41 protein-coding genes and 2 pseudogenes (1 of these 43 cut by a window edge) are annotated in these 55,366 nt (G+C 59.2%); 20 read left to right on the top strand and 23 right to left on the bottom strand.

Annotation, left to right across the window (positions count from 1 at the left end):
• From VVD49_RS16510 to VVD49_RS16490, 5 genes are all read right to left on the bottom strand, one after another.
• Nucleotides 1–5,534: DUF4347 domain-containing protein (locus VVD49_RS16510; protein WP_327600309.1), on the bottom strand; the 5,534-nt coding region annotated here is incomplete at its 3' end.
• A gap of 51 nt (nucleotides 5,535–5,585) precedes the next feature.
• On the bottom strand, nucleotides 5,586–6,485 hold the full coding sequence (locus VVD49_RS16505; RefSeq protein ID WP_327600308.1) for an efflux RND transporter periplasmic adaptor subunit: 900 nt from the start codon (nucleotides 6,483–6,485) through the stop codon (nucleotides 5,586–5,588).
• 16 nt (nucleotides 6,486–6,501) lie between these two features.
• On the bottom strand, nucleotides 6,502–8,472 hold the full coding sequence (locus tag VVD49_RS16500; protein WP_327600307.1) for a preprotein translocase subunit SecA: 1,971 nt from the start codon (nucleotides 8,470–8,472) through the stop codon (nucleotides 6,502–6,504).
• Nucleotides 8,473–8,487: 15 nt separating this feature from the next.
• Nucleotides 8,488–10,656: a PqqD family peptide modification chaperone gene (locus VVD49_RS16495; protein WP_327600306.1), complete on the bottom strand. Its 2,169-nt coding sequence runs from the start codon at nucleotides 10,654–10,656 to the stop codon at nucleotides 8,488–8,490.
• A 12-nt stretch (nucleotides 10,657–10,668) separates the two neighbouring features.
• Nucleotides 10,669–12,108, bottom strand: a complete 1,440-nt coding sequence (locus VVD49_RS16490) for a GAF domain-containing protein (protein ID WP_327600305.1) — start codon at nucleotides 12,106–12,108, stop codon at nucleotides 10,669–10,671.
• A gap of 508 nt (nucleotides 12,109–12,616) precedes the next feature.
• Between VVD49_RS16490 and VVD49_RS16485 the strand changes: the two genes are divergently transcribed.
• The 3 genes from VVD49_RS16485 (at nucleotide 12,617) to VVD49_RS16475 (ending at nucleotide 16,868) form a co-directional block, all read left to right on the top strand.
• On the top strand, nucleotides 12,617–13,555 hold the full coding sequence (locus VVD49_RS16485) for a sugar kinase (RefSeq protein ID WP_327600304.1): 939 nt from the start codon (nucleotides 12,617–12,619) through the stop codon (nucleotides 13,553–13,555).
• A 203-nt stretch (nucleotides 13,556–13,758) separates the two neighbouring features.
• Nucleotides 13,759–15,258, top strand: a complete 1,500-nt coding sequence (locus VVD49_RS16480) for a tagaturonate reductase (protein WP_327600303.1) — start codon at nucleotides 13,759–13,761, stop codon at nucleotides 15,256–15,258.
• Nucleotides 15,259–15,356: 98 nt separating this feature from the next.
• Nucleotides 15,357–16,868: a UxaA family hydrolase gene (locus VVD49_RS16475; protein ID WP_327600302.1), complete on the top strand. Its 1,512-nt coding sequence runs from the start codon at nucleotides 15,357–15,359 to the stop codon at nucleotides 16,866–16,868.
• Nucleotides 16,869–16,928: 60 nt separating this feature from the next.
• On the opposite strand, the gene fur is transcribed toward VVD49_RS16475, so the two are convergent.
• Nucleotides 16,929–17,357, bottom strand: coding sequence for a ferric iron uptake transcriptional regulator (gene fur / locus VVD49_RS16470; RefSeq protein ID WP_327600301.1), 429 nt, complete (start codon nucleotides 17,355–17,357; stop codon nucleotides 16,929–16,931).
• Nucleotides 17,358–17,535: 178 nt separating this feature from the next.
• Between fur and VVD49_RS16465 the strand changes: the two genes are divergently transcribed.
• The 7 genes from VVD49_RS16465 (at nucleotide 17,536) to VVD49_RS16435 (ending at nucleotide 26,355) form a co-directional block, all read left to right on the top strand.
• Complete coding sequence (locus VVD49_RS16465) at nucleotides 17,536–17,955, top strand: outer membrane protein assembly factor BamE (RefSeq protein WP_327600300.1); 420 nt, start codon at nucleotides 17,536–17,538, stop codon at nucleotides 17,953–17,955.
• Between the two features lie 47 nt (nucleotides 17,956–18,002).
• The gene (gene dapB, locus VVD49_RS16460; RefSeq protein WP_327600299.1) at nucleotides 18,003–18,806 is read left to right on the top strand and encodes a 4-hydroxy-tetrahydrodipicolinate reductase; all 804 of its coding nucleotides are present in this window, start codon (nucleotides 18,003–18,005) and stop codon (nucleotides 18,804–18,806) included.
• Between the two features lie 316 nt (nucleotides 18,807–19,122).
• Nucleotides 19,123–20,967 carry an ATP-binding protein gene (locus tag VVD49_RS16455; RefSeq protein WP_327600298.1) on the top strand — a complete coding sequence of 615 codons (1,845 nt, stop codon included), beginning with the start codon at nucleotides 19,123–19,125 and terminating at the stop codon, nucleotides 20,965–20,967.
• Nucleotides 20,968–21,117: 150 nt separating this feature from the next.
• Nucleotides 21,118–23,352 carry an EAL domain-containing response regulator gene (locus tag VVD49_RS16450; protein WP_327600297.1) on the top strand — a complete coding sequence of 745 codons (2,235 nt, stop codon included), beginning with the start codon at nucleotides 21,118–21,120 and terminating at the stop codon, nucleotides 23,350–23,352.
• Between the two features lie 155 nt (nucleotides 23,353–23,507).
• Nucleotides 23,508–24,182 (top strand): hypothetical protein, encoded by a 675-nt coding sequence (locus VVD49_RS16445; RefSeq protein ID WP_327600296.1) that lies wholly within the window; start codon nucleotides 23,508–23,510, stop codon nucleotides 24,180–24,182.
• A 157-nt stretch (nucleotides 24,183–24,339) separates the two neighbouring features.
• Nucleotides 24,340–25,209, top strand: coding sequence for a flagellar motor protein MotD (motD, locus tag VVD49_RS16440; RefSeq protein ID WP_327600295.1), 870 nt, complete (start codon nucleotides 24,340–24,342; stop codon nucleotides 25,207–25,209).
• Between the two features lie 243 nt (nucleotides 25,210–25,452).
• A complete protein-coding gene (locus VVD49_RS16435; protein WP_327600294.1) occupies nucleotides 25,453–26,355 on the top strand; it encodes a DMT family transporter in 903 nt (300 codons plus the stop codon).
• Here VVD49_RS16435 and VVD49_RS16430 read toward each other — a convergent pair.
• The gene (locus VVD49_RS16430; protein WP_327600293.1) at nucleotides 26,334–27,830 is read right to left on the bottom strand and encodes an FMN-binding glutamate synthase family protein; all 1,497 of its coding nucleotides are present in this window, start codon (nucleotides 27,828–27,830) and stop codon (nucleotides 26,334–26,336) included. The two genes, VVD49_RS16435 and VVD49_RS16430, sit on opposite strands and share 22 nt — an antisense overlap.
• A 99-nt stretch (nucleotides 27,831–27,929) precedes the next feature.
• On the opposite strand from VVD49_RS16430, the gene nadC reads away from it, so the two are divergent.
• Both nadC and VVD49_RS16420 read left to right on the top strand, forming a co-directional pair.
• Nucleotides 27,930–28,772 (top strand): carboxylating nicotinate-nucleotide diphosphorylase, encoded by an 843-nt coding sequence (gene nadC, locus VVD49_RS16425; protein WP_327600292.1) that lies wholly within the window; start codon nucleotides 27,930–27,932, stop codon nucleotides 28,770–28,772.
• An 83-nt stretch (nucleotides 28,773–28,855) separates the two neighbouring features.
• A complete protein-coding gene (locus tag VVD49_RS16420) occupies nucleotides 28,856–28,993 on the top strand; it encodes a hypothetical protein (RefSeq protein WP_327600291.1) in 138 nt (45 codons plus the stop codon).
• A 558-nt stretch (nucleotides 28,994–29,551) separates the two neighbouring features.
• Here VVD49_RS16420 and VVD49_RS16415 read toward each other — a convergent pair.
• Nucleotides 29,552–30,565, bottom strand: coding sequence for a BamA/TamA family outer membrane protein (locus VVD49_RS16415; protein ID WP_327600290.1), 1,014 nt, complete (start codon nucleotides 30,563–30,565; stop codon nucleotides 29,552–29,554).
• 176 nt (nucleotides 30,566–30,741) lie between these two features.
• On the bottom strand, nucleotides 30,742–31,476 hold the full coding sequence (locus tag VVD49_RS16410) for an HXXEE domain-containing protein (protein ID WP_327600289.1): 735 nt from the start codon (nucleotides 31,474–31,476) through the stop codon (nucleotides 30,742–30,744).
• A gap of 205 nt (nucleotides 31,477–31,681) precedes the next feature.
• Here VVD49_RS16410 and VVD49_RS16405 point away from each other — a divergent pair, with 205 nt between their 5' ends.
• Nucleotides 31,682–32,356 carry a TetR/AcrR family transcriptional regulator gene (locus tag VVD49_RS16405; protein WP_327600288.1) on the top strand — a complete coding sequence of 225 codons (675 nt, stop codon included), beginning with the start codon at nucleotides 31,682–31,684 and terminating at the stop codon, nucleotides 32,354–32,356.
• A 181-nt stretch (nucleotides 32,357–32,537) separates the two neighbouring features.
• On the opposite strand, the gene VVD49_RS16400 is transcribed toward VVD49_RS16405, so the two are convergent.
• The 8 genes and pseudogenes from VVD49_RS16400 to VVD49_RS16370 all read right to left on the bottom strand — a co-directional run bounded on the left by VVD49_RS16400 (nucleotide 32,538) and on the right by VVD49_RS16370 (nucleotide 41,212).
• On the bottom strand, nucleotides 32,538–32,882 hold the full coding sequence (locus VVD49_RS16400; protein WP_327600287.1) for an H-NS histone family protein: 345 nt from the start codon (nucleotides 32,880–32,882) through the stop codon (nucleotides 32,538–32,540).
• An 86-nt stretch (nucleotides 32,883–32,968) separates the two neighbouring features.
• Nucleotides 32,969–33,301 (bottom strand): hypothetical protein, encoded by a 333-nt coding sequence (locus VVD49_RS16395; RefSeq protein WP_327600286.1) that lies wholly within the window; start codon nucleotides 33,299–33,301, stop codon nucleotides 32,969–32,971.
• Nucleotides 33,302–33,424: 123 nt separating this feature from the next.
• A pseudogene (locus VVD49_RS21830) lies at nucleotides 33,425–33,823 on the bottom strand (TniQ family protein); the annotation flags it as partial.
• Between the two features lie 28 nt (nucleotides 33,824–33,851).
• Complete coding sequence (locus tag VVD49_RS16390) at nucleotides 33,852–34,943, bottom strand: TnsD family Tn7-like transposition protein (RefSeq protein ID WP_327600285.1); 1,092 nt, start codon at nucleotides 34,941–34,943, stop codon at nucleotides 33,852–33,854.
• A gap of 644 nt (nucleotides 34,944–35,587) precedes the next feature.
• A complete protein-coding gene (locus tag VVD49_RS16385; protein WP_327600284.1) occupies nucleotides 35,588–37,108 on the bottom strand; it encodes a hypothetical protein in 1,521 nt (506 codons plus the stop codon).
• Nucleotides 37,101–39,563: a hypothetical protein gene (locus VVD49_RS16380; RefSeq protein WP_327600283.1), complete on the bottom strand. Its 2,463-nt coding sequence runs from the start codon at nucleotides 39,561–39,563 to the stop codon at nucleotides 37,101–37,103. The genes VVD49_RS16385 and VVD49_RS16380 overlap by 8 nt, the downstream gene beginning before the upstream one ends.
• A complete protein-coding gene (locus tag VVD49_RS16375; protein WP_327600282.1) occupies nucleotides 39,560–40,159 on the bottom strand; it encodes a PDDEXK family nuclease in 600 nt (199 codons plus the stop codon). The genes VVD49_RS16380 and VVD49_RS16375 overlap by 4 nt, the downstream gene beginning before the upstream one ends.
• Nucleotides 40,160–40,819: 660 nt before the next feature.
• Entirely contained in the window at nucleotides 40,820–41,212 is a 393-nt protein-coding gene (locus tag VVD49_RS16370) for a helix-turn-helix domain-containing protein (protein WP_327600281.1), read from the bottom strand.
• A 112-nt stretch (nucleotides 41,213–41,324) separates the two neighbouring features.
• Between VVD49_RS16370 and VVD49_RS21825 the strand changes: the two are divergent.
• The 3 genes and pseudogenes from VVD49_RS21825 to VVD49_RS16360 all read left to right on the top strand — a co-directional run.
• Nucleotides 41,325–41,561: pseudogene (locus VVD49_RS21825) on the top strand (hypothetical protein); the annotation flags it as partial.
• 42 nt (nucleotides 41,562–41,603) lie between these two features.
• Nucleotides 41,604–42,647 carry a hypothetical protein gene (locus VVD49_RS16365; RefSeq protein ID WP_327600280.1) on the top strand — a complete coding sequence of 348 codons (1,044 nt, stop codon included), beginning with the start codon at nucleotides 41,604–41,606 and terminating at the stop codon, nucleotides 42,645–42,647.
• Between the two features lie 184 nt (nucleotides 42,648–42,831).
• Nucleotides 42,832–43,773, top strand: a complete 942-nt coding sequence (locus tag VVD49_RS16360; protein WP_327600279.1) for a S1/P1 nuclease — start codon at nucleotides 42,832–42,834, stop codon at nucleotides 43,771–43,773.
• 333 nt (nucleotides 43,774–44,106) lie between these two features.
• On the opposite strand, the gene VVD49_RS21820 is transcribed toward VVD49_RS16360, so the two are convergent.
• The 4 genes from VVD49_RS21820 to VVD49_RS16345 are packed head-to-tail and all read right to left on the bottom strand — an operon-like array spanning nucleotide 44,107 to nucleotide 49,343.
• Nucleotides 44,107–44,694, bottom strand: coding sequence for a DUF6338 family protein (locus VVD49_RS21820; protein ID WP_416384909.1), 588 nt, complete (start codon nucleotides 44,692–44,694; stop codon nucleotides 44,107–44,109).
• Nucleotides 44,695–44,734: 40 nt separating this feature from the next.
• Nucleotides 44,735–45,904, bottom strand: coding sequence for a patatin-like phospholipase family protein (locus VVD49_RS16355; protein ID WP_327600278.1), 1,170 nt, complete (start codon nucleotides 45,902–45,904; stop codon nucleotides 44,735–44,737).
• Complete coding sequence (locus tag VVD49_RS16350) at nucleotides 45,901–48,189, bottom strand: ThiF family adenylyltransferase (RefSeq protein WP_327600277.1); 2,289 nt, start codon at nucleotides 48,187–48,189, stop codon at nucleotides 45,901–45,903. The genes VVD49_RS16355 and VVD49_RS16350 overlap by 4 nt, the downstream gene beginning before the upstream one ends.
• A complete protein-coding gene (locus VVD49_RS16345; protein ID WP_327600276.1) occupies nucleotides 48,177–49,343 on the bottom strand; it encodes a ComEC/Rec2 family competence protein in 1,167 nt (388 codons plus the stop codon). The genes VVD49_RS16350 and VVD49_RS16345 overlap by 13 nt, the downstream gene beginning before the upstream one ends.
• A 464-nt stretch (nucleotides 49,344–49,807) precedes the next feature.
• On the opposite strand from VVD49_RS16345, the gene VVD49_RS16340 reads away from it, so the two are divergent.
• Complete coding sequence (locus VVD49_RS16340) at nucleotides 49,808–50,545, top strand: P-loop NTPase family protein (RefSeq protein WP_327600275.1); 738 nt, start codon at nucleotides 49,808–49,810, stop codon at nucleotides 50,543–50,545.
• 546 nt (nucleotides 50,546–51,091) lie between these two features.
• Here VVD49_RS16340 and VVD49_RS16335 read toward each other — a convergent pair.
• Nucleotides 51,092–51,673, bottom strand: coding sequence for a superoxide dismutase (locus VVD49_RS16335; RefSeq protein WP_327600274.1), 582 nt, complete (start codon nucleotides 51,671–51,673; stop codon nucleotides 51,092–51,094).
• A 107-nt stretch (nucleotides 51,674–51,780) separates the two neighbouring features.
• Nucleotides 51,781–53,136: an exodeoxyribonuclease VII large subunit gene (xseA, locus tag VVD49_RS16330; protein ID WP_327600273.1), complete on the bottom strand. Its 1,356-nt coding sequence runs from the start codon at nucleotides 53,134–53,136 to the stop codon at nucleotides 51,781–51,783.
• 443 nt (nucleotides 53,137–53,579) lie between these two features.
• Between xseA and VVD49_RS16325 the strand changes: the two genes are divergently transcribed.
• The 3 genes in view from VVD49_RS16325 to lpxK are tightly spaced (at most 18 nt apart) and all read left to right on the top strand, a layout consistent with a single transcriptional unit that may run on beyond the window.
• Nucleotides 53,580–54,194 (top strand): MotA/TolQ/ExbB proton channel family protein, encoded by a 615-nt coding sequence (locus tag VVD49_RS16325; RefSeq protein ID WP_327600272.1) that lies wholly within the window; start codon nucleotides 53,580–53,582, stop codon nucleotides 54,192–54,194.
• An 18-nt stretch (nucleotides 54,195–54,212) separates the two neighbouring features.
• Nucleotides 54,213–54,635, top strand: coding sequence for an ExbD/TolR family protein (locus tag VVD49_RS16320; RefSeq protein ID WP_327600271.1), 423 nt, complete (start codon nucleotides 54,213–54,215; stop codon nucleotides 54,633–54,635).
• Between the two features lie 15 nt (nucleotides 54,636–54,650).
• Nucleotides 54,651–55,366: the 5' portion of a tetraacyldisaccharide 4'-kinase gene (gene lpxK, locus VVD49_RS16315; RefSeq protein ID WP_327600270.1), read on the top strand. It continues 298 nt past the right edge of the window; only the first 716 of its 1,014 coding nucleotides appear in the window; the start codon lies at nucleotides 54,651–54,653; its stop codon lies beyond the right edge, outside the window.

The raw sequence follows: 55,366 nt of genomic DNA, 5'->3' as shown, positions 1-55,366 counted from the left end.
GAGAGCTGCGCAGTCGTGAGGATCGTGCCCGCCGTGACGGTGCCGCCGGAGTAGGTGAAGGTACCCACGGCCGGCACCGTATCGAAGCGCACGGCGCTGAGCGAGTCACCGCTATCGACGTCAGAGAAGCCGAAGTCGGAGGCGGCAAAGGTGTAGGCCGTGTCCTCGTTGGTCGTGATGGTCTTGTCAGTACCGGTCGGGGCATCGTTCACCGGCGTGACATTGAAAGTGATCGTGTTGGGCGAGGCGTCATAGACGCTGCTCTGGTCACGTACGCTGAAGGTGAAGCTGGCGTAGCTGTTGCCGTTGGCATTCGCGGCAGGCGTGAATACCAGGGTCGAGAGCTGCGCAGTCGTGAGGATCGTGCCCGCCGTGACGGTGCCGCCGGAGTAGGTGAAGGTACCCACGGCCGGCACCGTATCGAAGCGCACGGCGCTGAGCGAGTCACCGCTATCGACATCGGAGAAGCCGAAGTCGGAGGCGGCAAAGGTGTAGGCCGTGTCCTCGTTGGTCGTGATGGTCTTGTCAGCGCCGGTCGGTGCATCGTTCACCGGCGTGACATTGAAAGTGATCGTATTGGGCGAGGCGTCATAGACGCTGCTCTGGTCACGTACGCTGAAGGTGAAGCTGGCGTAGCTATTGCCATTGGCATTCGCGGCAGGTGTGAACACCAGCGTGGAGAGCTGCGCGGTTGTGAGGATGGTGCCCGCCGTGACAGTGCCGCCGGAGTAGGTGAAGGTACCCACGGCCGGCACCGTATCGAAGCGCACGGCGCTGAGCGAGTCACCGCTATCGACGTCAGAGAAACCGAAGTCGGAGGCGGCAAAGGTGTAGGCCGTGTCCTCGTTCGTCGTGATGGTCTTGTCGGCGCCGGTCGGCGCATCGTTCACTGCGGTGACGCTGATGTTGCGGGTGTTGCTGCCGGTCGTGCTGCCGTCGTTGACGGTGAATGTGACGGTACGCGTCGCAGTGCTCGGGCTGTCGCTGCTGTTGTAGTAGGTGATGGAGCGCAGCGCGGTCTGGTAGTTGGCGACCGTGGTGGTGCCTGAAAGCGTGAGCACGCCAGTGCCGGAGTTCCACGAGCCCGTGATGCCCAGCTGATTGGTGAAGGCCAGCACGTCCTGACCGGAGGCATAGTTGGCGCTGATCGTGATCGTCGCGCCGGTCATGTTGGTGCTGTCGGCGTCGCTGACGGTGAGCGCGTTGTCGATGGCCGTGGCTGCGGCGTTTTCCGTGTAGGCCAGCGTGCTGCCGGTGGTGGTCACGACCGGCGCATCGTTGACGGCTGCAACACTGATGTCACGCGTGCCCGACCCTGTCGTGCTGCCGTCGTTGACTGCGAAAGTGACGGTGCGGGTCGCTGTGCTCGGGTTGTCGCTGCTGTTGTAGTAGGTGATCGAACGCAGCGCGGTCTGGTAGTTGGCGACGGTGGTGGTACCGCTCAGGGTCAGTACGCCAGTACCGGAGTTCCACGAGCCAGTGATGCCCAGCTGGTTGGTGAAGGCCAGCACGTCCTGGCCGGAGGCATAGTTGGCGCTGATCGTGATCGTAGCGCCGGTCATGTTGGTGTTGTCGGCGTCGCTGACGGTCAGTGCGTTGTCGATGACCGTTGCGGCGGCGTTCTCCGTGTATGCCAGCGTGCTGCCAGTGGTCGTCACGACCGGTGCATCGTTCACGGCTGCTACGCTGATGTTGCGGGTGTTTGAGCCGGTGGTGGCGCCATCGTTGACCGTGAAGGTGACGGTGCGTGTCGCGGTGCTCGGGTTGTCGCTGCTGTTGTAGTAGGTGATGGAGCGCAGCGCGGTCTGGTAGTTGGCGACGGTTGTGGTGCCGCTCAGGGTCAGTACGCCGGTGCCGGAGTTCCATGAGCCGGTGATGCCCAACTGGTTGGTGAAGGCCAGCACGTCCTGCGACGACGAATAGTTGGCGCTGATCGTGATCGTCGCGCCGGTCATGTTGGTGCTGTCGGCGTCGCTGATCGTCAGCGCGTTGTCGATGGCCGTGGCGGCGGCGTTCTCGGTGTATGCCAGCGTGCTGCCAGTGGTCGTCACGACCGGTGCATCGTTCACTGCCGTCACGCTGATGTTGCGGGTGTTCGAGCCGGTGGTGGCGCCATCGTTGACCGTGAAGGTGACAGTGCGCGTCGCGGTGCTCGGGTTGTCGCTGCTGTTGTAGTAAGTGATGGAACGCAGCGCGGTCTGGTAGTTGGCGACCGTGGTGGTGCCGCTCAGGGTCAGTACGCCAGTACCGGAGTTCCACGAACCGGTGATGCCCAGCTGGTTGGTGAAGGCCAGCACGTCCTGCGACGAGGAGTAGTTGGCGCTGATCGTGATGGTCGCGCCAGTCATGTTGGTGCTGTCGGCGTCGCTGATCGTCAGCGCGTTGTCTATGGCCGTGGCGGCCGCATTCTCCGTGTAGCTGAGGGTCGTCCCGGTCGTGGTCACGACCGGCGCATCATTGACGGCCGTGACGCTGATGTCGCGTGTATCCGAGCCTGTCGCACTGCCATCGTTGACCGTGAAGGTGACTGTGCGGGTTGAGGTGCTCGGGTTGTCGCTGCTGTTGTAGTAGGTGATCGAGCGCAGCGCGGTCTGGTAGTTGGCGACCGTGGTGGTGCCGCTCAGGGTCAGTACGCCGGTGCCGGAGTTCCACGAGCCGGTGATGCCCAGCTGGTTGGTGAAGGCCAGCACATCCTGCGACGAGGAGTAGTTGGCGCTGATCGTGATGGTCGCGCCGGTCAGAGTGGTGCTATCCACGTCGCTGATGGTCAGCGCGCTGTCGATGATTGTGGCAGCCGCATTCTCGGTGTATGCCAGCGTGCTGGAGGTGTTGGTGACGACCGGGGCGTCATTGACCGCATTGACCGTGATACTGGGAGACGCCGTGGCCGTGCTGAAGGCTGTTGAGCCGCCGTTGCTGTTGGTGCTGAGCGTGCTGCCCGCCGTGCCGCTGGTCTGGTCCCATGCGCGATAGGTAATGGTGGCCGTGCCGCTCCAGTCGGTGTTCGGGACGAAGCGGATGTAGGTGTTGGCATCGGCGGCCAGCAGGCGCGCAGCGGTGTTCGACGGGCTGCCGAAGCTGCTCCAGTTGCTGCCGCCGTTGGTGGTGTATTGCCAGGTGCCGTTGGTGTTATCGACGGCCGTGACGGCAATGCCATAGGTGCTGCCGCCATCCGGCTCGGTAATCTTGCCGGACACCAGCGACGAGACCAGCGTGCCGCCGCTGGTGGTGTTGTCTTCGTTGATCGCGCTGAAGTTGTTGGTGCCTGACAGCACCGGCGCATCGTTCACTCCCGTGATGTTGATGGTCGTGGAGTCAGAGCCGGTCTTGGCACCGCCGGTACCGGTGTTGCCACCGTCATTGACGCTGACGGTCAGCGTGTCGCTGGCGGGTGGCGCATCGCCGCTGTAGATGTAGGTCAGCGTGCCGCTATTGTTGCCGGCCAGCAGGTTGTTGATCTGCGTGAGCGTACCGGTCAGCGTGATCGTGTTTGTGCCAGAGCCCGAGACGCCCGCACCCGTGCTGCCTGCGGCTACGGTCAGCGTACCGCTGGCGACCGAGATGGTCGCGGTGACGCTGGAGGCTCCTGCGTCGACGTCTGCAATAGAGATGCCCGTACCCTGCAGTGTCAGCGAAGTCTGTTCGGTCGCGCTGTAGGGGTCGGTCGTGATGGTGACGGTTGGGGCGTCATTGACAGCAGTAATGTTGATCGTTGCCGTGTCGCTGCCTGAGGCCACACCATCAGAGGTCGAGATCGTCATCGTGACCGATGCCGCGGGCGTGTCACCGGGCATGCGGAACGAGAAGGTGGCGCCGCCGTTGCCGGCGAAGAAGTTATTGAGCTGGGCGGCCGTGCCTGACAGTACGAGCGCGTTGGACGTGTTGCCCGACACGATGGTGACCCCGGTCGTGCCGACGGCGGCCGTGAATTGCGAACTGCTGTTGCCGGTGGAAATGGTAACCGTCAGTGGATCGTTGTCCGCGTCAGCGACGGTGATGCCCGTACCTTGCAGGGTGAGCGAGACCTGCTCGGTTGCCGTGTAGCTGGTTGGCGTGATCGTCGTGGTCGGGGCATTGTTCGGTGTGGCCTTGAGCGACACCGCGGTCGCGGCCCATTCGCTGCTGCTGATGGTCCACGACGACGCAACCGATGCGGCGCCGGCCTTGCTCGTGGTGCTGCCCCAGGCGTCGGCGCTCAAGGTGCCGTTCTGCTCGGTCCACAATTCTGTCTGGCCGCTGCCCACTGACGAACTGCTGTTCTGGCGGGAGGCCGCCACTGCCACGACGATTTCACCGCTGGCTGACGATGCCGTGACGCTGGCCGTTGTGCCGCTGCCGTCGTTGGTCGCCGCTGTGCCGAACGGAGTCGTCTGGTTGACGTTGAAGAAGCTGGTTGCGCCTGCCACGAACTCGTGGGTCGTCGGCAAGGTGACGACGATGCTCTTGGTGCCACTGGCGGGCGCCTTGAGGTACCACAGCTCGGCGGTGACGATGCCGCCGCCATCGGTGACGGAGCTGAGCTTGGTCAGGGCGGTGCCGCCGTAGGTAACCGATGACGCGCCTGCGTTATAACGCAGGGCAATCTCGACGATGAGGATGCCGTTGGAGCCGCTGCCAACGGTATGGGACCAGGTGAGGCTGGTCGCGTTGCCACTGGTGGCTGATGAGCTGACGGCGTCGAGCGAGATGGCCATCGTGCCCATCCAGCTTTGCTGAGCAGCGGCATCGAGAATGACCGCCGTTTCGATCTGGCCGTGCGTGTATTCCAGCGTCCAGTTGCCGCCGAGCGCGGTGTTGCCGGTGACGTCGGTACTGGCCGCAGTGTCGGCCCCGGTGAGCGTGCTGATCTGGTCGATCAGTTGCTGGCCGGACTCATTGGCGGCGACATCGCAACCGTAGAACAGGATGTCGGCATCTTCGCTCAGCGCGCCACGCCAGGAGCTGATGCTTTCCGCATAAGCGCCCAGCGTGATGTTGTCGACCAGGGAGCTGCCGATCACCAGATTTCCGGCCGAGCCGTGCGAGATGACGTGGATGGCGGCGATGTCGTTGCGCCCGGCCAGCATATCGGTGATCTGCTGGATACCGTCGCGCGTGGCGTCGAGCACGAACACTTCCGCATCTGGCTGTGACTTCTGCACGTCGGCCAGCAACTCTTCCCAGTGTTCGACGGTGGTGTCTATGAAGACGAGCTGCTGTCCTGGCTGGGTGGCCGTGCTTGCTGCGGTCGCCGCGCTGTAGGGGTCCGAATACGGATTGACCCAGGCATCTCCCTGTTGCTGATAAGTGACGACGGCCGGCGTTGCAGCCGGGGCATCGGCTTCGCTGTCGATGATGCGGACTTCGGCGCTCGTGCCATCACTCACGCCGGGCGCGACGTCGGCCGAGAAAAGGATGCGCGCTTCAACCTCTTCGAAGATTGCGCGGCGCGGTGGGGTGGCTGGCGTCAGCTCGCGCGCAGGCGTCGACGTTTTCTCTCCCTTGCGGCGGGAGAAAAAACGTTTGAGCCTTGCGCCGAGATCGGCATGCCCCATCCTGTTTCCTTGTGCTGGTTGCGGTCTGGTTCTGTGTCAGTCCGTGGAGTCTTACTCGCCGAATACGATCTTGCAGCGCAGGCCGGATGGCACGGCGTAGCCCGGGTTCGGCAATTCGAGGCGTACGCGGAACGTGTTACTTGCAGCGTCGATCACCGGGTCCACAAGTACGACCCTGGCGACACGCTCGGTGCTGCCTGCGAGGTCAGGTGTGACGCGCGCCGTGCTGCCGGGGCGGATCGAATTGAAACGGGTGGCAGGCGCGACGACTTCGACACGCAGCGGATCGATCTGCACGATCTTGGCGATCGCCTTCTGCTCGACGCGTTCGCCGGCCGACATGTAGCGGTCGGTCACGACGCCGGTGATCGGCGAGGTGATCGTGCGTTGCCCGAGCTGGGCGCGTGCCACGGCCATCTCCTGGCGCGCCACGACGCGTTGTTCCTGGGCTTGCGCATAGCGCATGGCGGCGACCTTGGCTTCGGAGTCGGCCTGCTCGAGGGCTTGCGGCGAGATGAATTGCTTGTCGACCAGCTCGCGTGCGCGGTCGGCTTTCTTCTGGGCGAATTCGTAGGCGGATTTTGCCGCGGCGATCTCGGCGCGATTTTCGAAGCGTTGCGCGGCAGCATCGGCCGAGGCGCGTTCGACATCGTCCATCAGCTGGGCGACGGCCTGGCCTTTCTTCACGCGGTCACCGCGCTCTACGAGTACGCGCGACAGCACGCCGATTACCGGGCTGCCCACTTCGGCCTCGGCCGTGGGGGCGAGCAGACAGCCGAGCAACTCTTCGCGTGCGCGTGCGCTGCTGGCAGCCGATCCCGCGGCCCAGGCGGAGCGCGTGGCGGCGTCGGTTGTCGGGGCCGAGGCATTGGCAGGCGGCGGCGCTGCCTGTGCCGTGGCGAGCACGAACAGGAGTGAGGCGAGTGCGGAAACGGTAAAGGGTCGTGTCATGTATGGGTCTCTGGAGCTACTCCGAGGGCAAGCCGAAATGCATTCTTTGCTGCATTGCGACGTCCTGCGCGCGCAATTGTTTACGCGCCTTGCGGGAGCGATTTTCTTCAAGCCATTGCGCAAGCCGGAACAGGGCCCTCGCAACAGATAACGGCAGGGTGCCATCCGACCTGAGCCGGATGCACAGAATGTGACAAATGGTTGGGTTGAGTGTGCGGCCCAGCAGGCCTTCTTCCAGCGATAGGACGGCCTCTGCGCTGCCGGGCTGGCCCTGGCGCGCGGCACGGCCATACAGCTGGCGGTCGATGCGCTTGGCGCTGTTGTGCTGGCAGGAGATGACGTGCAGGCCGCCGATGCTGGCGATCTCCGGCGCAATGTGGATGTCGGTGCCGCGGCCGGCCATATTGGTGGCGACGGTGATCGCGCCGTAACGACCGGCGTGCGATACCAGCTCGGCCTCTTCGCGGTCCTGGCGTGCGTTCAGCACGCGATGCGACAGGCCCTCCGCGGCCAGCATCTGGCTGAGGAATTCGGAATCGCGGACCGAGTCGGTGCCGATCAGCACGGGTTGGCCGCTGGCGTGGCGCGCCTTGACGACATCCAGCACGTAGGCCCAGCGCCGCGCGGCTGAGGGATAGACGCGTGGCGGGCTGATGTGCAGCTGTGAGGTCTTGTGGCTGGGAATCTTCACCACCGGCAGCCCATACACCTCGAGCAATTCGCGGCGTGCCTCGGCCAGCGTGCCGCTCATGCCGCCGATGCGGTAATAGCGCGGAAAGAAGCGCTGGAAGGTGATCTGCGCCATCACACGCGTGGCCGGCGAGGGCTTGCAGCCTTCCTTGATCTCGACCATCTGCTGCAGGCCGCGCGACCAGGCACGCCCTTCGGCCACGCGGCCCGTGTTGGCATCGACGATGTGCACCTTGCCGTCGCGCACGATGTAGTGCTCGTCGCGCTTGAAAATGCGCAATGCCGTCAGCGCGAGCTGCACCAGCTCTTCGCGATAGCGCGGAATCGCCCACAGCGCGTGCTCGTTGCTATCGACCTGCTCGGCGATGACGGCGCGGCCCGCGGCGCTGAGTTCCATGCCGCCCGCTTGTGGGTGATAGTCGGGGCCCGGTTGCAGGCGCTCGGCGATCTGCAGGGCCAGCGTACACAGCCGGACCTGCGCGGCTTCCTTGTACGACTCGGAGAGGATGAAGGGCGTCAGCGCTTCGTCGATGAGCACGCTGTCGGCTTCGTCGATGATGGCCATGCACAGGCCGCGCAGCACACGTGTCGGTGCGCTCATGCCGAGGTCATCGTCGGGCAGCTTCGGCATCGGCGACATGCGATCGCGCAGGTAGTCGAAGACCAGTTCCTTGGCGCTGCAATAGGTCAGGTTGCAGGCGTAGGCTTCGATACGTTCGTCGCGTTTGAATTCCTGCTTGATCGCTGACACCGACAGACCGAGCAGGCGATACAGCGGGCGCATCTGTTCGGCATCGCGCGCAGCGAGGTAATCGTTCGAGGTGATGACGTGTACCGGCACGCCTGCCAGCGCTGCCGTGGCAGCTGCCAGCGCGGTCGACAGGGTCTTGCCTTCGCCGGTAGGCATCTCGGCCAACTCGCCGCGCAACACGGTGAGGGCCGCCATGATCTGGTTGTCGCGCAGCACGTGGCCGCTCACTGCGCGAATGCAGCTGAGCACGCCGGCCATGCAGCGCAGCGTGGCTTCCGAGGCGAAACCATCGCGCGCCATCTCGGCGCGCGCTTCGTTCATGGCGCGGCGCAGCTCCGCACCGGGAAAGCCGGGCATGCCTGCCTGGTACTTGCGCACACGTGCAACCTGGCGCAGCAAGCGCTGGCGTTGCCAGCGCGCGATCAGCCGCGTGCCGCCCGCGTGCGCCTGCGCTGCGGCCAGCACGGACGGCACTGCAGGGGCTGACGTACTCTCAGGGTAGGGGCCGAACAGGTGACCCGGAGCAGGGATGGAGGCCTTGCGCATATCGTCGCTGGGCGATCAGGGCAGCGGGGTGGGCAAGTCGGTCGAACCCGAACCGATCTGCTTGACGAGAAGTTGCCGGATGCGCCGCGACCACTGTACGGCGAGTGGCTCGCGCGCATGCTCGAAGCGGATCCAGACACGGCTGCCGATGCGTTGCAGCTTCGCACCGACCACGTCGAGATCCAGCACGAAGAAGGATTCCAGCGTGCGCAGGCCTTCCTGATCGGCCGGGTCCGTCACGATGCTGCCGCCGGCGCGATCGCCCAGCACCACACTCGGCAACTGGAAGCTCGCGGCCGGTGCACCGTGGCCCCCAACATGGGCTTCGAGTGGCTGCAGGCGATCCTCGGCCATACGCACGTCGATGTGTTTCGGCGGGCGCCGCAGTTCGGCGACATCGGCTTGCGGCAGTACCGCGCGCACGACCACCTTGTCTGGCGCGACGACATGCGCCAGCGTGCTGCCGCGCGACAGGAAGCGGCCGGGCAGGTCCTGCGAGCGCGGTAGGGCCAGTCGACCGCTGACCGGGCTGGTGATGACCAGATGCGCGAGCTTTTCATCCAGCTCGGTCATGCGCTGCTGCAGTTTTTCCTGCGCCTCTTGCAGTGCCAGCGCCAAGCCGGGTTGCTGCATCAGGGCCGCGTTGAAGGCCGTGGCATTGCTGCTGATGCGCGTCGCCAGCTGTTCGCGTTCGGATTCCAGCTCGTGATTGCCGAGGCGCACCAGCGGCTGGCCGGCGGTGACCATGGCGTCGTCCTGCACATACACCTCTTCGACGAAGCCTTCCGTCTCGTTGCGCACGACAGCGTCATCCGGCACCCACACCACGCCTTCAGCCATCGTGGTGTAAGGCATCGGCAGGATGAACACGACGGTGACCAGCGCCACCGCGGCCACGCTGAAGCCGGCGATGGCGCGCATGCGATGGCGTGACAGGCGCTGATCCGACCACACCAGACGCGTTACCTGCCAGATCGGCCGCGCGGCGTAGCGCCAGGCCATCCACAAAGCCAGCGCGACGCCGAGCAGTACCTGTTTTGCCAACAGCCACAGGATCATGCCCGCGTAGAGCATGAGTCGATACACCAGTGCCGCCACGCCGTAGCCGAACAGCCAGCTGCGCTGATTGGCGGAGCCGGGTGGTGGTGGCAGCGATGCGTTGCCGAGCAGCCAGCGCTCGCCGAGGTAGCGCAGCCAGGCATCGGAGCGCGTGGCAAGGCCCGGCAGTTCCAGCCAGTCGGTGAGCACGTAGTAGCCGTCGTAGCGCATCAGCGGATTGGCATTGACCAGCACGGTGGACAACCCCCCGATCAGCATGCATGCAAATGCGATATTGCGGACCCAGCCGTCGCTGACGCTCAGCCATACGCCGAGCGCGATGAGTGCGATGCTGGTTTCGGCGATGACGCCCATGGCACTGACCAGCATGCGATGGCGCTTGTCGGGAAAACCGGATGCAGCGGAGGCATCGACATATGGCACCGGCACCAGCAGGAACAGCGTGGCGCCGACCTCGCGTACTTCGCCCTGCCAGAAGCGTATGGCAGCGGCATGCGCCAACTCGTGAATGAGTTTGATGATCGGGTAGAGCAGCCACATCAGCAGCATGTTGCGCGCGGTCAGGCTGTTGATGCTGGCGTAGTTCGACAGCTCCGGCCAGTTCATGGCGGCGACGACCACGCCCGCGCCAATACACAGCGCCCACAGGATCAACATCCAGCGCTTGAACAAGCGGTGGATCAGCGGTTCGAGCGCATCCAGCAGCGGCGTCGGGTCGAACAGCGGCACCTTGAGCGCCATCGGATTGAGCTGGTTCTGCGTCTTGCGGCGGCGTTCGGCCGCGTCGAAGATGCTGCCGAGGTCAGGCGAATATTCGCTCTGGATCATGCCGGCTGCGGTCAGCTCGGAGAGGATCGACAGCACTTCGTGTTGCGAAGGCGCTTCGGTGCCCATCTGGCGCACCAGCGAATCCCAGATCTCCTGCACCGACTGGCGCCCGTCGAGACGGCCGACGATCTGGTAGCCGAGACTATTCACGCGGAACTGCCGCCCACCGGTTGCGCTGGTGACCACGTACCACTGCTCGCCGCGAAACACCTGGCGACGTACATCGGCACTACTGACCAGACGAGGGTGCAGCTGCGCGGCGCGATACCAGTAAGGACTGAAAAGTGACTCAGCCATGGCAGACCTTCATCACCCGAACAACGTCCACAGATGGAAGCGCACCCATTCCATCAGGCGACCGCCGAACAGCAGGGCCACCGGGCGACGCTCGAGCGAAATCTTGGCGACACCTTCGAGGCCTGGCCGCAAACCTGGCAGGCCTTTCTGCAAGGCGGCCTGCACTTCGAAGACGTTATGCCCATCGACGAAACGCGCCAGCGGCGTGACGCGTTCGATCGTCACCTTCAGCGGCTCATAAGGCATGGCCGACAGCGTCAGGCGGCCCTGCATGCCGGGTTTGATTGATTTGATGTCGCGATCTTCGATCTGCAGCACGATGCGGAAACCATCGTTTGGCGCCAGCACCATCAGCGCGTCGCCGCGACGGACAGGGGCACCGATCTGCTGCTGCAGGTCGCCCTGGATCACCAGGCCATCGAACGGCGCCGTGACCTGCGTGCGCGCCAGTTGCTCCTCGATCAGCGCGAGTTGGGCGCCGGTCTCGTCGACGCGCGCCTGTGCTTCCACCATCTTGGCGCGATCCTGCTGCGCGAAAGCGCTGGCGTGCTCGCTGCGGAAGCGCGCCAGGGCGCTTTCGAGGCGACGTTGTTCGTTGCGCAACTCCTGATCGGCGAGCACCAACAGCAACTGGCCCTGACCGACCGTATCACCCGGGCGGACGAAGACTTCCTTGATGAAGCTGTCGACCGGCGCCGTTACGCTGCGCTGGATCAGACCTTCCAGCTTTGCGGGAGCGGTGACATTGGCATCTACCGGAATCAGCAGCGCGGCAGAGAGCAGGGCCAGCAAACCACATGTGACGAGCTTTGTCCGGTAGTGGCCGGGCTTGGTCAAGCGGTGACCAAAGGCAGTGAGGTCGCGGCGCAAGCGCGCGAAGGCCGAATCCTGGCTGCGCAGCTTCAGGTCGAGCACCGGGCCGATGACGCTGCCGAGGTTCTCGAGGCTGGCAATCTCGTCGTGCGGCCACGGCACCTTGCGCTCGCGGATGAAGCTCATGGCGCCGACGATGCGACGTTGCGCGACCAGCGGGATGGTCAGCACCGATTCGCCGACTCCGGCTGTGGCCAGTTCGGCGTGCATCAGGGTGATTCGCGGCGGATCGTCCGGTTCCGGCGGATAACGCAACGTTGCGTTCTGGTCTACAGACTCGTCCATGGCGGCGGCCACCATGCGGGCGAGACGGAATTCCTGGCGCAGATCGGCCACGCCTGACCAGGCCACCAGCTTGCAGGCACCGCCGTAGGTCATGCCGATTACTACATGGTCGCAGTCGAAGGCGCGCGCCAGCTCGCTCGCTACGGCTGTCGCTGCAACGTTGAAGGATTCTTGGGCGAGCGCCGTGTTGACGCAATCGACGGCTCGCAACCGTTCGCCACGACGGGCAACGGGGGCTTCGCTGGCGACTGCTGTCAGCTTGGGCGTCACAGTGATCTTGGTGCTTACTGTCAAACTCGGCTCATCCGTTTCATTGGCCAGGCATAAAGAAGTGCTGCCGGGTGCTGCGGTGCTGCCGGTTTGCCAGCGGGCGCTCGACGAAGGCGAGCGGAGGCTGAAACAAAGCTTATTACTTTCGTAATAAGGGCGACATTCTACACTGCAGCATCATGTTCAACGGCAGCATAGGTCTTTGTATTTAGATCGAAAGTCGGAAAAAAACGGCTTTCGTGATTTTGTCACGCCGAGAAGCTGTGCTGCCCTCTGGCGCAGGCAAGATTCCTGCCTGAGCGCGCCGCAATCCGGATCCCCGGCACACTCGCCAATACAGGTTTTCGCGGGCACCGCGATGAAATTTGACCAAAGGGGAGGTGCGGTCGACTTTCCGGTGGCATCATTTGCAAACATTGATGGCCTTGGCGCCGTTTGCTGACGCCCATCAGCCGGCAAGCCCGTTTCCAGGCGCTACGATGATCAACAAGAGCACAACAACAAACCCCCGTAACACTTCGAACACATCCCTATGAAACAGCACAGTCGTATCGCCCTGTTCGGCGAATGCATGATCGAGCTGCGCGGCCAGATGTTCGGCACGATGCAACAGAATTTCGGCGGAGACACGCTCAACACGGCGGTGTATCTCGCCCGACTCGGTACCGAGGGCGGCGTGCGCGTTTCTTACGCGACCCAACTCGGCACGGACGCCTACAGCAAGGCCATGATCGAGGCCTGGTCGGAAGAGAGCATCGACACGCGCCTGGTGCGCTGCGACGAAGGCAAGATGCCCGGCCTCTATACCATCCAGGTGGATGAAAACGGCGAGCGCACCTTCTACTACTGGCGCGACATGAGCGCTGCCAAGGACTACTTCGTCGATAACCCGAGCTTGCTCGAAGCGCATCTCGACGAGCTTGACGCGCTTTACTACAGCGGTATCAGCCTTGCCGTGCTGCCCAAATCAGGGCGCGAGCGCCTGTTCGACCTGATCCACAAATTGCGTGCGCGTGGTGGCAAGGTGTTCTTTGACAACAACTACCGGCCGCGCTTGTGGCGTGGGGATCCCGATACGGCTGCGTGGTACGACCGCGCTTTTGCCAACGCAGATCTGGCGATGATCACGCTGGAAGACAACGCCGCACTGTATGGCCTGGATGAAGAGTCGGCCCTCAGTCATGCTTTCTCGCTGACCTGCGACGAAGTCGTGATCAAGCGCGGTGTCGATCCGACCATCGTGCGCGTGCGAGGCGAAGAAGCCTTCATGGTGCCGACCTTCAAAGTAGCCAAGGTGGTCGACACCACCGGCGCTGGTGACTCTTTCGCCGGCGGTTACCTGGCAGCACGCCTGCAAGGACAGTCCCCGGAGGTTGCCGCACGCTCGGGCAACAAGATCGCTTCCATCGTCGTGCAATATCCGGGCGCGATCATTCCGCGTGAGGCCATGCCGGTGTTTTTCTTTACCTGAGAAACATCGTTCGAAGTCATCAGCAAACTTGGCGGGTTGTCAGGCAACCAGATATAATTCGACAAATTTGTCATTTTTTGTCTGACAACTCACGGGCGCTCGTCCGTGGTCTCAAAATGCACTTGAAACGCCCGGTGGCAGCACGCAATTGCGAGATGCGGCCGGGCCATTGTCATCACCTCGGCTGAATACGGGAGATACCTTTGCCTGGCTTGAATCGCAAGACGCTTTCTTCGGCACGCGCGGACGTCGCCGCCTCGAATTCCCTTCCTGAAGTACGCATCCTGCAGATTGGCGACGGCAATTTCCTGCGCGCCTTTGCCGACTGGATGGTCGATGTCGCCAATGGCGCGGGCCTCCTGAATGGCCGCATCACGATCGCGCAACCGCTGAACCAGGGTATCGCCGGCAAGCTGAACGATCAGGATGGTCTCTACACCGTGCTGCTGCGTGGTGTGCAGGACGGCAAGGAAGTCAAAACGAAGCGCGTCATCACCGCAGTGCGCGACTCGCTGAATCCCTACACGGATCGCGATGCCTTGCTGGCTTGCGTGTCCGATCCTGCGCTGCGTTTCGTCGTGTCCAACACGACCGAAGCCGGCATCGCCTACGTGAAGGAAGCGCTGACATCGGAATGCCCGCAAAGCTTTCCGGCCAAGGTTGCGGCGCTGCTGTGGGCGCGCTTCCAGGTGCTCGGCGGCACGGCGAAAACCGGTCTGGTGTTCCTGCCTTGCGAACTGATCGAGGCCAACGGCACCAAGCTGCGCAAGTTCGTGCTGCAGCATGCCAAGGACTGGAAACTGCCCAAGGCTTTCGTGCAGTGGGTCGAAAAGCACAACCACTTCCTCAACACCCTGGTCGATCGCATCGTGCCGGGCTATCCGGCGAACGAGGCAAAGGATCTGTTCGCAGACCTCGGCTACGAAGACACGCTGCTGGTGGCGGCCGAGCCTTTCCATCTGTGGGTGATCGAAGGTCCGCAGCATCTGGCTGACGAACTGCCCTTGCACAAGGCAGGCCTCGACGTGGTGTGGACCGACGATCTGCAACCGTACCGCACGCGTAAGGTGCGCATCCTCAACGGTGCGCATACGGCGAGTGCGCTGGCAGCCTACAGCGCAGGCCTCGACACCGTGCAGAGCATGATCGACGACAGCGTCGTGTCGAAGTATCTCAACACACTGATGTTCGACGAGATCGTGCCTTTCGTGCCGCTGCCCGATGCGGAGCGCAAGCAATACGCTGCGACCATCATGGAGCGTTTCGCCAATCGCTACATCCGCCATGAGCTGATTTCGATCACGCTGAATTCCGTGTCGAAGTGGCAGGTGCGCGTGTTGCCCACGCTGAAGGATTACGCGGCCAAGCACGGCACGGCGCCGAAGCTGCTGTCGTTCTCGCTCGCCGCGCTGCTGAATTTCTATCACGGCACGAGCGATGCGAACGGCGAGTACACCGGCAAGCGCGACGCCAATAGCTATCCGATCAAGGACAGCGCCGACGTCATCAAGGCTTTGGCCGACGCCTGGAGTGGCTGGTCTGAGGGTCAGGATGCGACTGCGCTGGTGCAGAAGGTTCTCGCCAATACAGCACTGTGGGGTGAAGACCTGACAGCCGTGCCCGGTCTGGCTGCACAGGTTGCCAAGGCTTTGAACCGCATCAAGGATGAAGGCGTCAAAGCAGCTATCAACGAGTTGCTCTAAAAAGCGCTAGAAATGAATCAAGGGCCGCCTACGCAGCGGCCCGTTGTTGAAGTCCCCGCCTGATACCGAAGTACTGCCTTGTGCAGTTGGAGAACCAAATGCCTCAAGCCGCCATCCGCCTTCACGCCAATGATGATGTCATCATTGCCACGCAGCAACTCATGCCGGGCAATCGCATCGATTCGGAAGACCTGGCTATTCACGATCTGATCCCGCCGGGCCACAAGGTTGCCACGCGCAACATCAAGGCCGGTGAAGCGGTGCGTCGCTACAACCAGGTGATTGGTTTTGCCAAGTCGGACATCGGTATCGGCAAGCACGTGCACACGCAGAATCTGGCCGTCGCCGAATTCGAGCGCGACCATGCCTTCTGTGCCGACCGCCACGACTCGCCGAAGGTGAGCTCGCCGGCAACGTTCATGGGCTACAAGCGCCGCAACGGCAAGGTCGGCACCCGCAACTACATTGCCGTCATCGCCTCGGTGAATTGCTCGGCCACCGTCGTGCGCAACATCGCCAAGCACTTCACGCCGGAGCTGCTGAAGGACTATCCAAATATTGACGGCGTCATTTCCCTGGTGCATCAGACTGGTTGTGGCATGGACAGCAAGGGCGAGGGCATGCTGGCGCTGCGCCGCACGCTGACCGGCTACGCCGTGCATCCGAATACGGCAGGTGCCTTGTTCGTTGGCTTGGGCTGCGAAGTGAATCAGGTCGCGCCGATGGTCGAGCAGCTTGGTGGCATGGAGCCGGGCATGCTGCAGAGCGTGAATATCCAGGACCTCGGCGGCACCTCGCACGCGATCCGCAAAGGCATCGAGCTGGTGACGGCCATGTTGCCGAACTCGAATGCATTCAAGCGCGAACCGGTGCCGGTCAGCGAGCTCATCATCGGTCTGAACTGTGGTGGTTCGGATGGCTATTCCGGCATCACCGCCAATCCTGCCCTGGGTGGTGCGGTCGACATGCTGGTCGCGAATGGTGGTACCGCCATCCTGTCCGAAACGCCGGAAATCTACGGCGCCGAGCACTTGCTGACGCGCCGTGCTGCGACACCAGCGGTGGCGGAAAAGCTGCTCGATCGCATCAGCTGGTGGCAGGACTACACCAGCCGCAATGGCGGGGAGATGGACAACAACCCTTCGGTGGGCAACAAGGTTGGTGGTCTGACGACGATTCTCGAGAAGTCTCTCGGCGCCGTTGCGAAGGGTGGCACGACCAACCTCAATGCCGTCTATGAGTACGCCGAGCCGGTGACGGAAAAAGGCTTCGTGTACATGGACACGCCCGGTTACGACCCCGTCTCGGCAACGGGTCAGGCGGCCGGCGGCGCGCAGGTCATCTGCTTCACGACCGGCCGTGGTTCGGCCTTTGGTTGTGCCGGCGTGCCGACCATCAAGTTCTCGACCAATAACGTTCTGTGGAATCGCCAGCGCGAGGACATGGACGTGAACACCGGTGATCTGCTGGATGGCGTGCCGATGGAAGAAATCAGCAAGCGCATCTTCGATGCCATCGTGCGTTACGCCTCGGGCGAGAAGACGCAGAGCGAAGTGATGGGATATGGGCAGGATGAATTCCTGCCATGGCAGATCGGCGCGGTGATGTAACTGCTGCTGCAGAAAAGAAAAGGGACGCCGCGGCGTCCCTTTTTATTTCGCCGAGTTGGCTTATTTGCTTTTCTTGGCTTCTGCACAGGCGTGGCACAAGCCATACAGATGCATGGCGTGGTCGCTCAGCGTGAAGCCCAGTTTGCCCGCGATTTCGTGCTGGCGTGCCTCGATGCTTTCGTCGAAAAACTCTTCGACACGGCCACAGCTCAGACAGACGATGTGATCGTGATGATGGCCTTCGTTGAGCTCGAACACGGCCTTGCCGGATTCGAAGTGGTGGCGCTTGAGCAGGCCGGCCTCTTCGAATTGCGTCAACACGCGGTAAATAGTGGCCAGGCCGACATCGAGATCTTCGGCCAGCAGCAGGCGATACACGTCTTCCGCGGTTAGGTGGCGCTCGTTGCTGCGCTGGAACAGATCGAGGATCTTCAGACGCGGCAAGGTCGCCTTGAGGCCCATGTTCTTGAGGCTTTGCGGGGTTGCCATCGTGTGCTCCGGGGACGAATGTTGTGAGGGTGCGTGAAAAAACGTGACGGACTGCAGAGCGCCCGGCAGGGCAGGCGCCATCGGGCGCTATGATATAGTTTCGCGCTTCCGCGTGGAACGTGCCAGTGGATTTACTGGTCGATGCATCGCCAACTACCTGGCCCGCTCAGGATTTTTCATGTTCAGTATTCGCTCAATCGGGGCTTCCGCCCTCTGTCGTCAATTGCTGCTCCTCGCCGTCGTGGCGCTGGGTATATCGGCCTGTGGCGTGACGCAGAAACTGCGTCCGTACCGCATTGATATCCGTCAGGGCAACTACGTGACACAAGAGATGGCGGCCCAACTCTCGCCGGGCATGACTGAAGAGCAGGTGCGCTTCGTCATGGGCTCGCCGCTGCTGGTAGACCCCTTTCACGCGAATCGCTGGGACTACATCTACAGCTTCGCAGCGGGTGGCAAACCGGCCGAAACCCGACGCATCACCTTGCTGTTCAAGGACAACAAGTTGAGTAGCGTCGAAGGCGACGTCATCGCGGCTATTCCTGCTGCACCTTCGGCTGCTTCTGCGCCGGCCGCACAAAGCGCGCCGCGCCTCTGAGCAAGGCCCCTTGCGGGCCTGGTATTCAAGACATTCCAGGACATTCCATGACAGTCAAACTCGCGATTGCCGGCAGCTCCGGCCGCATGGGGCGCATGCTGATCGAAGCCGCCCTGCAGACACCTGAAGTGCAGCTCGTGGCAGCGCTTGATCGCGATGGGAGCGTATGGGTTGGCCGCGATGCAGGGGAGTTCAATGGCGTCACGACCGGCGTTCTGATCAGTTCGGATGTGGCGGCGGCATTTGCCGTAGCGGATTGCCTGATCGATTTCACACGCCCTGAAGCGACGCTCCTGCATCTGCAGGCAGCACGTCAGGCTGGCAAAGCGATGGTGATCGGCACTACCGGTTTCAAGCCGGAAGAGAAGGCGTTGATTGGCGCTGCCGCGCAAGACATTCCGGTCGTGTTTGCACCGAACATGGCCGTCGGAGTGAATGCCGTATTCAAGCTGCTGGAAGTCGCTGCGCAGATTCTCAATAGTGGCTACGACGTCGAAGTGTATGAGGCCCATCACCGTTTCAAGGTAGACGCGCCCTCAGGGACCGCCTTGCGCATGGGCGAAGTGGTGGCACAGGGCCTTGGCCGTAATCTGCAGGAATGTGCTGTTTACGGCCGTGAAGGCGTGACCGGCGAACGCGATCCGCAAACCATCGGTTTTGCGACGGTGCGCGGTGGCGACATCGTCGGCGACCACACCGTGACGTTCGCTGCGCTGGGGGAGCGCGTCGAGATTTCGCACAAAGCCGGGAGCCGCATGCCTTATGCAACGGGCTCCATGCGCGCTGCGCTGTTCCTGAAGGGGAGGAAGAGCGGTTTGTTCGACATGCAGGATGTGCTGGGCCTGAAGTAAGCCCTGGCAAGGCTGGAGCAAAACAGGGGGAGCCGCTTTCATAGCGGCTTTTTTGCATTGATTGACCGATTCTGCCCGTGTGTCGGGCGCAGACGGACGGGGCGCGCATGTAGAGTCGTACGTGCAGCCTGTCACGCCTGTCTTCGGGGGCGGCACCTAGAATCGTTTACTTCGTTTTTCAGACAATTACACCGTGCGCCGAGCCGGGTCCGCCCCTTCTTCTCGCTTGCATATCCTGGGCCCTCATGCGGCCTGCGCTGACGAAGCCCTGAAACTGTTTGCGCGGTTGGGGCACGGGGCGTGGACGCGTGAGGCCTTGCTGCTTGGCTTGCAGGAAAGCCCGGTATTCAGTCTGCAGCTGTTGCTGGCGGTGCCGGAGGTGACGGCTGGGCAGAAATTCGAAACTGCCCTGCGCGCTGCAGTGGAGCAGGTCGGCGATGAATTGCTATGCCTGTGGTTATACGTCTGCGCCGCGCGGGGGGATGCACGGCAAGGGGCTTACGCTACGCTGGGCATTCATGCGCGCAGGACTGCCACGCTGGCGTCGCGCCTGGCTGCAGAAAGCGGTTTGTGCGATCCGGCGCATGCCAGGCTTGCCGGGCTCTGGCACAACCTTGGGCAGCTGGGCCTGTGTTGGCGCGTGGGCTATCCCGGCCCTGTGAGTGATGGGCGCGAGAAGCAACTGGCGGCTGGCGAGATGCGCCAGTACGGCAGTGATCACGCCCGCTTGCTCGCGGCACAAATCGAGGGGTTTCTGGATATTCCCTGGCTGGCCGAGGCCATCGAGCTCCATCATGACGACGTTAACTTCGTGCTTGCCATGCCGGGGTTGGTGCGGGTGTTGCGTGCGGCTGTCGTCCTGCTTTCCGAAGAGCCTGAGCGTGTTGCAGATGCAGTCAGGCTGACAGGCCTGGCCGAACCCTGGGTCGTCCAGCTGGCGAGCGAGTGCATGGCCATCGAGGCTGGAGCGAGCCAGGCAGGCACGACACCCGTGTTGCATGCACCCATGCTGGCCAGCCTGCTGCAAGAGGCTTTCCGTGGCTTGCCGACGCAGGTTAGAACCTTGCGACTGCGGGCAGGTTGCGCCTTGCTGGGACAACGCGAGTTGCTGTTGAGTCTCGCCGGGATGGATGAGCAGCTGCGCGTCGATCCCGCCATCGATCTGGTGCCGGATATCGAGCTTCCCACGTTCGATGCCGACAGCCGTTGCATGCAGGCCGTGACGTCACTTGCGGCGCGTCCGCAATCGGCTGCGGACTGGCTCCTGGCACGCCAGCTTGCTGTCGACGAGTTCGAATGCTTGCCTTGGCAATTTGATCGGCACCAGGGGGCTTGCCTATTCGCTGCGCTCGCGGCGCGCTCACCACTCGCAGTCGATGCCGCCGACGGCAGGCTCATCGGCTTGATGGTGGATGCTGCGCACGCGGCCGCAGCTGGTCTCGAGCAGCAGCAAGGGGTGATCACCAAGGCGGTCGAGCAGGGCATTGCCAAAGAGCGCATGCATGCAAAACGTATTGCGCACGAGGCCAGTAATCCGCTGACGGTCATTTCCAACTACCTCGCCATCATCGACAAGGACGCCTCGCTCGCGCAGCCGGTGCGCGACATGCAGCGCCAGATGCGTGCCGAGATCGGGCGCATCCAGCGCTTGCTGGGCAAGTTGGGCCAGCCGGTGGAGGAGGAAGCGGGCGCAAGCAGCTGCATGCCCAATGAGGTGTTGCGTGAAGTCGAAGGCCTGTTCTACGAAACGCTGCTGATCCAGCAAGACATACGCCTTGGCCTGCAGCTTGCCGAGGCGGCGCCACGGATCGCTGTGCCGCCGGATGCGCTCAAGCAGATCCTCGTCAATCTGGTGCTGAACGCGGCCGAGGCCATCGTGCATCACGGCACGATTGATCTGCGCTCGACGCTGGATATCAATCTGGACGACCGCGCATGGGTCGAGGTCTGTGTCGAAGACAGCGGGCCAGGGCTGCCACGCAAGGGAATGGCGCTCGTGCTGCCGCAAGCCAGCAGCAAGGGCGGCGAGCACGGCGGTGTGGGTCTGTCCGTCACGCGCAGCCTGATCGCCGAGGCCGGCGGCCGCCTGATCTGCCGCTCCCGCAGTGGCGTCGGCACAAGCTTTTCAATCCTGCTGCCTGTCCCGGGCAGTGCCAGCTAGGCTGCAGTAGCTGACGTCTTCCGTTGGCCGGCGTTTTCCTCGCATTTGTCCGAGGGTACTTGCCATCGAAAATAATCGTTATCGCCCTGATAAATTCACATTTTTTTGTGATATTGATACTTCTTCGCAGCTGAGGGGGCGAGCGTACAGATGGAAACGTTGAAAGTTTCGGGGGAAACCTTCCATATAACGGACCACGCATCGTCCGAGTTCGAACGCCTTTTTTCTGACCCTACCGAGACGGCAGTTTTCAGCCTGATCGACAGCATTCTCGTGGTTGAGGACGATGTCATGCTTGGCGAAAGCATGATCGCTTTGCTGGGGACGGAAGACCGGGAGTTCGTCTACGTTCCAAGCGTGGCGGAAGCCTTGCTGGAGCTGGAGGCACGCAGCTTCAATCTCGTCATGCTCGACTATCGCCTGCCGGATGCAACCGGTTTGTCGGTGATGGAATGGCTGCGCAGTCGTAACCGTCCGGAAGCCGTCATCATCATCAGCGGCGAAGACACCATCGAAGCCGTCGTCGGCGGTCTGCGACGCGGCGCGTGCGACTACCTGCGCAAACCCTATCACCCCGATCAACTCCGTCACGCAGTCGATAGCGCGCTACGCAAGGTTGAACTCGCGCGCAGCAACGAAGCGATGCGCTCGCGGCTGGTGCAGTCGGAGCGCTTGCATCGCTATGTCGTGGAGAGCTCGCTCGACCTCATTTTCACGCTCACGCCGGACGGGCGAATCAGCTACATCAACACGCGTGTTGAATCGCTGCTTGGCATGCCGCGCCACGAATTGATCGGCCAGCCATACCAGAGACTGTTGTGGGAGGACGATCACGACAGCGGCCACTTCGCCATGTGCGAACGGCGCACCGGTGGTCGGTCTTCCGCCAATATCGAATTGCGTTTGCGACGGGGCAACGGCATGTCGGGCGTGGATGGCTTTACGCCCGGCAACGCTTTCGTCACCATCGCGCTCAATTCAATGGGCATGTACGCGGGTAGCGATGGCAATATGCCGCGGCGTTTCATCGGCACCTACGCGGTGGCACGCGATATCTCGGAGCGCAAACGCGCCGAGGAGATGATTGCCTATCAGGCTTACCACGATCAGCTCACCGGCCTGCCCAATCGCACGCTGTTCAAGGACAGACTCAACGTTTCCATTGCCCAGGCACAGCGGCGAGATAGCCTGCTGGGCGTGATGTTTGTCGACCTCGATCGCTTCAAGCTCGTGAATGACAGCTTCGGCCATGCAGAGGGAGACAAGCTGTTGCATGGGTTGGCCACGCGCCTCAAACGTTGCCTGCGACGTGGCGACACGCTTGCGCGGCAGGGTGGTGACGAGTTCACCATCCTCTTGCCTGATCTGGCATCCGTCGACGATGCCACTACGATCGCCGACAAGATCTTCAAGGAGCTGCGACCCGTCTTCCAGATCGGCGGGACCGAGTTACGCGCGACGGTCAGTCTTGGCATCTCGATCTTTCCACGCGATGGCAATACTGCGGATCAACTGATCCAGCGCGCCGACATCGCCATGTACAGCGTCAAGACACATGGCAAGAACAAGTACAGCTACTTCCAGCCCGAGATGGATGCGGCCCATATGCAGCGCATTACGCTGGAGCGCGAGTTGCAGCGCGCCATTGATCGCGATGAGCTGTATCTCGAATACCAGCCGAAATACAGCATGCAGCATCAGCGCGTCGTCGGCGTCGAAGCACTGGTGCGCTGGTGTCACCCCGTCAAGGGCGAAATTCCACCCGTCGAATTCATCCCGATCGCAGAGGACACCAGCCTGATTCATGCCATCAGTGACTGCGTGATCGAGAAGGCGTGCGCGCAGTTGGGGGCGTGGCAGCGCGGCCCCTGTCAGGACATGCGCTTGTCTTTGAATCTGTCCCCGCGCGATTTCGATCGTGATGACATCGTCGAGCGTGTAGCAAGCACGGCACGTCAGTACGGCATACGGGCTGGCACGCTAGAGATCGAAATCACCGAAAGCTCCTTGCTACATAACGCAGACAGCGTGTCACAGAAGATCCGTCTGCTGCGCGACCAGGGCATTGGTGTATCGATCGACGATTTTGGCACCGGATTCTCCTCCTTGGCCTATCTCCTGAAACTGCCGGTGAATAGCCTGAAGATCGATCGCAGCTTCGTGCAGGAATTGGGCCTCAACTGCGCCCAGCATCCCATCGTGTCGGCTATTGCGGGCGTCGCGCAAGGCTTTGGCCTGCACATGGTGGCCGAAGGTGTTGAGACCGAGGAACAGGTCGAAGCACTCAGCGCAGTGGGCTGCGATGAAATGCAGGGCTTCTTCTTTAGCCGGCCCGTGTCTGCCGAGCAGATCACCGAGCGTTTGCGTCTGCGCGCCGTTGCCTGATTCGCGGTCAGTCGTTGTGGTGCTGCTCACTGCAGCATGGCGGCTCTGTGCGCCCGAAAAATCTCCGGTTGTGCAATTCCCCCTGTGTAGTGCGTAGAATGCCATGCACATAGAACAGGCCTGTCTGGTCTGGACAACAAAACAAGGGGACAAGAATGAACCGGATGTCGCTGCTGCGTGCCGTATTGGCATGCTCGCTCGCCGCAGGCGTTGCGGCTGCAAATTCAATGGAATACGTTGCCAAGGGTAATGTATTGACGCTGTCGGGGATGGTAACGGGCGATGACGTCCTCAAGCTCAAGACTGCGCTTGTGCCGGAAATCAAGTTCGTCATCCTGAAAGGACCTACCGGCAGTGATTTTCAGGACGCACTGTATGCAGCCCACGCGGTTCATGATGCAAAGGTGACGACCGTTGTGCAGGGTGTCTGTGGTTACGCTTGCGCACGCATGTTCCTGGCCGGCACGCAGCGCATGTTCTCGGGTGACGTGAGTGTGGAAAGATCCGTGGTGGAGCTGTCCGCACGCGCGCAGTACTTCGACTTCAGCAAGACATCGGACGACAGCAAGAATCTCAAGAGCGTGGTGGACTTTCCTTTCTCGGTCTGGCTGAAGTACGCCTTTCCGAATACGGGTGCAGGTAGCTTTTCCGTGGGTGCGATCCTGGTCATGCATCCCGACGTGAAGAAGAACGCCAGCGTGCTGGGTTGTCTGCCCGAGGCACGCAAGCGCGAGGATTGCGCGCCGCTCCCTGAATTGAGTGCACTTGAAACCAAGGTCATTACGACGACCGAGCTGTTCCGAGTGCCTCGCGGTGTGGCGCCGGAGTAGGCGCTGGAGCTCTCATGCCGGAGCGTCGGTGTGACATGACAGAAAGCCGTGGCATGCCACGGCTTTTTGTTTTCGGGGGCCGGGCCTGTCAAGTTACGGTACAAGCCTGCCGATATGTCTGAAGGAATTGCGGGTCCTTGACAGGAAAACTGACGGCATGGCGAGAAAGCGGCACGAAGAAGAACACGAGAATCACGAGCGATGGCTGGTGTCCTACGCGGACTTCATCACATTGCTGTTCGCCTTTTTCGTTGTCATGTACGCCGTCAGCTCGGTCAACGAAGGCAAATACCGGGTGCTGTCCGACTCGCTGGTGAACGCCTTCCGGAGCGAGGCCAATGTGATCGGGGCGACCATTGTTTCCCCCCCCAGTGCTACGGGCTCGCCGGTTCCAGTGATCATTGCACATACGCCCAAGGCCGATCCGCAAGTCGAGGCGCAACGCGCCAAACAGCGCGCCAAGATGCGCAATATGGCGGACGAGATTCGTCGCGTGCTCGAGCCTCTGGTCAAAGGCGGGCAGGTTAGGGTGAACGAAGGCATTCATGGCATTGCCGTGGAAATCAACGCAAGCGTGCTGTTTTCTCCGGGCGAAGCGGCGCTGGGGCCGCCCGCCACGCGTGCGTTGATGGCGGTGGCTGCAGTCATTGCGCCGGCTGAATTCCCGGTGACCATCGAAGGACACACCGACACGATTCCGATCAGTACGCCCATGTTTGCGTCGAACTGGGAGTTGTCGGCCGTGCGCGCTTCGTCGGTCGTGCGCTTGTTTGCAGGCGCAGGAGTTGATCCACGCAGGCTCACTGCCGCGGGTTATGGCGACCAGCGGCCGGTTGCCGACAATTCGACGCAGGAAGGGCGTGCGCGTAATCGGCGTGTGGCCATCCTGATCGAGTCCATGCTGCCGGAAGTGGGGTCGGCCAACTCCCCGGCGACTGCTTCCGACGCGGCGGGGGCACTCGGTACGCTGGAAGATCAGCCGCTTGGGTTGCCAGCTCCGCCTCCATCTGACGCCTCCAGACCTTGATTTACATGGGCGTACCGCCTGCAGGGTGAGCCACTTGCCGAGCACGGCCGCGGAATCTTTTGAACCAATATGCCCCGCATGCGACGGGGCGTTCTTTGGGGCGTAGTACTGTCGGGTGTGCAGGCGTTGCGTGTCGGGCGCGTGTCTGTTCGCCCGGGCCATTCAATCCCGAATATGTTTCTCGCCAGGTCTGGTGCATATTGTCGTCCTGACCGCTTCCTGTCTGTTGCCGCCGCTTCCCTGATGCTCCGTCTTCTCCCTTCTGCGGGTACGCCGCGCGTACCGCTACGCGGCATGCTGGTCTACGCGCTGGCCTTGTTGTTTTTTTCCGGCATGGATGCCGTGTCCCGCTATCTCGCGTTGCGCCATCCCGTGCCCCAGGTGGCCTGGCTGCGTTACGGGGTGCACCTGCTGCTGATGACCGTCATCTTCGGACCCTCGATGGGGCGCACGCTGCTTCACACGCAGCGGCGGGCTCTCATTCTGCTGCGCTCGCTGTGCCTGTTCTTCATCACCTTGTTCATGATGTTCGCGCTGCGCCGCTTGCCGCTGGCGGAGGCAACATCGATTCTCTTCGTAGCCCCCTTGCTGGTGGTCTTGCTGGCTCGCCCCGTATTGCAGGAACGCATTGGAGTGGTGCGTTGGGTCGCTGTCCTCGTTGGCTTCTCGGGGGTGCTTCTGGTCGTGCGGCCAGGCGGCGATCTTGATGCCATCGGCGTGGGATTTGCATTGATGACCGCGCTGGCAGGCACGGCTTACCAATTGATGACGCGCATCCTTAGCCACACGGAGAACCCGATCGTCATGCTCTACTACTCGGCGCTGGTGGGCACCGTATTGTTCGGCGTAAGCCTGCCCTGGTTCTGGTTCGAGGCGATGCCGTCACTGCTGGACGCTGTGTTGTATGGCAGCCTGGGCGTCCTGGGTTTTGTGGGTCACCTTTGCTTTACGCTGGCCTACCGTGACGCGCCGGCCTCGCTGCTTGCGCCGGTGACCTACCTGCAACTCGTTTGGGCGGGCTTGCTCGGTTGGCTGATTTTCGGGCAATTGCCTGACGGGTACACGCTGCTGGGCATGCTGATCGTCGCGGCTTCGGGGATCGTGGTGGCAATCGCGGGCAGAGCTCAGGACGATGTAGCGGGGTAGGGATAAATCGTTGACAGCGCCTCGGTGCGTCCCGTCGGCTGCGTAATGCGTACGTGTTCCCGGCGGAATTCGCGTGCGTGACGCAAACCGCAGGAGTGGGCAATCGTGTCGATTTCGCGATTCATGTTGTCGCAGTAGTTGGCGACACGTGTGGTCTTGTCCTCCACGACGAGGCCGCGCTGCAGCTTCTGGTCGTGTGTGGAGACCCCGGTCGGGCAGGTGTTGGTGTGGCACCGCAAGGCCTGGATGCAGCCCAGGGCGAACATGAAGCCGCGCGCCGTATTCACGAAATCGGCGCCGCAGGCCAGTGCCCATGCTGCGCGTGCCGAGGTGACGATCTTGCCCGAGGCGACGACCTTGACGCGCTCTTTCATGCCCGCCGCAATCAGCGCATCTACCGCGCGTGGCAGGGCCTCCGTAATGGACAGGGCGACGTGGTCCGCGAGCGCTTGCGGCGCTGCGCCGGAGCCGCCTTCGCCGCCATCGATGATGAGGAAGTCGGGCGCAGCATGCAGACCACGCCGCAGCGTTTCTTCGCACAGCTCGTTCATGAACTGCCAGCCGCCGAGCGGCGTCTTGATGCCTACCGGTTTGCCCGTGACGTCGCGCACACGCTCGATGAAGTCCAGGAGCTCGCGCATATTGGCAATATCCGTGTGCCGGTTCGGGCTGATCGAATCGAGGCCTGCAGGTATGCCGCGAATGCGCGCAATTTCAGGCGTGACCTTGGCGCCCGGCAGCACGCCACCCTTGCCCGGCTTTGCGCCCTGGCCGAGCTTGATTTCGAACGCGCGCACCGTTTCGTGCGCAGCGAGTGCACGCAGGCGCTCCAGCGAGAATGCGCCGTCGCTGTCGCGCACGCCGTACTTCGCCGTACCGATCTGCATGATGAGGTCGCAGCCGCCTTCGAGGTGGTACGGCGACAGGCCGCCTTCGCCTGTACCCATCCAGCATCCTGCGTTGTGGGCACCTTTGGAGAGCGCCTGTATTGCAGGTTTTGATATGGCGCCGAAGCTCATGCCGCTGACATTCACGATGGAGCGCGCGGTGAAAGGCGTCTCGCAGTGGTCAGCGCCAATGATGAGCGGCGGTGTTGGCAGGCGGTCCTCTTCAAGCACCGCAAAGGGCGCGTTCACGAAGATCAACGAGCCGGGCTCCATCAGGCGATAGGTCGAGCCGAAACCGATGACGCCGCCTTCGTTCTTCGCCAGCCGATAGATCCACGAGCGCGTCGAGCGATCGAACGGCATCTCGTCGCGATCGCCGAGAAAGAAATACTGGCGGAAGTATTCGCCGAGTTGCTCGAAGAAATAACGCAGCCGGCCGACGATAGGGTAGTTGCGCAGAATGGTGTGTTTCTTCTGCGTGATGTCCTGTACGTACCAATAAACCAGCAAGGCAATGATGATCAGCGCCAGGATAGTGCCAAGACTGACACTCAGGGCCGTAACGATGCTTGGTGCGACATCCTTCATGAATTGCTCCCTGCGTGTACAATCGTGCCATCAGATCACCTGGCAGTACCTACGATCATGGCCTTGACCCAACCAGCAATTCATCCAGCAGCTCATCAGATGAGCCAGCAATTGCGCGTCGAGATTCAGCGGGAAGTCGCCAGCGCGCTTGCTGAAGATATCGGCACGGGCGATCTTACAGCACAGTTGATTCCCTTAGCTGCGACTGCAACGGGGCGCGTCGTGACACGACAGGATGCCGTGCTCTGCGGTGCAGCCTGGTTCGATACCGTATTCCAGATGCTGGATCCGGAGTCTTCCGTCGTATGGCATGCCCGCGATGGAGACCAGATCAAGGCTGGCCAGGTGTTGTGCGACATCTTTGCGAGTGCGCGCAGCCTGCTGACGGCCGAGCGTACCGCGCTGAACTTCCTGCAACTGCTTTCCGGCACCGCCACCACGACCTCGCGTTTCGTGGCCGCAGTGGCGGGGACCAAGGCACGTATCGTCGATACCCGCAAGACTTTGCCGGGCCTGCGTCTGGCGCAGAAGTATGCGGTGTGCATGGGCGGTGGACAGAATCACCGTATCGGCCTCTACGATGGCGTCCTGATCAAGGAAAACCACATCATTGCTGCGGGCGGTGTGAAGCAGGCGCTGAAGCGTGCGCTGGAAATCGCCCCTTCGAATGCTTTCATCGAAATCGAGGTGGAGAGCCTCGACGAGCTGAAGGAGGCGCTTGCGGCTGGCGCCCGCATGGTCTTGCTGGACAATATGTCGATTGACGAAATGCGCGAAGCGGTCAGTGTCACCGCAGGGCGAGCGCAGCTCGAAGCCTCCGGAGGCGTGGGTTTGGAGCGCGTGCGCGAGATTGCCGAAACAGGCGTGGATCGTATTTCCGTTGGCGGCCTGACCAAGGACGTGCGTGCGATCGATCTGTCGCTGCGGCACATCGAAGAGTAATCAGAAAAGAAGAAGAGTGGCGGCCAGCTTGTAGTTGCTGCCGTGTGGATTGGCGTTGGACTTGTTGCTGGAGTGTTTGCCTGATGTGGTTCTACGTTTACTACTGTGTTGCGATTGCCATACTCATCATGCATTTCACCGGTTTTCTGGGGCGCCGTAATCTCGAATGGCTGATTTACGTTCTGGCCGTGACAGTTTTCCCTGCGGTCATCTATCTCTGACGCATCGCAGGCGCGTAGCTGATCCGGCGCTTGCCCAATAAAAAAGCCCCGATTTTCATCGGGGCTTTTTTGTTACTGCGCTTGATATTCGACGATAAAAAACTCGTAACTGTGAGTCGCGATTTCATTGAGTTTTGCCCGAGGATAAAGGTAAATCTGATGCCGAAAAGTCGTAAAAACTCGACGAATTCCGCGATTCAGTCGGGCGCTTGAAATAAAAAACTCGTAATTCGGAGCGCTTTGTCGATTAGCGCATTTTATGCGCACCCAGAAGGAGAAATTCAACGTAGGCGTGGGACTGGAGAATCGTGGCTGAATTGCAGCCGCGACAACGATTGACGACGGAACGATTGCTCCGTGAGGCTTATGACAGCTTCTCGGCCGAAGCGGACGGTGACGCTCAATTCCATGAACGGCCGCTCTGTAGTGATGTCTGTCGTTGGCCGACGGTGGGCAGGCTCAAAGCCTAACAACCGAACCTGGAAGAGGAAAGTGCTCTTGGGCTATTGCAGGTGCGGCCCGGACATCAGTGGCCGATCAAATATTTCCTGCGTGACATTAGAAGGTGTAGCCCGTCTTCAGGATCACGCCGCTGTTGCCGGCTTTGCCTTGTGCATATTCAAGATTCAGGACGATACCCACTTCGGGTTTAAGGATGTACTGAACGCCCGCGCCCGCCATTGGAAAGAGGTTGGAATTGTCCGAGCAACTCTTGCCGTTGCCGTAGGTGCAGGAAAGGGCCGCGAACAACGTGGCCGTCCATCTCTGTGCAAGCTTGAAGCGCTCTTCACCCTCGAACTGCGACACGTACTTGCCGGTGTACTGACCCGTCTTGTAGCCGCGTAATTGAACTGGCGCGAGGTTTTGCGTAGGCGCATCACTGGTCAGGTGATTGAGCTGCCGAAGTGCGAATACATTGCCATCGCCATGCGGAATGTAGTGACGGAAGTCGGCGCGGTAGACGTCAAAATTATTGGCACCACCCAAGGCCTCGCGGTAGGCCAGATTGTTCAGGCTGACGACCCAGCCTCGGCTTGGTTTGAAGTCGTTGTCGCGCGAATCGTAATAGCCGACGACGCCCAGGCCGCCCGACTTGTAGGGAGCGACACCGAGGACGTCGAGCACCTGTTCATCGAATGCTGTAGCGCCCGCAATTGTGAAGTTCTGATAGATCCCCTGAACGCCGATAAACCAGTCGCCAGAAACCCGGTAGAGATAGCGCAGGATGCCTGACCTCAACTCGGCATTGTTCTTCAAGGGAACGCCGGTGCCGAGATAGTCGGTGTAGTCGTTCTTGATATTGCCGTAGGTCATACCGATGTTCAGCCGCTGGCGGTCCTCGTCATAGGAGGTCCTCGCAAACGCTCCTGCGACAATCGAGTCGGTGCTCGAGTACTGCAAAGTCGTGGCGAACATTGAAGGGCGAGACTTCTCGTCGAATCGAGTCAGGTAGCCCGCGGTCGCACCTAGTGTTGTGCCAAGTTTCGGATTGCTGGTGAAAACCGGTGCGAGAAGCCATGGGGATGGCTTCTCCGGCGCTGGCGCAGATTCCTGTGCCTTGTCGGTCGGCACGCTGGGCGCTGCCGTTTGCGCAAACGCCCAAGGGCCACAAAGCGCCAATGCCGTGCACGACACCATGCGCGGCAACAATGCGCGCCCGCAACGAAGACTTGGCGAGGAGGAGCGCATATCGCCTTTCCGATATCGAAGGAATCGAGTGACCCGGGCTTGCTCCAGGACGCGCTTGTCTATCGCGGCGGAACTGGCCGCAACGATTCAGGTTTGAAGAACTTGCTGGCAATGGCCGCCAAGATGATCGGCATGAATCCGACCAGCGCGGCATAGGCCAGTAGGCCCGCATCGCCGAACAGCCCGGCCTTGTAAAGCCCGTAGCCCATGAAAAGGAACGTGTGCGTGAGAGCTCCGGCGGCGTATGCCGTGCCCACGACCTTGCCACTGTATGGGCCGCGAATCGCGCTGACGTAAATGACCCAGAGAGAGAACGGAATGAATAGGAAGAGCGCACTCCACAAACCGGTGTTGTAAGCGCCCGCCGCGATTCCGCCGAAGGTGTGCACAAATCCATTGGCGAAGAGCAGACCCCAGAAACTGAGGCCGATAAGGACGTTGCGCCTGAAAATGTATGCCGCGAGCGGTGCCCCGAACCACATGAGTGCGATGTTCACCACTGGGTAGAAGGCCAGCGGAATCGGGCAATCCGGATACGGCGGGAATCCGATCTTCTCGCAGATCATTTCTTGAATGGAGTAAGGAAGACCAATCGTCGGCAGGCTGTATTCCTCGAACTGATGGACCCAGTAAAACGGCACCGCCAGCCATGCCAGCCACTCCGGATCACGCCATCGCGATACTGTGGTGCTCGCGCGGAATGTGTCGGTCGCCAACAGCATGACAAACATTACGATTGCGCCGCCTATCCCTATGAACGGCCAGACGGTGTAGAACCAGTGCTGTGTTTGCATGCTGTTCCCCTGTTGAGTTGTGACTGTTATTGATGAGCTAGAAGGGCTTGGCCCGTGCTAGAAAATCAAAAAACGTTGATGCCTGACTCGCCGCGCGCAAAACACTAAAGAGATATGACCGGGGAGCGCGGCTGCGGACGAGTTTGAATCGGATTCAATCTCGTATCTGCAGATTAATCGCTGACACAACATTTTTCAATGCAGAATGATGACGAAATCATTAAATAGACGCCGCACCGACGGCGATGCAACCCGCGAGCGACTCTTGGAGGCGGGAGGCGAACTCTTCGCCGCAGACGGCTACGCAACGACCACAGCCAAAGCAGTGGCGGCCCGGGCGGAAGTGAGCCTGTCCTTGATCCACTACTACTTTGGCAGCCGTGAAGGGCTCTACCAGGCCGTGCTGATTGAGGCCCACCGACGCCTTGTCGATCTGGACGATCTGCGCCGCATTGCTGAAAGCAGCCTGTCCGCAACGGCGAAGTTGCGCGCAATGATTGGCGGCCTGGTACGGCAAGCGACCAGACGTCAGCTGGGATGGCATATCCACGTGCTGGCCAAGGAAGTCTTCGCGCCTTCAGGGCATTTCCCTGTACTGTTTCAGGCGGAAGTGATCGCCAAGCTGTCCATCGTTAAGCAGATACTCAGCGACATCACGGCGATTCCTGCGGACGACCCCGCGCTCGTGCGCTGCGTGGTCAGCGTGGTGGCGCCGTGCACGATGCTGCTGCTGGGCGCGAGGGGCGCACCCGGCCCTCTGGATCAAACCCGTCGTATGCCTCGCAAAGTTGTCATTACACATCTGCACAGCTTCGCAATTGCCGGGCTCGGGGCAATCGCCAGTGAGCACGGGCGCCGTGACCAAGTCCCGTCGAGATAGTGCCCCAAGGTGCCGCGGTCGCGTCCGACCGGCTGTGCCAAAAGTGAGTGCAAGTCCATGACCTTCCGTGCGAAGGATGAACGTCGCTGGCGGCTAATTGGTGGCAGCGGTCGTTGTGCGTTGTTACCGCGACCGACCGCTTTGGCCGAATATGCGTCACCGGCTTGCGCGTTGGTGCTCATCAAACCGCAAAGTCCTCGAGAGCTTTCCCTTGCGCCAGCGCGTCGCGGAGCCATTGTGGTCGAGGACCACGTCCAACCCAGGTATTGTCTGTGCCATCCCGGTACTTGATCTGGGAGCGCTTCTTCTTTGTTTTAGTCGTCGCCTTCTTCGTTGAGTCTTGATCGAGCTTTGGCTTCGGACCACGCTTCGCGCTTAAACCAAGGTCGCTCGCTGTCAAACCGTAAGCTTCGATAGCTTGCTTGATGCGAGCGACAACTTCAGCTGCTTCCTTGCGTTTTAGTGCTTCTGCCTCACGTGTCAGGGCGGTGATCTGCTTCTGGAGCTGTGCATACGTTTTCGTCATTTAGAAGTCCTTTTAGGAGTTACAGACAGGTGACTTAGAAAAGTGCGTCTCGTTTGATTTGCGCACACGGATTCTGCACACAGTTCTCAGTTCAAGGCTCTTTTGGAACAGTAGCCGACTGCCCAAGAATGATCTTTTTCAAGAAGTACGATCATCGCTAGGATGCGGCCAGCGGAAGAGCCGCTATGGAAGAACGCGTCGATCTCAGGAGTGAATGCCCCTGGACGCTTACCCATGGGATGTCCAAGCGCCTCGTACCACCAGTTGTGTGAGGTTTTCTGATAGGCGACGTCGCTCAGAAGCGGGGCTTCCTTTCCAAAGCACCTCCAGTCGCGGATGGCATGGACGTACAGGCATCTCCACAAACGGGCGATTGAAATCTGGTTTTGGCCCGTGAGCAATCTGGTCACGTTGAGCATGTATCGATATTCGAGATCCCAGCGGTCCGGGAATGGTTCATCGATACACGGCACTCCGGTACCTATAAGCTCATGTGGCTGTTCGCTGAGAGCGGCCGATGAATGTCGCATCAATGGAATCTTGTGTTTCAGACACCAACAGATACCTGGAACGTGATGCAGCCTCCGCCAATACGATCTGCCCCAAGTCTCGGCATCCTCGAACGAACACTTCGGGCAATGCGAAAGCTGGCCGTTTCTACCTGAGAATATCTTGCATCCGTGCCGTGCCACAGGAATGCGAGTAGAGGCAAAAGAGTCGTAACTGAATAGCTGGTAGAAGGCCAATACGGAATGCCTCCGTACAAGGTCCCGTTCAGACAATCCTGCCAGAACACCAATCTCAGCGGCGCGCGTCCTCGTTCGGATTCCTCGATCTCGGACCACTCTGAGCATTTGGATTTCTGTAACGTTGTTGATGCGACTAACAAAACTTAGGAACCCGCTTCCCAGTTCGTCGGGCAGGATGGTGGGCAGCTGCATATTATTCAACGATCTTTCCTCAGTCGTTCTAGTCGGATGACCGATGCGTGTGCTGCAAGATTTCTGCAATCGCGGCTCGGCTTTTGGGAAGGCGGTCTAGCCGCGGTGAAAACGAGAGCTTGGGCAAACGCCGGAGTATCGCGGGCGGCTTGATCCTCTCCCAGCTCTGCAACTGGAAGTCGAAAGCGAGCTGGGCGATCGCGCGAGCGCACTCTGCATCGCGTGCTTCCCAGTCAACCCTTGGGCGACGTTTGATCCGTGGTCTTGCAACGGCGGAGTAGGGCGCTGGAAGTCGTTCAGTCAGCCACGCGCGGTCATGCCGAGATAGCCAGCTAAACCCACCACCCTCCAGTTTTCGGAGTTGCCCTCTGGTGATGGTTGGCTCGGCGGCGATGGCTGACAGGAATGCCTGTCGGTACTTCTCTCGTTTCCATTCCAGGTTGGCAGCTTTCCATCGCTGCATTTGTTCTGGTGACTCAGAGCAAATTCGATCTATGGTGGATTCGGACAGTTCGAGTTGATCTCCGATGAGGACCAAGGGGAGTCCATCATCAAGCAAGCGTCTGGCTTCGGAGAGCACTCCATCGGTCAGCTTCTTGGGCCTCTTCGGGACCGGCTGGCCAAGCTTTGCCAACCAGCGCATCGCGGTGCCCACATCGACACCTTCTTCACGGCACGCCTTCGAAAGGGAAATATTTCCCGCCTCGCGCTTCTGCGAGATGGCCAACAGAGGCCCAATCAGGTGAGCCGGCGCACTTGGTCCTATCGGATTGTGGCAAGGGAGGTCAATTGGACTCGCTTCGGAAGATGCAGGCGGCCCCATGTGACCCTCCCAGGAAACCACGGCATTGAAGAGGTCCCATGTGCCGAACAGGAAGTGAATCAACAGCAGATGGCTTACCGGATTCGCTGGCGATCGCGGCTTTCTCACAAGCCTTAGCATTCCCTCAACGCAGCGCGGAGTAACGATCCGATCGAAGGGACGTACGGTTGCCAGTGGCTGGTAAGTGCGTTCAAACCGTCCCACAAACTCTGTGGCTCTAACTTGTCCTGTGCGCGTCAACAATCCATTCTGCTTCATGCCATGCAGATAGGCTTGGTGGAGTGTTGCGGCGCTCATGTCACCGCGGTCACTTCGCAGCGACATGCCCCCCAGTTTTGCCAATTGGCAGAACAGGGCAGTGGGCCGATCTATAAGTGGGACCGGACTCTCTCCATGATCTCGCGAGTCCAAAGGCAAGTGGAGACTCGTCCAGCCGGTCCCGTCCGCCCTGATGCCGGCCTCGTGCAAAGCACACCCATGTTCCGGGCATACCAGTGTGCTTGGTAGCTGATGCTCCCTATGCCAGTAGGCGAACCCAAATTGGTTCAGATCGTTCCTGGCGCACTCCATGCAATGACGCAGAGGAAGTAACGCGCCAGTCGGACATGGAGGGAGGCCCAGGGAAAATTTGAGATGCTCGACCGAGCCGCCACACATATGCTGCAAAGCCTCTTCGCGTGATGGCGCCGATCTGAATCGGAGGAAGTAAGGAATGGTCGTGAAATCATTAACAATGCACGCTGGCTCGCCGTACTGACCCTGCGTCGCAGAACAGAAGTGATCAAGGTTCGATGGAAAATCATGCCGAAGGCCTGCATACGGCGACCCGAACAGCAATTGACTCATAGCTCGTCCGTCGCAACCATTGAGTCGAGCGGTAAGGCCCACAATTGAATAAAGGGTGATGTCGTGACAGATCGGAGAGAGCAAGAGCGACGCGCTCATGCTTCGGCACCTGCATTTGCAATCACGCCTGCGAGCCCATCCATATGGCTTTTCTTGAGACCTCTGCGCAGGTCATCGTCAGATAAAGTCTTGTTCAGCTCTTCACGTTTGGCTTTCTTGTTTGTTTTTTTGGTCTGCTCCGATTTGAACTGTGTCTGTCCAGCCGTGGGGCCACCGGTAGCTGGGTTCGACCCTGCATTGCTCTTCCGTTTACCCGCTTGATTCGGCGCGCCTGATTGCTGTTCAACGCCTTCGCTTGGGACTTCATTGAACTGCCAGTGCTTTTTATAGAAACCGACGTCGACGTCCTGCTGTTCCATCAATAGTTCTGCATTCCTATACGTGAAGCCGTCTGCTAACGGACGGTGCTTCCTGAATTGGGGCGACTCATAAACTGCGGTGATGTCTTCCGGGCATAAGCTATCCGCTTCTCCGAAGAGGGCGTCTCTTTGAGCCATGCACCACAGGCAGAGCGCCAGCCGCGCAATACCACCGCTATACCTGCGGAGGAGACGCTTGCATTCGTCGGGGTCTGTTATGGGTATGTTTAAGCAATAGAAGCGCATGACGCCTCCGCCGATGGCGTCCCAGTCCGTGTCCGCATCGACACGGTCATCTTCGTCGATCGCAATCGCCCCTACAGGTGTGAAGTGCTCACAGGGAGTGCTGTACAGGCGTGTGGAGTCCTGGCTATGTGTTATCCAGTCGAACGCGAGTTCGTTGCCGAGGAACACAATTGGTATTCCCGAATTCATAAGCATCAGCAGGAAATTCTGAATGTGCTGAGAATGGGGCCCAATGACGAGGTTACGTAGCTGCCCCTCCTCTAAGAATATGATGCCGGTGTAGTGTGCAATCAATCGACATACAGTGGCGACAGCAAGGTTCTCGACTGATTTGAATTTTCTCGGAAGGTCGGTCGCATAGGTTGTGCCCAGAACTTTGTCCATCTCGTGAAGAATGCCTGTCAGGAAACCGCCGCGAGTACCGTCGTGGCTGATCGACACCTCAAGGTAGACGAGTTGGGTCATCGCCTGCCATCCGGCCTCTTCATTCTTTCCATGGCGAATGAATGGCGGTAGCAGACTGCAAAAACGCTGCATGGTTACGCTTTTGCCCGTTCCGGTGGAACCTTTAGTGATCTGAACTGAAATGCCTCGAGTCGGTGTCAAGAACGGATGGGTCTTGTCATTGGGTTGGTGAGTTACCGCTTCCCAATAGAGTCGACGTGCTGCGGCAAATTCCGGGTTGCGCCTGCGCAAGCCGGCGTGAAGCATGCTGTTCCATGTAAGCGTCGTTCGGATGCACTGAGAGGTTGGCTCTAGTGGTGTTTTCTCCCCTACGAGAAGGCAGTCGATCTCGACTTGTGTCAGTTGAGAGAGGTCCAATCCTTCAAGGGGATCGAACGCTATAGCGCGAGCGAGCTCGGCTGGAGTCGAGTAGGACGGCAGTTGAGCGGTAAGAAGGTTTGGCGCATTGAACCAATGAGCTTGGGAGCTTGAGTTCAAGTTATGCATGAGACATCTCCGTTTGACGATCCCGAACGATCTGGGTGAAGACCGACCTCCTCCTGGCTGGAGGCGAGGAAATCTGCGCCGCCGGAGCTGCCGTGGCGACCTTCTGATCGTTGGTCGGCGGCTCTGAGACGACGTGCTCCGCTTGCGCTGGCTTGGTTGAGCCATCGGAATCAAGCTCGTCCTCGGATTCGCAAGCAACTTCGGTGGCCGTGTCACTTTCGGGGGGGACGAGCGGTTGTCCGTACAGAAGCTCTTCCTTCTCGGCCTCCCGATTTGCCTTCTTGCCTTTGCGAATCGAGGATCTGGACGGAGGCTTTCCTGCTTTTGCCAAGTCCTTTTGATATTCCTCCTCGGCGATCTGGTTTGTCCGCTCCTGCTCGCCCTCAACATCACTGATCTGGCGCTCCCGCGACCTCTCCGCTGCGTACTGCCGAAGCTTGTTGCCGTCTCCAAGCTGCTGAACGTCAGGCAATGCGCACTCTTCGAGAAGTCCCGGATCGGAGGTTCTGGCCTCTAGCGGGATCAGTTCACCTGTGTGGAGATCGCGGTAGTAGATTTCGCTAGGCCGATAGGGGTCATGCAGGAAATCATCGTCGAAGCTCGTGGCCAGCACGCGCGAGCGGGATACTTTTGAGGCAATGCATTTGGAATGTACTACTTTATGATTGCTGACGTACCTGACATTCGGAATGAACTCTCGCTTGTCCCCCTTTCTTGGGTCCAGGAGTTGGATGCCTTTCTGTGTGAATGTGCCTCGGATCGGAATGAGCAGAGCCATTCGTGCGTCGGCTTCGCTTAGCAGGCAGGTGGCCAAGTTGCCACGCTCGATTTCCCAGCGAGTCAGGTTGGCACGAGTTAGCTTGATCCCCTTTTCAACGAGGTCACGCTGCATTTCCAGCGTCGGTTCAATGTCGATCTCCATCGTGTTCCACAGGTAAATCAGTCGTGCTGTTTCACGAATGGCTTCCACGATGGTTAATCGGGCCAGAGCATCTGCTCGCTCTTCGCCGCGCTCCGTGCGTTGGCCGTGTGTGGTGCCCGCAAGATTGTGATCGCCAAGGCGATGAAATGAGTGATGTGTGGTCTCTACATCGCTATTGAGGTCCGACCGCGAAACAGCGATGAACTTGATGCCTGTTTGCGCGTTGCCAATTGCGGCCATCGCTGCTTTGGCACGCGCATCAGTGTTGTCGGCGTGTAACGCAGAAAATCGAATCGGGATCCAGTTGTTCGGATCCTGATTTTCTAGACCTAGCCAACGTAGCCACTCAGTCTTGTCTGTCATCGCATGAAGGTACGCCAGCTGAACCGGCAGACTGCCAGGAGCGTCCAGGCCCATGTAGAAGCCGGGTATGTATTTGTACTTTCCATCGACGATCAAAACGCGATGGGCTTGGCCGATCCGCTTTAGTCGATCGATCACGGAAACCAGTTCGACGTCTGTTGTTGTCGAGTCGATAGCGCCTCGCTGACCAATCTTCACGATTGCCTGGTTGGAGTCACCGAACAGTACGCGGCCTATGCGGGCAAGGGCACGGGGGGATAGTTGCTTCCTCCAGGACTCGTGACCCTCTGATCGCCGCAATCCCCAGTACTCGAATTGTGTCTTGGTAGGGCAGAGGGAGTCGGCGCGAACTTGGCGTTTGGGGTCACCGTTTTCGTCAAGCACCACGTCGGAGAAAAATTGACGTAGGAACTTCCGGTGAGCCTTCGCGATCGTCGTGCCTTTCAGGTAGTAGTTCCGCCAGCCAAATCCGCACATTGCCTTTTCTTCTTCCGAAAGAATGTGCCCCGTGGCGTTAGGCTCACCTGCCCGGGTGGGGATATTGCGGGCGCCAGGTTTCTTGGTGGTCAGCCTCCTCTCTTTTCCACGTCCTCCACAGCGAGCAGTGAACGGCGTGACGGACCCCGGCAGGGAGCCCTCGGCCCAATACTGGTGCAAAGCATCCGTGATGCGTCGGCGGAGACTATTTGTTTTCTCTGGAGTGTTCCCAAGCTTCTGAGCAAGGTTACAGATTTGCTCGGCCCTTATATCTGGATCAAATAGGCTTTCATTGGAGCCTGCGGCGTTGATCAGCGCTTCGACAAAGGCATATCGCTCGGTTCGTTGCTTGCGGGCGAACGACTGCTCCTGTCCCTTCTGGAGGTATTTCTTGTCCAGTTCCTCGGCTGTCGCTCGCACATCCGGCCGCAAAGGAAGCCCGCCAGGAAGGACAGTGAATTGCTTACTGATGACTGGGGAAAGCAGCCATGAGAGCTTTTCAACTCTGGGAGAACTGAAGTACAGACGGCCTGCTGACCGCTTTGGCGTTGCGCGAATAAAGACGATTCGATCGATTGCTGAGTTTACAAGCAATACTCTGAAGAACTCGCCCTCACGTTCAACGTCAGCATCTCCGTGATGGGACGCAATTACTTGGCCAGGTAATGGCGGGCGCGTGATGAATTGATTCACGGTGTGCCCCCGCCTAGCATGTCGCGCAGGCCTCGGCGGAGCCGTCTTCCGCCTGGGCGGGGTGGCCGGTTGCGGTGAAGATGCCGGCTCAGATCGCAGTCGATATGCTGGTGCCACAGCATGTGATCGAGCAAAAACGTAGCGTGATGGAGTGGCAGATTCCAGTCTTGTCGGAGGCGCGCGTGAGTTTCCGTCAACGATTCCTGCTGGGCTTTTTCAGGGCCGTCGGCATCGAGGAAATCTTTCAGAATTCGTGTCAGATGGTGCGCGGCTGGCAAGTTTGCGCAGCCCACGATGCTCTCTAGTTGCGCGAAGATTTTTTCGGGGTAAAGGCTTGCGTCGCCGATCAAGTATGTCGCGTGAATGTCTGCGGCAAAGCGACGCTCAGCTTCCAATTTCTCCGCCCCTCGGTCCAGAGGGTCAATGCGAAGATAACGCTCACTTTCAAGCGGTTTGATGGAAACCAAAGTTGTCCGCTTTCTCGGATCCGCGATCCAAGGAAGCATGAGCAGAAGATCGATGGTCCATAGATATGGGATCTTGGTGCCAGGAAAATTTCCGTGCCGGATTGCCGCCGCTAGGCAGATTTCCAGCATGCCCGCCGAGCGAGGCAGAGCGGCGTCCTCCCGTAGATTGCGCCCGAACTCGGGGTGTGGGTGCGGCCACGGCCAAAGCGGATATTGCTCCCGAACGCATGCGCCGCACCATGCTGCAAGCAGCGCAATGAACCACTCGCTATGCGACAGAAAATGACATGGACGTCTAAAGGGAGGAAGTGCCTTCCGGACTTGAACTGACAACGGAGAAGGATTCCATCGATGAATTTGTAGGAGTGGCAGGTACTCCTCACCGAAACCAGTCCCGTAGCCTTCATCGATGATGCTACGGAGATACTTGGGTGTGATTTTGGGACGCGGCATGTCACAACCCTCTTATGCAAAGCGCGATCTTCGGTGCCACTTTGCGAGGGATGTGTCTACTGCATGAACGTGCGTGTTGCCACGCATCAGAGCGAGAGATCAATTGGCGGTCGGCCATCTTCTTTGCCTTTCGTGGACGCAGGGCTACCCTGGGTGCACCGAGAGTTCAAAAGTGAACTGGCCGGCGTACTGATGAGGGAAGCAGAAATGCACGGGGGCTTGAGATGGACTTGACGGACCCGGCGAGTGGCTCGACACTGGCGTACCCCTACGCAGCACGAGCATCGTCAGACCGCGCCAGCCTTCACAGGCTCGTGCGGTTTTTTCGTTTACGTTTCACTCCTTCCTCTGCGGCAGCAGTGTCCTGAAGCGATAGCCCTCAACCAGAGACTGGATTGCCGAAACCTCCGCGGGGCTCATCTGCGGCGATATTTCAAGAAGACTGATTGCGGCCGAAGCCGCAGGGAACATCTCGGAATGCCCATGGATGACGCGCGCAATTTGCGTGAGGCAAGACGCGCGAACCAGGTGCGCCTTTTCGTCCTCCGTGGCGCCTAGTGCTGCGATGATTTTCTGTAGACCATCGTCTCCAGGAGGCGGCCGACGCCCACCTTCGAGCGAAGCGACGTAGGAGGGCGATACTCCTCCGTTGTACGCGACCTGTTTCTGGCGCAACCCATATTTCCGGCGTAGATCACCGAAACTTCGTCCGAAGAAGTTCCAATCCATTTTTGGTACTTCGTGCAGTAATTTTGTGAACCTTGATTGGAAACAAAGAAACGCTTGCAATCAAGAAACCCGCTAGTGATCATTTTTCGGTTGCAATCCCGGGAGCGGAAAAATCATTGCATCAGAATTCTTCGCGCGAATTCGTCTTCACGGCGGACATGTCGATGGGCTTCGGCAGAGAAATGGCATATGGACAATCGAGGCGGGCTTTCCCTTCGCTGAAAATACCTGTCCATCATGCTCGGGGTCTCGTACGCGAAGGCATGGCGGGCGCAAGTCATCATTTCGGGATTGCCCTGCCTCCGACGGCAAGCCTGTTCATCTCATAGCTTCTCGGCCACGATTTCTTTGCCGTGACTGTGGGAAGACGTTCATTGCGCAGGTGCCGTACTTGAGCGGGCGCGGCAAGATCACGCAAGGCATGCAACAGCACCTTGCCCGGGCAATACTTGACTACCCAAGCGTTAGAGCCCTCGCGCGAGGCGAGGGGCTCGCTCTCGAGACGGTTCTGGATGCGCTCAAGGATGCTGCAGCAGATGGGTTAGCTGGCAATCACGGATTCGTTGAGGCTATTGCAATCAGATCCCTGCGGATCGAACCCAGAGGCTATTGGTTGGCGATCAACCCCCTCGATTTGAAGACTGCAGTTTTTGTTGGGGACTGTGAGGAAAACCTAAAAAGATTCGTTCGATGGGTGTCGGAGCGATCCCCCCGATATGTGGATTTGCCACTGGATACCAGCTTGGCAAGGCTCTTGAAGAGCGAGTTGCCCAATGCCGCATTAACGATTTCAGCTCCAGAGATCTTCAGTTTCACCGAAGGCATTCTTCAAGCCTGCGCCAAGCGTCAAAGCTACCAACTGGGAGGTGAAGGTTTGACACTCAAGCGGGCCTATCAGCTGAGCTCCCAGCGCAGCGATTTGCTTTTCAATGTGGAGCAGCGTTGCTTTGACGAGCTGGCCGGGACGGCGCCCTTCTGGAATTCTTACTTGGTTCAAGACCGCCTGTTCTCTCTGCTCGAGGCCCGAGAGAAGAACTATCTGCAAGCTATGCAAGAAGCGTTGAGATTGGCAACAGCAGAGAATCACCCAATGTTTGTGACCGCGTACCGTGAGCTATCTCAACTGGATCAACTAGGGGTCACTCTTCAGTTCGACGAGAGGTATTCCATTATCCATTCCAAGCTCAAGCGACTTAGCCTCTGGATGAGAAGGGATGGGGGGCGCTTTGAGTTTCCGCTGTTCGAAGCGCTTGCGGGTTTGTTTCTTGTGGGCTTTGATGGGTTCTCTCTTCCAGAAGCACTCTGGCGGACGCTTAAAGAAATTGCTGATTTGATGGGGTTTTCAGCTTTATTGAGGCCGTCCGCCGCTGAATGCAGCGTCATCATATCGGCGCATTTTCTGACTGAGAGAAAATGCGCCACGTCAACCGAGTGAAGATTGGATTGGAACGCTTGTGTGGAGCTGAAAAGAAACAGCGCTCAAAGAGTTTGGATGCAACTTGAGGCGGCCACACGCAGGTTGGAATCACGTCCTTTCGGGCAGGCGGTTGTACCTCTAACCGGCATGTGCCTATCTAAATCGGATATCTGGGGAGAGAAACATGAGGGTGCAACACTGCTTGAACCTTCTGGTCGTCATGGCCGCGAGCCTGCTTCCTGTTCGGGAAGCAATAGCCTGGGGAGATATGGGTCATCGCATCATTGGCGTGATTGCCTACAGTCGCTTGTCTCCGGAAGCCCGCGAAAAGGTCGATGCGATCCTGGCAGCGGATCGCGATCAACTTACCGGCGCAGACTTTGTTGATCGCACCACTTGGGCGGACAAGTATCGTGACTCGGACCGTAGTTCGGATCGCGTTCGCTACCTTGCGACTCGTCAGTGGCACTTTGTCGATATTGACATCGACGGCGAGACACCTGATATCGATCTGCCATGCAGAGGTTTTCCGCCGCTGCAGGCGGGGAAACCTGCTAGCAAGGGACCTGCAGACGATTGCGTGGTCAGCAAGATCGAGCAATTCTCGAAGGAACTGTCAGGCTTAAGCTCCAGGACTGAGAAGCTGTTGGCACTGAAGTTCCTGCTGCATTTCGTGGGAGATGTGCATCAGCCGCTACACGCGGCTGAACATGACCACGACCGTGGCGGCAATGATGTGCTGATCTTGTTCGGCAGACATCGCGTCACGCAAGACAAGCTCAACCTGCACTCGTACTGGGATACGGAGCTTGTCAAATCACTCGGCACATCCGAGCAGGAAGTTGGAAGTACGCTTGCCGTCGGGATCACCGGATCGAATGCCGCGGCGTGGAAACAGGGCACGCCGCGAGACTGGGCTATCGAATCGCACAAGATTGCGAAGGCGACAACCTACAACTTGGGTCGGCTGCAACACCGGTCGATGCCGATAAAGCGGAAGGATGAAGACGGCAACTCCGTCACGACCACGGCCGACGTGATTTTTCTGGACGGCGAATACACGAAGGACGCGACGGCAGTCGTGAAGGAGCAACTGCAAAAGGCAGGGGTTCGTCTTGCCGACATTCTTGAACGGTCGCTGTAGCAGGCATTTCCCGGCCATACGCATGAAGAACCAACGTTGGCTCCGTCGGGTATGGGCCGTTCTGCATTGGGCAATATAGAGTCGAAGTGGTCTAGCCCGCCGATATGCGGAGCTCGCACGTGAGCCTTTGAGAGACTCCGCAAGTACGCGCCTGCAGTTGGTCGGGTTGGATGTTAGGCTCGACCTATTTCTTGGGTGGTGAAGGCGGAGCGACGGGTTTTTGGTAGGTGGGGGGCGGGTTTACATTCGCCTGTTCTCGCCGCTGTGGAGGTTGGGGGGCTTTTGAAGGGATGGATGGTGTGTTGGGTTTAGTAGCCATTACGCGGACTCCGGTTAGTTTATGAATTCAATCCACTTCACGTCAGCGACATTCACAAGCAGTCCCTCGACAGATTCCAATGGATGATCTTTGCCGTCTGCATCTATCCACGAAGGTACTGTAATGAAGAAATGTCCCTTTTCTGGATCGGACGGCCATGTTTTTGGCCAACCGTACAGCCTCCTGTCATCCTTAAAATTCAGCACAACATAGCGCACCTGCTCAGAAAGAGTGCCACACCATTCTGATGGATGAGCGCTCCGAGTTGAGAGCCTGAGGCTTCGGAGAGCACCATGAAAGCGATCCGTATTTATGACGAACGCAACAGTAAAGCCGAGTGAAATAGCGCTGGCTAGAGAGCACGCCAAATCCGCGTCGGAGTCCCACGAGCGGAATGCTCTCCATTGACCCACATACTCCAATATTAAGCGTTCGCAAAAAACGAGTACTCGAACGCCTAGCGTAAAGATGAGCGCTTGGACTACTCGTTCAAACTGAGATGGCTTTGAGTGCGAGGTAAGACCATAGAACACCCATGCAACAAGAAAGCCGGGAAGAAGATATTGTAGAAGTGCAATGACGTCCTTTGAGAGTTCAGGCATAGCGAATGGTCTTAAGTGCTTTGAGCAATCAGGCGGCTTTTCAGAGGCTTGACGCGTAAGTAGCTACGAGGCATCGCGTCAGTTGCTCGCCACGCTTGCTGAGAAGATCAATGTTGTTCTTTGACATCGGGCTGAAGTTTGTCGGGTAGTCGACTACGTGTTCACGCTTGACCAGATCCGCAGGTCGGACGGGCAATGCGTTATCCGACTGTCCAAGGTATGGCATAAGGAATCCCTGAATCTCACCATTCGCCGCCATCCTGTGTAGCAGATTCTGCGTCAGGGTCTGCGTTCGCCGGTGAATGGTGACAACGGTCGCCAGCATCCGCGACATCCAGAAAATCGGCCTCCTTGCCCCTGACGGCATGCCCTGTCCGGCATCACATGCAATGATAAAATCCGCCGGGAACACATTCGTACTAAACTCACTTGAGCGGCCTGGAAGCATGCAAGAGACGCCCAGGTTGTCATATACGCCTCCGTCCGTAATGATCACGCGATGCTTAGCCTCGACACCATTTCTGCTAAACGTTAGGTAGTCGTCAAGCGCGGGCAATAGAGCCGGGAATGCCGCAGATGCTGCAACTGCAGTTGCAACACGCGGGGTCTCAACCAGACGGCCGAACCGCCAACATCCACTCTCAACGGAGCCATAGCGGAATGCGGTCTCGGTGCGAAGCTCCGCCGCGTTAATGACAACAGAGAGGCCGTTCCGGCCAACAGCATCCATTCGTCGATCGCCGAAATAACTACGAACCAGATGTCGTTCGAAAGCTGTTGTAAAGCTTGCAAATCGTGGGGCTAAGTCGAGGATGTGCTCGGCGACCACTCCAAGCCACTTAGTTTGGAACTTGGCGAGACCTAGCACTCCTGCCAGGAGCTGGAGGGCTCTCGCCAAGACTGCAGCAATACCGCAGAGGCATGTCGCAAGCAGGATCTTTGGCATCTCGGGCGACAGAAAAGTCTCGCGAGCTATTCCTCGAATCATGCCGCGAGAAAGTAGTGCTTCGATGCGACTCGCAAACACGTCAAACGAATCATCGCTATAAGCGTAGAGCGCAGCGATGACGCCGCCGCCCGAGACACCCGAAAGCACAGTCACTTTGTCGAGCACTCCGCGGTCATGCAGCGCTCGCAGACAGCCCAAGTGAAATGCAATTGCTCGTGAGCCACCGCCGGAGAGTGCGAGACCAATTTTCGGAGGACTCATTGCTGTCCTCCATCTTGTATCTCGCGCCGAAGAATGAGAGCGAATTCATTGCGACGGTATAAGAAGTAGCTTTCTTCGCGTCGTGTTGCGGCATGACCGACGATTAGCATGACCACTTGACGTGGCGGGGAATTCTGGAAGTGAAGCAACGCTAACATCGCACGGAGGTCATCCTGGCTCGGACTTCCGCGACTGACGGGGTGCGTATGCCAGATGCCAATGAAACGGCTCGACCTGCCACTTGTTTTCGACTTGAACTCATTGAGCTCTGTAGTACCAACTGTTCCGCACAGGAACTGTGTTTCGCTCGCGGTACTGTCCGGCGGAGGTCCGCTTAGGCTATCGACCCAGACAACCCGATGAGCGTCGTCGATTTCGCCAAAGATGAGCCCTCCTGTTTCGATTCTGTCTGAAAGCGTACGTGCGATGCGCTTTAGTTCTCCTGTCATATCCAGAGCGGCAATTTCCGAACGAAGTACGGTATATCCGTGCAACTGCTCGTCATATCTCGCGTAACTTTGGAGCGTATAGCTGAGCATGCTCCGCCTACGATCACCCATTTGTAACCAGGATGCTGCGATAAGGTCCAAGCTTGCTGAGTCCTGCTCCAGACTCCCAAGCCGAGACAAGCCTACATTCAAGAGCCCTGCTGCGTGGTAGTCAATATCGGCTACAGAGCCGATGAAAGTCGGCGCAGAACACCCTGGCTCAGGCTGAAACACCTTTAACGTCTCGCGTTCCGGCCAGAATGCTTTCACCAGAGAATGGTCAGCATCCTTTGCAAAGGCCTGCAATTTGGCTTGTCGCGCGATGTAGTGCGGCCCTCCGCCAAACTTTGGCATCCTTACTAGAATTGAGCCATTCTCAGCCGCAGCGCTGACCGCCATTGAGAGCATTGGAATCGGAAGGTCTTGAGTCTTCAGTTCCAATTCAAGGCGATGGGTTACCTTCACTGAGGCAGTGGCGTCAATGACCAAATCCCATTGTGAATGGTCGAAACGCGACAATGCCTGAAGTGTGAGGGAGTCCCCGCTAGAGGTCACGTCGCACTTCAAGCCAATTGCCTTCAAACGCACGTGCAGCGCACTGGCCTTGTTCAAGCCAATATCACCGTCCGAATAGCGCTGCCTGACAAGAATGCCAGGTTTCACTTTGCCACTATCAACGATATGTAGCCTGGACGCTCCGGAACGAATTGCCATCTCGGCGACCGCAGAACCAAGGGCGCCACAGCCGAACAGAATGATGCGTTTGTCAGTGAGACCGGCGAGTAGTGTTCCGGTGTCTCGACGATTGACGATCTCTGGCCGATCTTCGAGAACGTCACACCAACTCGTGTCAGCATTGGCCATCCATTTAGCCAACTCTTGCCGCGCTACGTCATCGTCTCCCTTGCTTCCAACTATGCGCCGAAGTGACCTCAACGTTTCTGGGCTAATTTCCCAAACCGTCAGATGTGGTTTGAGAGGCTCGCCCGCCGCCTTTCGCCGCATCGGCGCGCCGAGTACAAAATATGCGTGTTCTTCATCTGTACCAACCAGGGAGAAAACTTTTAGGAGAGAGTACAGTAGGCCGAAAGAAAGACCCGCTTGCTCAACAAGGTTGATAAGGTCATGAACCTTCGTTGGATATTCGGATGCAAGAGGCTTGTTGAACAAGATAGTGGCGGCAATGGGGTGCCCGGGTTCGGTGTCTCCCCAGTCATTCAGATGGGTCCACCCGACGATGTCGAATCGGTTATCCCTAACTCTTCTCAGATCCGCACGCCCAATCCAGATTCCATCCTGAGGCAATGCATTTGGTGTATTTGATCTGGCCACAAACGTGGTGGAGGAAGTTGTATACGCCACAGGAGGATGCAAAGGGGCATCGTCAGGATCCAATTCGCCTTTTCCAGCAGCCCGCATCCAAATTTCGACCCGGTCAAAAAATCCGAACATACCATCGGACGGGTCGTACTCTGTTTCTTCTGACTGATAGAGGCAGATGTAGTCGCCCCACTGCACATGCGGAGTTCCAATGAACCGCTTGTGTCCGAAAAAGATCTCAGGCCTTTTGAACGGAAATGCAGGTGATATGTGCAGGCTTATGCGTTCTCGATCCCGAAAGGCAACACCATTCCCGGTCCGATATTCTTTGGTCTCCAGAGAGAGCCGAACCCAGATGTAGCCTTCTGACTTCGATTCATCTACCAGCTTGATGATCTCAAGAGCGCCGTTAGAGTTGGCGGCAATATCTGATATCTGGAGAAGTGCGAGCTCTTGGCCTCTACTTAGTTCGGGCATCCAAAGCCCACTTTGGTCGAAGGAGTTGCGTCGCTTCCGCGAGCCGTGCCAACGGCAGAAGCCAAAGCGCCTGCCGCATTTTTTGAGTTCTTTTTCCCCGCATACTCGATATTCGAACCGTGCACGGTGAACTTAAGAGGCTCTGCATGTTCGCCGTCGTCATGTGTGCAAACGAACCCGCCGGCCGCGATCTCCTGATAACGTGCCTTAGCCTTAGCATGAGGTGGGTTGTCGCCGTCCTTGTTAGTTGCAGGAACGCAGTTCGCGCTCGCAACAACGTAACCGGAGCCCACCTGACACGCCTCGAGGTCGTTGAGGATGTCTTTCTTGAGAACCTCTTTTCCATCTTCGTCTTGATACAGGACAGATTTGCTGCAATGGTGCGGCGCAAGCAGCACTTGCCACCGGAGGTTCTCCTCCTTCCCGTGGTACTTGGTAACGTCGAAGATTTTTCGAATGACGGGGTACTTGTGATCCCCGAAGAGCAGAACTCCCCCGGAAGCAGGGTCGTCGCCGAAGACGACTTGAATGGCCAAGCTCGTATCGTTCCTGTCGCCAACGTCCTCCTCGGAGCCTTGTTTAAACGGACCATGGATGAACACGCGAAATTCTCCGCTTAGGTCATCACCATCGAGAGTTCTCACTACATCACCAGGAACGTTGAAGAACTCCAGCGGGAATTTCCGATAACTGTCCTCGTCTAGTAAATCGTCCCACCCAACCAGACGCACTCGATTACCAGCCCCAGGATCACCTCCAGCTTTTACTGTGGCGGTTACGCGCCGATGCGCCTCGTCGCGGAACGCCACTGCATCAGGGCCGAGGCTGCCCGGATCATCGTCATGTTCGCGGAAAATCCGTGGCGAAAACCAAAGCTCACCAACAGTCACTCGTTCTAGTAGCTCTTCGAAACCCTGTATATGATCCTTGTCTGGATGCGTGATAGCAAAGGCAGACAGGTAAGGCTTCCCATTAACCTTGGGTAGATGTTTCTCAAGGTAATCAATGATAGGTGCGCTGTCTGAATCGTCGTCTTCAGACTTCCGGCTGTGTCGAAGGTCTACTTGAAACACAACCTCATTTGGACGGACAACGAACGTGGTGCTGTCCCCAGTACCCACCGGCCAAAAGTACACGCATTTCTCGTGGAACATCTCACTCCCCCGTTTTATCTAACAGCGCGAACCAAGAAGGCTTCGCGTCGTTTTGTTTTTTGGTGAGTCTTTGCTTTATGCGTAAAGCATCGCCTCAGCTCACTTCAGATAGTAATACTTGCATTCGCAATGTCGAGGAATTGATGCATGCCCTTCAGGGCATATTGCCATCTTGGCTTGCCAGTTGATCGCTCTAGATGTAAATGGGCGAACGAGGCAGAAAGGGACTTGTGATTTAAGTATGACTTGTGGGTAATTGATGTTTGATGCATACCGACTCAGGTATGTCGGACGCGTTGACCAGAGAGTCGCAGATCGTTACATTGACTACGCGCGTGTCGACGCCAGCTGCCCACCCCGGCAAACCCTCGCGGGACGATTTCCATGAACTTCATTAGCTGATTCCCTTTGTAGGCGAATTTTGGCAGTGGGCACCTTGAATTCGCATACAGAAGGAGTCTGTCATGCGTTATCTTTCTACCCCCGACGAAGTCGTCGAGCGCCTTAAAAAACAAGCTAAAAAGCTGCAACGTTCCGGTGCGGGCAAGCATTCAGATCTGCTTAACCGCGTGGCTAAGCAAGCTGGCTATGATCACTGGCATCACGTCGTCAAGTGCAACGAGCGGGCGAGCGCAGCATCTCAGATGCGCTCGATTCGCGATGAGTGCGAGGCCATCACCGCTGCGGAGCTGCATGGACAAGTAAATGCTGTATTGACGCAAGATGGGATTGCATGCCCGCCATTCGTGATCTTCTCTACCGGCATTGGCGATGCTTGGCTTCTTGAGCCCAATGAACAACTCGGCATGTGTCTTGTTTGGCGGGGCGAGTGCCAAACCATGGGGATTTGTGACGATCCAGACCGCCTCGAGGTCGAGTGGGACGGGACCTATGAACTCAGGGGCGACTTCTTCTGTGTTGAATCCCAGCACCCTCTGATCGGCACGCGCGCGATCGGCGGCTATCCGCTCGACGGCGTTCGAAAACTCTTGGACCAAGCGCAATCGACGATGACGAAGATGGCCCTAGTGATGGGGCAAGTCGATTCAGTGGAGATCACACCTGAAGTCATTGCTCAGATGGTCAAGAAGGGCTGGTCCGAAGATGAGATGCAGGTGCTGAAGGCGGAAGGCTATCGATATTCGCCTGGCCGCGACTCGCTTCTTGGTCCCGTCGTGAGCAGCGAGGACGAGAACTTCTAGAATCCGACAAGTTCTGCGGCCAGCGCCAGAGGAGAGTGAGGCTATCCGAGCGCCTGGCCAACCGCTTTGATCGAAAAAGCGCGCAGTGACTCTCGGTAAATATGTTGAACGAGCAAAGATTCTCCGAGCGCCACCTCTGCATTCGTAACACGGCTTCTCTACAGCTGTTGGCCTCATGCTTGCCAAAGGGCAGCGGGCGGCAGCCATGTGGATAAGCCCGCGCAGGCTACCAAGCAGAACGCGTCCGTCAACATTACCACCGCCGAAGTCCGCATGTTACGGCTTCGATGGTCAACTTCACCGGAATCTGCACTTGGTTCAACTCATGCCTCGAAAATGACAAGAGCCGGTTTACGCAGTCAGCAGGATTTGCGGACCATACGAGGTATTTCTTTGTCATGGACAAATGGTGGGGTCAAAAAAAAGGAGCCAAAGGCTCCTTTTTTGCTGGCTCGATTTACGAGTTTTTTATTCGTGGTCGCGCCGAAATTTACGACTTTAATATCCGTTTTACGAGTTTTTTTTCCTGAAATACTTGAGCTGAGATCAAGCGAAGTTCGCAGCAGCGAAATCCCAGTTGGCGAGGCTGGCCAGGAACACTTCAACGAACTTTGGACGTGCGTTGCGGTAGTCGATGTAGTAAGCGTGCTCCCACACGTCGATCGTCAGCAGCGCCTTGTCAGCAGTCGTCAGCGGCGTGCCGGCAGGACCGGTGTTGACGATGTCGACGGTGCCGTCTGGCTTCTTCACCAGCCAGGTCCAGCCGGAACCGAAGTTGCCGACGGCGCTCTTCGTGAAGGCTTCCTTGAAAGCGTCGAAGCTGCCCCATTTGGCATCGATGGCTGCAGCCAGAGCGCCGGTAGGTGCGCCGCCGCCTGCGGGCTTCAAGCAATTCCAGAAGAAGGTGTGGTTCCAGACTTGTGCGGAGTTGTTGTAGATGCCGCCGGAAGACTTCTTGATGATGTCTTCGAGCGATGCGTTCTCGAACTCGGTGCCTGGGATCAGGTTGTTCAGATTGGTCACATACGCTTGATGGTGCTTGCTGTAGTGATAGTCGAAGGTTTCGGCCGTCAGGTGCGGCACCAGCGCATCTTTTGCGAAGGGCAGGGGTGGCAGTTCATGAGCCATTCTTAAACTCCTTTTTGGGTTGTCCGGGGAAACCCGGCAAGTTTAGTCGGGAACAGTTGGCAGTGACAATCTGAAATTGTGCAGTGCTTATGCTGCGCCGAAAGCGTTCAGGCACGCTTCGTCGTGGTACGCACTTCGGTGGTCGCACGGCCCTTGGCGAGGACCAGTTCCAGCGTGTCGCCGGCATTCAGCGTGGATGCATCTCGCACGACACCGCCGGCTGCGTCACGGACAATGGCATAGCCACGTTGCAGCACGGCTTCCGGATTGAGGTGGCTCAGGCTGACCTCGAGCGCATGCAGCTTCTCCACACGCTGGGAATGGTTATGCGTCAGGGCCGTGTGAAGCCGCGCCTGCAATCCATCGAGCGCCAGTTGATGTGGAAGAACGGCCGGCGTGCGACGCTCGAGCCGTGTCTGCAGACTATGCAATTGTCGTTGTCTTGCCGTGAGTTGCTGTTGTGATACGTGTTGCAAGCGCAGCGCAAGCTGATCGAGTCGCGCCCGATGGGCCGCCACGCGTTCGCGCGGGTGCACGAGGCGACGCTCGAGCAGATCGAGCTTCTGACCTTGCTGTTCGAGGCGGCGCGTGGCTGAGCGGCTGAGGTCGCGGGCGAGGCGGGGCAAGCGCGTGCGCAGTTCGAACCAGCCGGCACTCAGGACTTCAGCCGCTGCAGTTGGCGTGGCCGCGCGCACGTCAGCAGCGAAGTCGGCGAGTGTTGTGTCGGTTTCATGACCGACGCCGCAGACTATCGGAATTGCACTGGCGCGAATGGCGCGTGCGACGGCTTCGTGATTGAAGGCCCACAGGTCTTCCATGCTGCCGCCGCCGCGGCACAGGATCAGCGCCTGCACGCCATCCAGCTCGGCACGCGCGCTGGCCGTGAGAATTGTCTGTGCGATCTGCTCGCCCGCAGCATCGCCTTGCACCAGCGTCGGGTAAAGGATGACATCCAGGCCCGGCGCACGTCGCCGCAACGTGATGAGGACATCACGCAGGGCCGCAGCTGCGGGTGAGGTGATGATGCCGATGCGTTGTGGCAGATGTGGCAGCTCGCGCTTCAGTTCGCTGGCAAACAGGCCTTCGGCTTCCAGGCGCGCCTTCAGGCGCATGAAAGCCTCGAAAAGATTGCCCTGGCCGGCACGTCGTATGTTTTCCACACTCAGCTGCAGGTCGCCGCGGGCTTCATAGACGGTGACTTGCGCCCGCACCTCGACCTGCATGCCTTCGCCAAGCTGGAAGGGGAGCAATTGCGCCTTGTTGCGCCACATTGCGCAACGCAGTTGTCCGCCGCTGTCTTTCAGCGTGAAATAGATGTGCCCCGATCCGGCGCGGACAAGGTTGGACACTTCGCCAGATACCCAGCCGAGCGGGAAGCCGCTCTCGAGATGTCGCCGCAGATGTCGGACAAAATCCGACACGGGAATGGCGGGCGTGCTGACGCCCGATGCTGCAGAAAACATGTCATTCATCCCCTGGATTCTAGCCAAATCCAGCGTGCGGCGCGGTCGCAAGGGAGAAAACAGGCTGCCGTGTCGAAAAGTCTGACCAGAAGTGTATTGACAGATCTAAAAATATGTAAGTTGTTGATTTTTAATGATTGTAACGGTAGCTTCATTTTTGACCGATGTGTCAAAAATCCTTGTGGGGGGGCTACTTAGCGCACCCATCCAGAAGCTACCCACACAGTTGTCCACAGATTCTGTGGATTGAAGTTTTGGCGGCCGTCGCCACGCAAATTTCCACTCGGGTTATCCCGTAGGCAGGGTGACGATGTTCTTTTTGACACGAGGCGATTTGCGTCTCTCCGTACCATCCGACGATCTGTACTTGCCGCTGCGGCAGCGCAAGGCTAAAGTTCGGCGCTGCCTCAATTTCACATCGATCCACAACGGGAGTTTCGCACGTGCTGGACATCCTCCGCGCCGCTGGTTGGCCGATCTATTTTCTTCTTGTCGCTTCCGTCATCTCCCTGGCTCTGATCATCGAACGGGCCATCTCGCTCCGCCGCAGCATCATCGTGCCCGCCGGCTTCCTCGAAAAGCTTGTCGCCGAGTTGCGCCAGAGTGGTGTGAGTGATGATCTGATCAAGCGTGTGCATGGGCATTCGCCCCTTGGGCGTGTGCTCGCTGCGGGCTTGCGCAATGTGCGTGCGACACGTGAAGTGATGAAGGAGGCGATCGAAGAGGCTGGCCGCGCGGTGGCGCACGATCTCGAACGCTTCCTCACCACCCTGGGGACCATCGCCACAGTTGCGCCGCTGATGGGCCTGTTCGGCACCGTGATCGGCATGATCGAACTCTTCGGCGCGCAGAACCCTACGGGCGGCGGCACCGATCCGCAGCAGCTTGCTCACGGTATTTCGGTGGCCCTGTACAACACCGGTTTTGGCCTGATGATTGCCATTCCTTCACTGATCGCGCATCGCCACTATCGCGCCCAGGTGGACAGCATCATCGTCGAGATGGAGCAGCAGGCCGTTCGCCTCGTTGATGTCGTACACGGCGATCGCAAGAAATAAGAGACGAGGGAACCGCATATGGACTTCCGTCGCGGACGTGGCAAGGAAGAGCTGGAGATCAACCTGATCCCGCTCATCGACGTGCTGCTGGTGATCATCATTTTCCTGATGCTGACCACGACTTACTCGCGTTTTTCCGGTCTGGAAATCAATCTGCCCACGGCGGATTCGCAGGCTTCCCAGGAGAAGTCCGAGGAGATCGACGTGGCTGTGACGGCACGTGGTGAGATCACCATCAACAAGACGCCGGTTGGCAGCACCGATGTGGCCGTCATCGCCGAGGCGCTCAAGCGCGCCGTGCCGAGTGGCGCGGCCAAGCCTCCCGTGCTGGTCATCAATGCTGACGCACAGGCGACGCACCAGCGCGTCATCGACGTCATGCAGGCAGCGCAGCGCGCCGGCCTGCCGTACGTGTCCTTCGCGACGCAAGTCGGGCGCTGACGCGCCATCTCTGGCATGCCCGGCAGTACCCCTTCCTGGTGGGCGACCCGTGGCCCGCGCGCCTGGCTGCAGCTGCCTTTTGCCGCGCTCTTTGCATGCGTGGCGGCCGTGCGGAAATCTGCATGGCACGTCGGCCTTCTTCGTGCGCATCGCCTGTCAGTGCCTGTCGTCGTGGTCGGCAATGTTGCCGTCGGCGGCAGCGGCAAGACACCGGTGGTGATCTGGCTGGCCGACGCTCTGCGTCAGCGCGGGTGGGCACCGGGCATCATTTCGCGTGGCTATGGCGGTCGTGCTGCGGTGCCAACGCCGGTGTGGCCACATAGCGATCCTGTTGAAGTGGGCGACGAGCCGGTATTGATCAGTCGTCGTACGGGCGTGCCGATGTGGATCGGCCGTGACCGGCCAGCTGTGGGTCGCGCCTTGCTGGCCGCTCATCCGCAGGTTGATGTCATCATCAGCGATGATGGATTGCAGCACTACCAGCTAGCGCGCGATGTCGAGATCGTGGTGCTCGACGAGCGCATCCTGGGCAACGCGTGGCCGTTGCCTGCCGGACCTTTGCGCGAGCCCTTGTCGCGCGTGCGCCAGTCTCACCTGGCGATCCTGCATGGCGAGAGCAGTACCCGCACGCGTGCCGCCATCGGCGCAGTGCCAAGCGTGAAAATGACGCTTGCGCCGGGGAGGTTCTACCGTCTGCATGCCCCGGAAGAGCAGGCGGATGCACGGGATCT

The organism is Uliginosibacterium silvisoli, assembly GCF_036017035.1.
GTDB lineage: Bacteria > Pseudomonadota > Gammaproteobacteria > Burkholderiales > Rhodocyclaceae > Viridibacterium > Viridibacterium silvisoli.
This window is presented reverse-complemented; position numbering and strand designations above follow the sequence as displayed.

Coding starts and splice junctions, on each gene's coding strand:
- VVD49_RS16505 (WP_327600308.1), bottom strand. CDS start 6,485: ATGACACGACCCTTTACCGTTTCCGCACTCGCCTCACTCCTGTTCGTG.
- VVD49_RS16500 (WP_327600307.1), bottom strand. CDS start 8,472: ATGCGCAAGGCCTCCATCCCTGCTCCGGGTCACCTGTTCGGCCCCTAC.
- VVD49_RS16495 (WP_327600306.1), bottom strand. CDS start 10,656: ATGGCTGAGTCACTTTTCAGTCCTTACTGGTATCGCGCCGCGCAGCTG.
- VVD49_RS16485 (WP_327600304.1), top strand. CDS start 12,617: ATGAAACAGCACAGTCGTATCGCCCTGTTCGGCGAATGCATGATCGAG.
- VVD49_RS16475 (WP_327600302.1), top strand. CDS start 15,357: ATGCCTCAAGCCGCCATCCGCCTTCACGCCAATGATGATGTCATCATT.
- fur (WP_327600301.1), bottom strand. CDS start 17,357: ATGGCAACCCCGCAAAGCCTCAAGAACATGGGCCTCAAGGCGACCTTG.
- VVD49_RS16465 (WP_327600300.1), top strand. CDS start 17,536: ATGTTCAGTATTCGCTCAATCGGGGCTTCCGCCCTCTGTCGTCAATTG.
- dapB (WP_327600299.1), top strand. CDS start 18,003: ATGACAGTCAAACTCGCGATTGCCGGCAGCTCCGGCCGCATGGGGCGC.
- VVD49_RS16450 (WP_327600297.1), top strand. CDS start 21,118: ATGGAAACGTTGAAAGTTTCGGGGGAAACCTTCCATATAACGGACCAC.
- VVD49_RS16445 (WP_327600296.1), top strand. CDS start 23,508: ATGAACCGGATGTCGCTGCTGCGTGCCGTATTGGCATGCTCGCTCGCC.
- motD (WP_327600295.1), top strand. CDS start 24,340: ATGGCGAGAAAGCGGCACGAAGAAGAACACGAGAATCACGAGCGATGG.
- VVD49_RS16435 (WP_327600294.1), top strand. CDS start 25,453: ATGCTCCGTCTTCTCCCTTCTGCGGGTACGCCGCGCGTACCGCTACGC.
- VVD49_RS16430 (WP_327600293.1), bottom strand. CDS start 27,830: ATGAAGGATGTCGCACCAAGCATCGTTACGGCCCTGAGTGTCAGTCTT.
- nadC (WP_327600292.1), top strand. CDS start 27,930: ATGAGCCAGCAATTGCGCGTCGAGATTCAGCGGGAAGTCGCCAGCGCG.
- VVD49_RS16420 (WP_327600291.1), top strand. CDS start 28,856: ATGTGGTTCTACGTTTACTACTGTGTTGCGATTGCCATACTCATCATG.
- VVD49_RS16410 (WP_327600289.1), bottom strand. CDS start 31,476: ATGCAAACACAGCACTGGTTCTACACCGTCTGGCCGTTCATAGGGATA.
- VVD49_RS16405 (WP_327600288.1), top strand. CDS start 31,682: ATGATGACGAAATCATTAAATAGACGCCGCACCGACGGCGATGCAACC.
- VVD49_RS16400 (WP_327600287.1), bottom strand. CDS start 32,882: ATGACGAAAACGTATGCACAGCTCCAGAAGCAGATCACCGCCCTGACA.
- VVD49_RS16395 (WP_327600286.1), bottom strand. CDS start 33,301: ATGCTCAACGTGACCAGATTGCTCACGGGCCAAAACCAGATTTCAATC.
- VVD49_RS16390 (WP_327600285.1), bottom strand. CDS start 34,943: ATGAGCGCCGCAACACTCCACCAAGCCTATCTGCATGGCATGAAGCAG.
- VVD49_RS16385 (WP_327600284.1), bottom strand. CDS start 37,108: ATGCATAACTTGAACTCAAGCTCCCAAGCTCATTGGTTCAATGCGCCA.
- VVD49_RS16375 (WP_327600282.1), bottom strand. CDS start 40,159: ATGCTGGAAATCTGCCTAGCGGCGGCAATCCGGCACGGAAATTTTCCT.
- VVD49_RS16370 (WP_327600281.1), bottom strand. CDS start 41,212: ATGGATTGGAACTTCTTCGGACGAAGTTTCGGTGATCTACGCCGGAAA.
- VVD49_RS21820 (WP_416384909.1), bottom strand. CDS start 44,694: ATGCCTGAACTCTCAAAGGACGTCATTGCACTTCTACAATATCTTCTT.
- VVD49_RS16355 (WP_327600278.1), bottom strand. CDS start 45,904: ATGAGTCCTCCGAAAATTGGTCTCGCACTCTCCGGCGGTGGCTCACGA.
- VVD49_RS16350 (WP_327600277.1), bottom strand. CDS start 48,189: ATGCCCGAACTAAGTAGAGGCCAAGAGCTCGCACTTCTCCAGATATCA.
- VVD49_RS16345 (WP_327600276.1), bottom strand. CDS start 49,343: ATGTTCCACGAGAAATGCGTGTACTTTTGGCCGGTGGGTACTGGGGAC.
- VVD49_RS16340 (WP_327600275.1), top strand. CDS start 49,808: ATGCGTTATCTTTCTACCCCCGACGAAGTCGTCGAGCGCCTTAAAAAA.
- VVD49_RS16335 (WP_327600274.1), bottom strand. CDS start 51,673: ATGGCTCATGAACTGCCACCCCTGCCCTTCGCAAAAGATGCGCTGGTG.
- xseA (WP_327600273.1), bottom strand. CDS start 53,136: ATGTTTTCTGCAGCATCGGGCGTCAGCACGCCCGCCATTCCCGTGTCG.
- VVD49_RS16320 (WP_327600271.1), top strand. CDS start 54,213: ATGGACTTCCGTCGCGGACGTGGCAAGGAAGAGCTGGAGATCAACCTG.